A 56,687-nucleotide genomic window follows, 5' to 3' on the forward strand; every position below is an offset into this window, starting at 1 on the left:
ACGAAGCCGTCCTGCATGGCATCGATCTGCGCCTGCTCATCCTGTGCCAGCAGCGGCCCCAGCTCAGCCTGCACGCGCGCGAATTCGGCAGCAGCGGCATCGACCGCGGCGACCAGCTGCGGATGGTTGGCGGCGAGGGCGGTCAGGGTTGCGTCATCCAGGCCGTTGGTGAGGCGGGTGCCGGGCTGGGTGCGGAGGGGGGCGAGGCGTTCGATGAAGCTCATTGCAGATCTCCTGAAACGTTGGGTCGCACGGGCCTTCAAAAGCAAAACGCGCGTCTTCACGCGCGCTTGGGGCGGGCTCGTGCAGCGGACTTCCTCGTCGATGCTAGCACTTGTTTTTTTGCGCGATAACCCCGCAAAAGACTGCTGCATAGCAGCATTTTGCGCGACGTTCGGCCTCGCTCGTGCCGGCTCGCAGACGCTGGACGTACAATGCGCGCCATTGTCGACCTGTTGCCGTCCACTGCCTTGAAGAAGTCCGATTTCCATTACGAACTGCCGGCCGAACTGATCGCCCAGGCCCCCTTGGCCGAACGCTCGGCGAGCCGCCTGCTGCTGGTGCCGCCGGCGCCGGCTGCCTTCACCGACCTGCAGGTGCGCGACCTGCCATCGCTGCTGCAACCGGGCGATCTGCTGGTGTTCAACGACACCCGGGTGATTCCGGCGCGCCTGTTCGGGCAGAAGGCCAGCGGTGGCCGCGTGGAAATCCTGATCGAGCGGCTGCTCGGCGGCCAGCAGGCCCGGGCCCAGGTTGGTGCCAGCAAGTCGCCGAAGGCCGGCAGCCGCATCGCCCTGGATGCCGGTGGCGAAGCCGAAGTGCTGGGGCGCGACGGCGAGTTCTACGTGCTGCAGTTCCATGTGCCGGAATCGCTGGAGCAGTGGCTGCTGCACGCCGGCCGGCTGCCGTTGCCGCCCTACATCCAGCGCGAGCCCGGAGTGGACGACCGCGAGCGCTACCAGACCGTGTTCGCGCGCGAAGTGGGCGCCGTGGCGGCACCGACCGCAGGCCTGCACTTCGATGAGGCGCTGCTGGCAGCACTGAAGGACAAGGGCGTGGATTTCGGCCACGTCACCCTGCACGTGGGCGCAGGCACGTTCCAGCCGGTGCGCGCCGACGACCTGAAGGACCACGTCATGCACCGCGAGTGGCTGAACGTCGGTGCCGAGCTGGTGCAGCAGGTGCGACGCACGCGTGCGGCCGGTGGCCGGGTGATCGGCGTCGGCACGACGGTGGTGCGCGCGCTGGAAAGTGCGATGCGTGAGGGGGAGTTGCTGCCGTTCGCGGGCGAAACGCAGATCTTCATCACCCCCGGCTACCGGATCCGCAGCGTCGACGCGATGGTGACCAATTTCCACCTGCCCGAAAGCACGCTGCTGATGATGATCTCGGCGTTTGCCGGCAAGGAGCGCGTGTTCGAGGCTTACCAGCACGCGATCGAGCAGCGCTACCGCTTCTTCAGCTACGGCGACGCGATGCTGCTGTTCCCGCAGGCGGGGTAGGGCGAGGTGGGGAGCGCCGGGCCATGCCCGGCGGGGCGCAGGTGCGGGGCATCCGCCGGGCATGGCCCGGCGCTACCGGAGCAGGAAAGGCGGTTTTGGGAGACAATGGGCGACTATTTGCCCGAACGACCGCTCCATGTCCCGATTGCAGTTCCAGCTCCAGACCCGTGATGGCCGCGCCCGCCGTGGCCGCCTGACCTTCCCGCGTGGCACGGTGGAAACGCCGGCCTTCATGCCGGTGGGGACCTATGGCTCGGTCAAGGGCATCCTGCCGGACCAGGTGCGTGCGCTGGGCGCCGAGATCATTCTCGGCAACACCTTCCACCTGTACCTGCGGCCGGGCCTGGACATCATCGCCGACCACGGCGGCCTGCATGGCTTCTGCCGCTGGGATGGCCCGATCCTGACCGACTCCGGCGGCTTCCAGGTGTTCTCGCTGGCCCACCGCCGCAAGATCACCGAGCAGGGCGTGACCTTCGCCTCGCCGACCGACGGTGCCCGGGTGTTCCTGGGCCCGGAGGAGAGCATGAAGATCCAGAAGGTGCTCGATTCGGACGTGGTGATGATCTTCGACGAGTGCACGCCGTACCCGGCCACCGAGGACGTCGCCCGCCGGTCGATGGAACTGAGCCTGCGCTGGGCCCAGCGCAGCCGCAACGCGCATGACGAGCTGGGCAACGATGCGGCCCTGTTCGGCATTGTCCAGGGCGGGGTGCACACCGACCTGCGCAGCCGTTCGGCCGAGGCCCTGCAGGGGATCGGCTTCGACGGCTATGCCATTGGCGGCCTGGCCGTGGGCGAGCCGGAAGACGAGCGCAACGCCATGCTCGACCATCTGGATCCGGAGCTGCCGGCCGACCGTCCGCGCTACCTGATGGGCGTTGGCCGCCCTGAAGACCTGGTCGAGGGTGTCGCCCGTGGCGTGGACATGTTCGATTGCGTGATGCCGACCCGGAACGCGCGCAACGGCCACTATTTCACCTCGTTCGGCACCGTCCGCATCCGCAATTCGCAGTACGCGCGGGACATGGACCCGATCGAGCCGGGCTGTGGCTGCGTGGCCTGTGCCGGCGGCTATACCCGCTCGTACCTGCGCCATCTGGACCGCTGCAACGAGATGCTGGCGCCGATGCTGGGCACCCAGCACAACCTCTTCTATTACGAAAAGCTGATGGCCGACATCCGCGCAGCCATCGAGGCGGGAACCTTCCTGGCCTTCCGCGAGTCCTTCTACGCAGCACGCGGGGCGGTAGCGCCGCCCCTGTAAACCCGCAGCACCCCCTGCCAAACGGCCCAAGGACGAACGCCCGGGGCCGTGGCATACTTCAAGGCTGACCCAGATCCGCGGTCGACACCTCGTGCCCGTGAAACGGCCGAAGCGCCGCCCAACCAAAGGACCAACGATGAACCTGCTTGCCTTCCTGATTCCCGCCGCCCACGCCCAGGCCGCTGGCGGCCAACCGCAGGGCATGGGCCTGACCACGCTGCTGTTCCCGATCATCCTGATCGCCATCATGTACTTCCTGATGATCCGCCCGCAGATGAAGCGGCAGAAGGAGCACAAGGCCATGCTGGAGAAGATCAAGCGCGGCGACGAAGTGCTGACCAACGGCGGCATCGCCGGCAAGGTCACCGATATCGGCGACAACTTCGTCACCGTCGAAGTGGCCGAGAACGTGCGCATCCGCGTGCAGAAGGGCGCTGTCGGCAGCGTGCTGCCGACCGGCACCCTGGATTCGGCCAAGTAAGCCACTCCCTTTCTGAAGCACAACCGCGGCGCCGGGGATGGCGCCGCGCGGGACCCAAGCAATGCTCGAATTTCCACGCTGGAAGTACGTCGTCATCGTGATCGTACTGGCGCTCAGCACGCTGTACGCACTGCCCAACATCTACCAGAAGGACCCGGCCATCCAGATCACCGCCAACCGTGGCGGGCAGATCGACGATGCGCTGCGCGACCGTGTGCTGGCCGACCTGAAAAAGGCCGGTGTCACCACGATCGGTGCAGAGAAGGAAGGGGACAGCCTGATCGTCCGCCTGTCGGACCTGAAGTCGCAGTCTGCCGCCAGCGATGCGCTGCGTGACAGCGTGGGCGAGAACTACACGGTTGCCCTGAACCTGGCCTCGACCGTGCCGGACTGGCTGGCCAAGCTCGGCGGCCGCCCGATGGTGCTGGGCCTGGACCTGCAGGGCGGCGTGCACTTCGTGCTGCAGGTCGACCAGAAAGCCGCGCTGGACAAGCGCCTGGACGCCTACACCGAGGACGTGCGCAGCACCCTGCGTGATGCGCGCATCGCCTACCAGTCGGTCGAGCGTCGTGCCGACAACACCATCGTCGCCAACCTGAGCCCCTCGGCCGGCGAAGACGCCGGTACCCGTGCCCGCGCCGCGCTGGCCAAGGCGCAGCCGACCCTCGGCTATGACGTCAGTGGCAACCGCATCACGGTCTCCATTCCGGAAGCGGAAATCACGCAGATCGCCAACGGCGCCATCGAGCAGAACATCAACACCCTGCGCAACCGCGTGAACCAGCTCGGCGTGTCCGAGCCGATCATCCAGCGCCAGGGTGCTGATCGCGTGGTGGTGCAGCTGCCGGGCGTGCAGGACACGGCCGAAGCCAAGCGCATGATCGGTGCCACCGCCACCCTGGAATACCGGGCCGTGGTGGAAGGCAACGCGCAGGACGCCATCGCGTCGGGTCGTATTCCGCCGGAAGCGAAGGTCTACCAGCGCCGTGACAACGGCGGTCCGGTGCTGCTGAACAAGCGCGTGATCGTCACCGGTGACCAGATGGTGGCCGCGCAGGCGGTGACCGACTCCACCAGCGGCACCCCGGCAGTCAGCGTGACGCTGAACAACGTCGGTGGCCAGCGCATGTTCGACTTCACCAGCGCGAACGTGAACAAGCCGATGGCGGTGGTCTACACCGAGCGCGTACCGACCGTGACCGTCGTCGACGGTGAGGAAGTGCGTGGCTTCAAGGTCAACGAGGAAGTGATCTCGGTGGCCAACATCAACGGCGTGTTCGGCAAGAACTTCCAGACCACCGGTCTGCAGAAGAAGGAAGCCGAGGACCTGGCCAAGCTGCTGAAGTCGGGCTCGCTGGCTGCGCCGATGGACTTCGTCGAAGAGCGCGTGGTCGGCCCGAGCCTGGGCGCGGAGAACGTCAAGAACGGCATCACCGCGGTGGTCTATGCGTTCATGTTCACCCTGGTGTTCTTCACCATCTACTACCGCATGTTCGGCCTCATTACTTCGATCGCGATGCTGTTCAACCTGCTGATCGTGGTGGCGGTGATGTCGCTGTTCGGCGCGACCATGACCTTGCCGGGCTTTGCCGGCCTGGCGTTGTCGGTCGGTCTGTCGGTCGACGCCAACGTGCTGATCAACGAGCGTATCCGTGAAGAACTGCGTGCCGGCGTGCCGGGCAAGACCGCGATCGTGACCGGTTACGAGCGCGCGTCGGGCACCATCCTCGACGCCAACCTGACCGGCCTGATCGTCGGTGTGGCGCTGTTCGCATTCGGTACCGGTCCGCTGAAGGGCTTCGCGCTGACCATGATCATCGGTATTTTCGCTTCCATGTTCACCGCGATCACCGTATCGCGTGCACTGGCGACGCTGATCTACGGCCGTCGCAAGAAGCTCCAGAACGTGGCCATCTGACGGGACGACACGCACATGAAACTGTTTCCGCTGCACATCCTCCCGAACGATACCAAGATCGACTTCATGCGCTGGCGCCATGTCGCGATGGTCGTCACGATCATCGTGTTCCTGGCCTCGATCGGCATCATCGGCTTCAAGGGCTTCAACTACGCTCTGGACTTCACCGGCGGCACCCTGATCGAAGCCCGCTTCGAACACGCGGTGGATGTCGAGGACGTCCGCAGCAAACTTGAGCAGAACGGCTTCGATGGCGCCCAGGTACAGAGCGTCGGTGGCAACACCGACCTGCTGATCCGCCTGGCCCCGCACGGTGAGCACGCTCCGGGTACCGGCGGCGCTTCGGCCGAGGACAAGGCGACTGCCGCGGCCGTGGTCAAGGCGGTCTCTTCGGCTGACAACCAGGCCACCGTGCTGCGCAACGAGTTCGTTGGCCCGCAGATCGGCAAGGACCTGGCGATGAATGGCCTGTACGCCACCATCTTCATGCTGGCCGGCTTCCTGATCTACATCGCGGTGCGTTTCGAATGGAAGTTCGCGGTCACCGCGAGCATCGTGGCGATGTTCGACCTGATCGTGACGGTGGCCTACGTGTCGCTGCTGGGCCGTGAGTTCGACCTGACCGTGCTGGCCGGCCTGCTGTCGGTGATGGGCTTTGCGATCAACGACATCATCGTGGTGTTCGACCGCGTCCGCGAGAACTTCCGCAGCCTGCGCGTGGAGCCGATGGAAGTGCTGAACCGTTCGATCAACCAGACGCTGTCGCGTACGGTAATCACCGCGGTGATGTTCTTCCTGTCCGCACTGGCCCTGTACCTGTACGGTGGCAGCTCGATGGAAGGCCTGGCCGAGACGCACATGATCGGTGCGGTGATCGTGGTGCTGTCCTCGATCCTGGTGGCGGTGCCGATGTTGACCGTGGGTGCCCTGCGCGTGACCAAGCAGGACCTGCTGCCCAAGGCCAAGGACGTCGAGGCCCTGGCGCGCCGTCCGTAAGCATTGCTGCTTGCAGTACACAGAGAACCCCGCGCAAGCGGGGTTTTTTGTTGGCAGGGCTGCGCCCTGCACCCGCAGAGGCAAGAGCAACGTCAACGTCCACAGCGGAGCTGGCTTTCTGCTGGCTGGCCGGGGCCATGTGGGTTGGCAGGACACGCCGTAAACCCGTCCATGGGGGCTCGATGGCGCCATCCATGGCGCCAACGGTCCTGCCAACCCACATGGCCCCACCCCCGACAGATTCCTGCGGCTGTTGGTAGGTGTCGACCTTGGTCGACACATCTGTCAGATATCGATAATCAAATTTGGATCAGATCTACCGTGTCGACCAAGGTCGACACCCACCAGAGCAGAATGCCGTTCAGACAGATCGCGGGAAACTGTCGAAGGCGGGGGGGGGGGGGGGGGGGGGGGGGGGGGGGGGGGGGGGGGGGGGGCGGGGGGGGGGGGGGCCGGGGTGGGGGGGCCCCCCCCCCCGGGGGGGGCCCCCCCGCCCCCCCCCCCCGCCCCGCCCCCCCCCCCCCCCCCCCCCCCCACCCCGCCAACCCACAGGAACCCAGCTTCTGCCGTTGACGTTGCCTCTGCGGGTGCAGGGTGCAACCCTGCAAAAAGAAACCCACCCTACGCCGCCGTCGGTTGTGCAATCTTCCCCCGCGCACTACGATCCTGCGGTTCGCGCGCACGCGCGCCACGTATTCCTGCTGAGCGCCCCGCGCGCCGCACCTGCCAACCCGAGGTCTTCATGGTCATCAAACCGCGCGTCCGCGGCTTCATCTGCGTCACCACCCACCCGACCGGCTGCGACGCCGCCGTCAAGCAGCAGATCGACTACATCCGTGCGCGCCCGCCGATCCAGAACGGCCCCAAGCGCGTGCTGGTGATCGGCGCCTCGACCGGCTACGGCCTGGCCGCGCGCATCACTGCCGCCTTCGGCAGTGGCGCGGCAACCCTGGGCATCTTCTTCGAGCGCCCGGGCACTGAAACCAAGCCAGGCACGGCGGGCTGGTACAACTCGGCGGCGTTCCACAAGTACGCCGACGAAGCGGGTCTGTATGCCAAGAGCATCAACGGCGATGCGTTCTCCGATGAGGTGAAGGCCAAGACCATCGAGATGATCAAGGCCGATCTCGGCCAGGTCGACCAGGTGGTCTACAGCCTGGCCGCACCGCGCCGCAAGCATCCCAAGACGGGCGAGATCATCAGCTCCACGCTGAAGCCGATCGGCGAGCCGATCACCCTGCGTGGCCTGGATACCGACAAGGAAGTGCTGACCGAAACCCATCTGCAGCCGGCCACCCCGGAAGAGATCGCCGGCACCGTCGCGGTGATGGGCGGCGAGGACTGGCAGATGTGGATCGACGCGCTGGCCGATGCCGGCGTGCTGGCCAACGGCTGCACCACCACGGCCTTCACCTATGTGGGCGAAGAGATCACCCAGGCGATCTACTGGAACGGCTCCATCGGTGCTGCCAAGAAGGATCTGGACGACAAGGTGCTGGGGCTGCGCGAGAAGCTGGCCAGGATCGGCGGCGATGCGCGCGTGTCGGTGTTGAAGGCGGTGGTGACCCAGGCCAGCTCGGCCATTCCGACCATGCCGCTGTACCTGTCGCTGCTGTTCAAGGTGATGAAGGAAAAGGGCACCCACGAAGGCTGCATCGAGCAGCTCGACGTGCTGTACGACATCCTGTACGGCGCCAAGGCCGATGGCGTGGCGGTCGATCGCCTGCGCCACGACCTGGTCGATGGCGATGGCCATACCGTTGCGCTGATCGATGAGGAAGGCCGCCTGCGCGCCGACTACAAGGAAATGGCCGCTGACGTGCAGGGCAAGGTGCTGGCGCTGTGGCCGCAGGTGACCAACGAGAACCTGTACGAGATCAGCGACCTGGCCGGCTACAAGGCCGATTTCCTGCGCCTGTTCGGTTTCGGTGTCGAGGGCGTCGATTACGAAGCCGACGTCAACCCGGACGTGAAGATCGACAACCTGGTCGATCTGACCTGATCAGCGGAAAAGGCCGGCGCAAGCCGGCCTTCTTCATGGGTAGCGCCGGGCCATGCCCGGCGAGCGCAGCGGTCTGCGGGCCACCCGCCGGGCATGGCCCGGCGCTACCGGTGAGGTGTCAGCCGAACTCGAAGTTCATCGCCGGCGCTGCCGGGCCGACGAAATCGCCCTGCACGTAGTCCACGCCGGCACTGAACAGCAGTGTCATCGAGTTGGCGTCGCTGACGAACTCGGCGATGGTGCGGATGCCCGCTTCCTGCGCGCGTGCGGTTATCTGGCTGACCCGGTCGATGTTCTCGCGGGTGGCGGCCAGGTCGCTGGTGAAGCCGCGATCAAGCTTGAGGAACTGCGGCTGGAAGTGGGCCAGCAGCTGGAACGAGTCCAGGCCCGAGCCGAACTGCTCCAGGCCGATCCGGCAGCCGAGCGGTGCCACTTCCGCCAGGAACTGCTGGGCACTGCGCAGGTGGGTGAACACCTTCGATTCCGGTGCATGCAGCCACAGGCGTTCGCCCGGCACGCCGTGCGCCTGCAGCTGCTGGCGCAGCGTGGCGATCATCTTCGGATCATCGAACGATTCCGGCGTGACCTTCACAAGCACCTGGGTGGGATGACCCTCGCGGGCACGCGCGCCCAGCACCGCGATTGCCTGCGACACGACCCAGCAATTGATGTCCGCCAGCAGGCCATGTTCTTCGGCAATGCCGAGGAAGGCGGTCGGGCTCAGCAGCTCTCCGTTGTGTTCCAGCCGCAGGTAGGCTTCATACAGCTCCAGCGACTCGCCCTGCAGGTTCAGCACCGGCTGGTAATGCAACTGGAAGCCATCGCCTGCCAGGGCTTCGCGGATACGTGCGACCCAGCGCTGCACGCGCTCTTCCTCCACGCGATCAACAGCGGCCGGGTCGAAGATGCGGCAGGTATTGCCGAGGGCGGCTGCGGCCTGCGTGCATTCACTGGCGCGCGCCAGCACCTGGCCGATGCTGGCGATCTTCTCGCCCACCTGCACCCCGCCAATGCTGACGGTCACCGTGGCCGAGCGCGCGCCGATGCTGAAGACGTGTGCGGCGTAGGCTTCGCGGATGCGCTCGGCCAGTGCCACGGTCTGCGCATAGGGGCCGGACTGCAGTACGGCGAAACTGTGTTCGCCGAAACGGGCCAGCTGCGCATCGTCGCCAACAACGTCGGCCAGCAGGGCGGCGAGGGCGCCGATCAGGGCGTCGGCCGAGGCCAGTCCGATATCCGGGAGCAGGCGCGCGTAATGGTCCGGCTCGACCATCAGCAGGCCGAACTGACCTTCGCTGCGCCCGGCCTGGGCAACCGCGTCCTCGACCTGAAGCATGAAGGTGGGGCGGTTGAGCAGGCCGGTGACCTGGTCGCGCTGGCGCAGGTCCTCGACCTCGCGCGCCAGCTCCGGGTCGAATTCCATGCGCCGGCGGAACACCACCTGCAGGCAGGATTCGCCCTCGTAGGTGGCCGCGGTGAATTCCATCGTCGCCGGGAAGGCGCTGCCGTCCTGGTGGCGGGCGTCCAGCTGGTACTGTGGCGGAGGCGCTTCGCCGCGGCTGAGTGACTTCAGCAGCTGCTTGAAATCATCCACGTGCTGGGCGGCAACCATGTCCAGCAACGAGATGCCTTCGACCTCCTCGAAATCCTCGTAACCGAACATTTCCAGGTAGGCATCGTTGGCGCGGATATGCATGCCTTCGTGGACATAGGCAATCGGCTCGCGCGAAGAGGCGATCAGCGCGTCGCAGCGACGCTCGGTCTCGCGCATCTGCGCTTCGATCCGGCGCAGGCCGCGGCGCGCCTGCAGGTCGACCCACTGGTCGCGGACCACCGCCAGCAGGTGTTCGGCGCGCTGACGCAGGGCGAGGGCGCGCACTCCGTTGCTGCTGGCCTGTACCAGTTCGTCCTCGTCGATGCGTTCGGCCAGCAGCACCAGCGGGATGTCCTTGCCGCTGGCGGCGATGTGCTGGGCCACCAGTGGCAGCGGAATGCTCTGCGAGGGCGCAGCCAGCACCAGGTCGATCGCCTGGCTGGCCAGCACCTGCGACAGCTCGGCCGAGTCCTGCGGGCGCCATGGGCGCACGGCGATGCCGCTGTTGCGCAGGGTGCTGACGATGGCTTCGGCGTTCTCGCCGCTGTCATCGACGATCAGCAGGCGGATGGTGATGTCGTTCGCGTTCTGCATGCACTGCTCCCCAATCTGCAAATCTAGATACACGATGCGTGGCGGCGCGTCCATGCGCGCAACGGTTGCGTGCATGGAACGGCGATGCGGTTCACACCACGCCGCCGGCCGCGTGCCCGCTGGCCCAGGCCCACTGGAAGTTGTAGCCGCCCAGCCAGCCGGTCACGTCCAGCACCTCGCCGACGAAATGCAGGCCGGGTACGCGCTTGGATTCCAGCGTCGAGGAAGAGACCTCGTTGGTATCGACGCCGCCCAGGGTGACTTCGGCGGTGCGGTAGCCCTCGGTGCCGCTGGCCACCAGTGGAAACGCTGAAAGCACCTGTGCGGCCTTGCGCAGGTCCGGCTCGTCCAGCTGGCGTACCGGGCGGTCGGGCAGCCAGTGCTCGCACAGGCGCTGCGCCAGCCGCTTGGGCAGCACATCGCCCAGCACCGTGCGCAGTTCCGCGGCGGGGCGTTCGCGTTTCATCTGGCGCAGCCATTCGGCGGCATCCTGGCCGGGCAGCAGATCCAGCGACAGCGCGTCGCCGGGCTGCCAGAACGAGGAAATCTGCAGGATGGCCGGGCCACTGACGCCACGATGGGTCAGCAGCATGAAGTTGCGGAAGCGGGTGCCGTTGCTGCTGGCCTCGACCGGCAGGGCGACGCCGCTGAGCTCGGCCAGGCGCTCCTGGTGGGTGCCGCTGAGGGTCAACGGCACCAGGCCGGCGCGGGTGGGCAGCACCTGGTGGCCGAACTGGCGCGCGATCTCATAGCCGAATCCGGTTGCACCCAGGCTGGGAATGGACAGGCCGCCGGTGGCGACCACCAGCGAGGCGCAATGGAACAGGCCGTGCGTGGTGTGCACGCGGAAGCCGTCAGTGCCGTGCTCGATGCGCTCCACGCTGCACTGCGTGCGGATCTGCACGCCGGCCTGCTGGCATTCGTCCACCAGCATCTTCACGATCTGCTTGGACGAAACATCGCAGAACAGCTGGCCCAGTTCCTTCTCGTGATAGGCGATGCCGTGGCGCTCGACCATCTCGATGAAGTGGTAGGGCGAGTAACGCGCCAGTGCCGACTTGCAGAAATGCGGATTGGCCGACAGGAAGTTGGCCGGGGTGGTGCCGGTGTTGGTGAAGTTGCAGCGGCCACCGCCGGACATCAGGATCTTCTTGCCGATCTTGTTGGCGTGGTCGATCACCTGCACATGCCGGCCTCGCTGGCCCGCCGTGATCGCGGTCATCAGCCCGGCAGCGCCGGCACCGATGACCAGCACGTCGCAGCGGATCGTGCTCATGCCTTGGCGCGCTTTCGCCAGTTGGGGATCACGTCCAGCTGCATCTGATCATTGAGCAGCTGCACTTCGGCGTCCTGGATCAGCACGCTCCAGCGCATCGCACGCTGGATCTGCTGGCCCCACAGATCGACGAAGCCGCCGTCCAGGTCGACCACCGACAGGTTGTCGAAGCGGGCCAGGCCCTTGCCCTGCTTCTGCCACCAGATGTCCGATGCATTGCCGCCGTAGTTGACCACCTGCACCTGCCGGCTGCGGTTGCTGGCCTTGCGGATGCGCGACTCGTCCGGATGGCCGAGGTCGATCCACTGCAGGATGTCGCCGGTGTAGTCGTGTTCCCACAGGTCCGGCTCGTCGTCGGTGCTCAGGCCGCGGCCGAATTCCAGGCGGTCGCCAGCGTTCAGCGCGAAGGCGAGCAGGCGCACCATCAGGCGTTCGTCGGTTTCGGACGGATGCTGGGCCAGGGTCAGGTTGTGGGTCGCGTAGTAGCCGCGATCCATGTCGCTGATCTGCAGTTCGGCCTTGCGGATGGTGGCGGTGAGGGCCATGAAGATCCAGAGGGGTAAAGACCGTCAATGATAGAGGTTTGCCCCGGGGGTGTCCGGTATGGGGGGTGTCGGCAGGGCCTGATCGGTGGCACGCTGGCCGCCCTGATGCTTCTGGCGTGTCCTGTCGTATGTCCCTGCCCAGCCGACTTCAGCTGCCGCCCGGTGACTGGGTTTCCCTGCTGGATGGCCTGTGCGCGCGCTTCCCGCGCATCGACCGGCTGCAATGGGAGAGTCGCTTCGCACGCGGGCGGATACAGGACGCACAGGGCAGGGCGCTGGCGCCGGACATGCCGTGGCAGGTGGGGCTGGAGATCCGCTACTTCCGTGAAGTGGCCGATGAGCCGGTGATTCCCTTCGAAGAGAACATCCTGCATTGCGACGCGCACCTGCTGGTGGCCGACAAGCCGCACTTCCTGCCGACCGCGCCGGCCGGTGCTTTTGTGCGCCAGACCCTGCTGGCACGCCTGGTCGAGCGCACCGGCAACGTCGACCTGGTGCCGTTGCACCGACTGGACCGGCTGACGGCCGGCCTGGTGCTGTTTTCCACCCAGCCGCAAACGCGCGACGCGTACCAGAGGCTGTTTCGTGAGCGCCGCATCGAGAAGACCTACGAGGCGCTGGCGCCGGCCTTGCCGGACCTGCGGTTTCCGCTGGAGCGGCATAGCCGGCTGCAGCCGGGGGACCCGTTCTTCCGTATGGCTGAAGTTCCCGGCGAGCCGAATGCGCTGACCCGTATCGAGGTCATTGATGCGCACGGCCCGGTCTGGCGCTATCGGCTTGCGCCCGAATCCGGGCGCAAGCATCAGCTGCGCGTCCATATGGCCGCGCTCGGGGCGCCGATCCTGGGGGACGAGTTTTATCCGCAGCTGCACGTGCGGCCAGAGCGTGCGGCCGAGCCGCCGTTGCAGCTGCTGGCGCAGGTGTTGGCCTTCGATGATCCGTTGACCGGCCAGCGACGCAGCTTCCGCAGCACGCGCACCTTGTGCGTTCCCGGCTGACGCACAGCCGGATTCACCTGCCCGGTCGTCGCGCCAGCCAGCGGTCCAGCTCGGCAGCGAACAACTGGCGGTCGCGCGCGCCGAGCGGCGGTGGCCCGCCGGTCTGGACGCCGGCGCCACGCAGTTCTTCCATGAAATTGCGCATCGACAGCCGCTCGGCCATGTTGTTGGGGGTGTACAGCTGGCCGCGCGGGTTCAGGGCCACGCCCTTCTTCTCCAGCACCAGGGCCGCCAAGGGGATGTCCTGGGTGACCACCAGGTCGCCGGCAGCCATCCGTTCGACAATGGCGCTGTCAGCCACATCCAGTCCCTGCGGAACCTGGATGGAGCGCAGCCAGCGCGAAGGCGGGGTGCGGATCCACTGGTTGGCGACCAGGGTCAGCTCCACGCCGACCCGTTCAGCTGCGCGGAACAGGATGTCGCGGATGACAACAGGGCAGGCGTCTGCGTCCACCCAGATGCGGGGGAGCAGGGGTTCAGCTCGGGTTTCAGCTTCAGTCATTTACCCAGTGTAGGGTAGGAAAAACCTGAATGGGGACCCGGGTTTAGCCTCGATCTGGTGCAACCCCTTGCCCTGTCTAGGGGCGGGCCGTTTGACGCTGAATATCATGGCTATCGCTTTTTGCTCAAAACACGCGTATCGTCTGGCCCACTGTGTTTGCTAGGGTCACCGTGAATCGTGGCCTGGTGCAGTTGATCTCACGATCCGCTCATCGATCCGCTTTACCAACGCCTGCAACTCAGTCTCGGCCCCGATACCCGGTGGCTGCGATTTTTTTCAACATGTGTTTCAGGAGTTAGTAAATATGTCTGATCGTCAGACCGGCACTGTCAAGTGGTTCAACGACGCCAAGGGCTTCGGCTTCATCACCCCGGAAAGCGGCCCGGACCTGTTCGTGCATTTCCGCGCGATCCAGGGCACCGGCTTCAAGACCCTGCAGGAAGGCCAGAAGGTTACCTTCGTCGCCGTCCAGGGCCAGAAGGGTATGCAGGCTGACCAGGTGCAGGCGGTCTAATCCGTCTGCTACCGTTTGGTAGCCAGAACGCCGGGAGCGAAAGCTCCCGGCGTTTTTCGTTTGCGTCGCACGACGGGTTCAACCCGCAGCCAGCGCCCGATCCAGCAGCTGGGTTATTTCCTGGTACTCGGCGCGTTCGGCTGCCGGAATGCACGACAGGATCTCGCGCAGGACGTCAACCACCTCCGGACCCACCGGCACTTCCATCCATTGCAGGTGGTAGGCCGCCAGTATCCGGCTGTCGTCATCGCTGGAATGGAGCTGACTGAACAGCAGCGGCAAGGCTTCGGGCCTCATGCATTCACCCAGCGCGTCGGTGCAGCGTTGCTGCCAGAACGCGGGCTGCGCTGCGATCATCTTCTGCAGGCGCTGCCAATCGTGCGCTTCGAATCTGCGCAGGACGCCCTTGGCAACGTGTTCGCAGATGTACTGCGTCCAGTTGTGGTCCTCGGATTGCCCGAGGTAACCAAGCAGTGCATCGAACGGCGGGGTGTCCATGCTGGCAGGCCTTCCACGGCCGGGCAGGGTAGCAGACACCTGCGTGCACCAGGCCGCGCTACCATCGGGCACCTTTCTGCGGAAGCCGCCCATGCGCATCGTCCATCATCTGGAAAATTCCCGTTCGCTTCGCGTGCTGTGGATGCTGGAAGAGCTGGGGCTGGACTACGAACTGCGCCGCTACCCGCGCGACCCGAAGACCCTGCTGGCGCCGCCGGAACTGCGCCAGGTGCATCCGCTGGGCAAGGCGCCGGTGCTGCAGGATGGCGACCTCATCTTGGCCGAATCCGGCGCCATCCTCGACTACCTGGTTGACCGCTACGACGTGCATCGCCAGCTGTCGCCGTCGCCGGTACCGGCCGAAGGCAAAGAGCGCATCGATTACCGCTACTGGCTGCACTATGCCGAAGGTTCGGCCATGCCGCCGATGCTGCTGACCCTGGTGATCAGCCGCATCCGCAGCGCGCCGATGCCGTTCTTCGCGCGGCCGATCGCCCGCAGCATCGCCGACAAGGCCGAGCGCGGTTTCATCGGCCCGCAGCGACGCCTGCATCTGGACTGGATGGAACGGCGCCTGGCCGAAAGCCCCTGGTTTGCAGGCGAACGCTTCACCGCTGCGGACATCCAGATGAGCTTCCCGATCCAGGCGGCGGCCGCACGCGGCGGCGGGCTGGACGACAAGCCGGCATTGCGTGGCTTCCTCAAGCGCATCGGCGAGCGCCCGGCCTACCGGCGCGCCGAGGCGCACGGCGGGGCATTGCAGGCCCTGCGCGGCGATTGAGGATGGCCGTCGCCGCCCCCATGCTTTGCCCATGGATACCACTGCCCCCCAGTTCGACAACCGCCTGCTGAATCTGCTGCCGGGCGATCCCGAGTCCGGTCCGCGCCGGCGCGAAGTGCTGGGTGCGGCCTGGTCGCCGGTGATGCCGACGCCTGTCGCAGCGCCGGTGCTGCTGGCGTGGTCGCCGGAGGTTGCCGGGATGCTGGGGTTCGATCCTGCGCAGGTCGATGACGAAAGCTTCGCCGAGGTGTTCGGCGGCAACGCGTTGTACGCGGGCATGCAGCCGTGGGCGGCCAACTATGGGGGCCATCAGTTCGGCCATTGGGCCGGTCAGCTCGGTGATGGCCGCGCCATCTCGCTGGGCGAGGTGATCGCCCCCGATGGCCGGCACTGGGAGCTTCAGCTGAAGGGTGCCGGGCCGACGCCGTATTCGCGCGGCGCCGACGGCCGTGCGGTGCTGCGCTCGTCGATCCGTGAATTCCTGTGCAGCGAGGCCATGCATCACCTGGGTGTGCCGACCACGCGCGCCCTGTCGCTGGTCGGCACCGGCGAAGACGTGGTGCGCGACATGTTCTACGACGGTCATCCCCGTGCGGAGCCCGGCGCGATCGTCTGCCGGGTATCGCCCTCGTTCCTGCGCTTTGGTTCGTTTGAACTGCCTGCTTCACGTGGCGAGACCGCACTGCTGAAGCAACTGGTCGAGGCGTGCATCGCCCGCGATTTCCCGGAACTGACGGGGCAGGGCGAAGCGCTGTATGGCGACTGGTTCGCACAGATCGCCGTGCGTACCGCAGAGATGATCGCGCACTGGATGCGCGTGGGCTTCGTGCATGGGGTGATGAACACCGACAACCTTTCCGTGCTCGGCGTGACGCTGGACTATGGCCCCTATGGCTGGGTCGAAGACTTCGACCCGGACTGGACCCCGAACACCACCGATGCGCAGGGACGCCGCTATCGTTTCGGCACCCAGCCGCAGGTGGCGTACTGGAATCTCAACCGGCTTGCGCAGGCGCTGTCGCCGTTGTTCGCCGACGTGCAGCCGCTGCAGGCAGGGCTGGCCGCTTACCAGGCGACCTTTGTCGCCTGCACCCGCCGCGATGTTGCGGCCAAGCTGGGGCTGGCCGCGGCCGATGATGCCGATCTGCAGCTTTACCAGCGCTGGCAGCAGCTGATGCAGGACGGCGGCATGGACATGACCCTGGCATGGCGTGCGTTGATGCGCATCGATGCCAACGCACCCGATGCAAGCGTATTGGCCGAGGTCTTCTACGACGCCGAGCGCCAGCACGCGGTACAGGAACCTCTGCAGCAGTGGCTGCAGGAGTACGCGGCGCGGCTGCGTGCCGATCCGCTGCCGGCAGCCGAGCGTGTCGCGAAGATGGGTGCGGCCAATCCACTGTATGTGCTGCGCAACTGGCTGGCACAGGAAGCGATCGACCGCGCCGAGCAGGGCGACCTGGGCGGTGTGCATGCCCTGCAGGACGTACTGCGTGATCCGTACACCGAACGCCCGGGGCTGGAACATTACGCCGGCAAGCGGCCGGCGTGGGCTGACGACCGCGCAGGCTGTTCGATGCTGTCCTGCAGTTCGTAGGGTTTTCCTTTGCAGGGCTGCGCCCTGCACCCGCTGTAGTGCCGGCCGCTGGTCGGCAACCTCAGCAGCAGCAACAGCAACGTCGGGATTCCGAGGGATGGCAGGGCACTTTGGGTTTGCGAGGGCGCCGTGAATCCGTCCATGGAGGCTTGGTCGCCGCATCCATGCGGCTCACACCCCGCAAACCCACAGTGCCCCGCCTTCGATAGTTGGCCGCGATCTGCCGGATCTGCCCCCGATCTGTTTCGAGATCTGTTGCTCTGGCTCCTGGCAGTGCAGGGCTGCAAGCCCTGCAAACACCTCGCCTACAACGATGGTAGTACGCATTCAGTGCGATATTCGCACACGCAGTCGATTACCGCACTTGAATGGTGCAGTGCGATAAATCTACTTTCATTTCCGCAGTTTCATAGCAGTCCAAGCGATCCACCCCTGGCGGGGCGAGGGAAGCAGCCGGTCCGGTGCTGATGCCAGGTGCAGGGGGAAGGCCGCCGGATTTTCCTTCCTCTGCGCGGAGTGATCGCATGCGCCGTCGTCTGTCCATTGTTTCCCTGTCCCTGCTTGCCGTGCTGCCGTCGCTGGCGCTGGCCTACCAGGCCGAACCGCCGCGCGAGGCACTGCAGGTGCTGCGTGTGGACCGCTACGCCGACGACGCCAACGCCGGCTCGCTGCGCTGGGCGATCACCACTGCCAATGCGGCGCCGGGTCGCTACCGCATCGAGATCGCGGCCGTGGGCGCTGCGCCTTACGTCATCACGCCGGCCACGCCGCTGCCGGAGATCAAGGGGCCGGTGCAGATCATCGGCACGTCCTGGGAACGCGATGGCCAGTACGTCGCCATCGATGGCTCGGCCTACGTGACCGGCACCGGTACCGATGCCTGCCCAGGCGCCGAGCCGGGCCAGTCCGGCACCAACGTGCGCACCACCACGCTGCCGGGCCTGGTCCTGCGCGATACCCAGGGCGTGGAGCTGGCCGGCCTGGAGATCCGCAATTTCTGCATCGGCGTGCTGGTCAACCGCTCCAGCCACAACGAGATCCATGACAACCGCATCGTCGCCAACAAGGGCGGCGCCGGCATCATGCTCACCGGTGATGACGGCAAGGGCCAGTCCACCGCCACCACCACCGTGCACAACCGCATCGTGCGCAACGTATTCCTCGATAACGGCGACGGCCTGGAGTTGACCCGCGGCGCGGCCTGGAACCTGGTGGCCGACAACCTGTTCCAATCCACCAGGGCCAACCCGGAACCTTCGCAGGGCATCGAGATCCTGTGGGGCAACGACAACAGCGTGGTCCACAACCGCTTCGTCGATTACTCCGATGGCCTGCAGATCAACTGGGGCAACCGCAACTACATCGCGGCAAACACCTTCACCGGCAATTCGCTGGGCCTGAGCATCACCGGCAGCGGCAACGTGGTCGACGGCAACACCATCAGCGGCAATGGCATCGGCATCGGCGTGCGCCCGCAGCCGGTCAGTGCGCCGAACCGCTTCACCGGCAACCGCATCTACGGCAACGGCCTGCCGATCGAGCGCTGCGAAGCCGGCGGGGCCTGCGTGAAGGGCCAGCCGCGTGGCGCCATCGTGTTCGGTGTGCCGGGCCTGGAGCACGCCAGCTTCGTCGGCTCCCGTGGCCGTGGCGTGGACAACGATGCGTCCAAGCGTGCGCGCATCTGCACCGCTGCCGGCCAGGCCGGCTGCCAGCCACTGCCGAACCTCGGCCAGGCCGCACCGCAGCTGACCGCAGTGCAGGGCAAGGGTGGGCAGCGCCTGCTGACCGGTCGTTTCCAGGGCGTGCCTGATACCCGCTACCAGGTGGAAGTGTTCGGCAACCGCGCCGCCACCGGCAACGAGGCCGAGTGGGTGCTGGGCAGTGTGGAAGCACGTACCGACGCGCAGGGGCAGGGCAGCTTCACCTTCCCGCTCGGTGCAGGGACCGACGCTGCCGCTGCCGGCAGCCTGACCGCCACGGTTACCTCGGCGCCGGGCGCCACCTCCCCGCTGAGTGCGCCGCTGTCGCTGCGCTGATCACCTCCACGAGACCGCGATCATGAATCCTGCGAAACCTGTTTCCCTGGGCATGCTGGCCGCCCTGCTGCTGCCAGCCGTGGCCAGCGCGCAGTCCAGCAACCGCTACGAAGGCAAGACGCTTACCGGCGACTGGGGCGGCACCCGCACCGAACTGTTCGAGCGCGGCGTTGCCTTCCGCGGCGACTACGTGGGCGAGGCCATGGGTGTGGTCGATGGTGGCTACGGCGAAACCGGCGCGCGCTATGCGCAGCAGGTGCGGGTGGGCGTGGACCTGGACATGGGCAAGCTGGCCGGCTGGGACGGCGGTGCGTTCCACTTCACCCTCAACGATCGTCGTGGCCGCAGCACCTCGGTGGACTTCGTCGGCAACCGCTTCCCGATCCAGGAGGCGTATGGCGGCCAGTACACGCGGCTGACCGAGCTGAGCTACGACCAGACCTTCAATGCGGGCCGGTCGTACTATAAGCTGGGGTACTACGCGATGGGCAACCAGTTCGGCCTGCACAGCCTGCTGACCCACTTCGTCAACGCCGCATTCTGCGCCCACCCGCTGGCGATGTCCGGCAACAGCGGCTGGTACAACTATCCGATGGCACGCTGGGGTGGTGAGTTCGCCCAGCAGATCAGCCCGGCGGTGAACGTGCGCACGGGCTGGTTCCAGGTCAACCCGAATCTGGGCGGCAACATCGAACGCAACGCATTCCGTCCGTTCGTTTCGGGCACCACCGGCTCGCTGTTTCCGGTGGAGGTGACCTGGACGCCGGCCAAGGGCAGCCGCTACGCCGGCGTCTACAAGTTCGGTGGCTACTACGACACGTCGCGCGTGGACAAGCGCGGCCTCGATACCTCGCCGACCACCGGGCGCCACGGCGCCTACGTGCTGGCCGAACAGCGCCTGACCCAGGAATCGGCCGACCCGAGCCGCGGCCTGACCGCCTTCGCGCAGTACATGGTGTCCGACACCGATACCGCGCAGATCAAGCGCTGGTACGCGCTGGGCGGCGTCTACCAGGGCATCGGCGCGCGTGCGCAGGACAGCATCGCGCTGGGCTACGTCGGCGCTGACATCAACCACCGCCTGGTCGATGCGCGGCGCGCCACGTTGGCCGCCGGGGGCGTGCCCACCGATTCGCCGCTGTACAACCTCAGCCAGGCCGAGGAGCTGTTCGAGCTGTCCTACAGCTTCCAGGTGAACCCCTGGCTGATGATCCGCCCGGACGTGCAGTACATCGTCAACCCGGGCACGTTCAATTACAGCGGTACCGACAACGCCTGGGCCGTGGGTGTCCAGGCCAAGGTGACCTTCTGATGGCCGCGCGCTCCTTCCATGCTGTGGTGACTGTGATGAAAATTCCGCTCGCTTCCGTTGTCCTCGCCGGCGTGCTCGCCTCCTCCCCCTTGCTGGGCCTGGCCGCGCCGCCACCGGCGGTGCTACAGGTCGGCCAACTACGCATCGGCGAGGGCAGCCCGCGCACCATCGTACCGATCACCGGTGCCACCGCAGATGTCGCTCTGCAGCAGGCCGCGGCCATCGCCGCCAGCAGATCCACCGACATCGCCGAATGGCGCATCGACTACCTGGACATCGCCACCGATGGCAAGGCGCTGGTCGCGCTGGGCAAGCGCATCCAGGCCACGCTGGGAGGCAAGCCAGCCATCGTGACCTTCCGCACGAAGGCCGAAGGGGGCGCCAAGCCGATCAGCGATGCCGACTACGGCAAGCTCTACGCCGCGCTGCTGCGCGGTGGTGTCGCCCAGCTGATCGACGTGGAGATGTTCCGCGATCCGAAGGTGGTGCAGGCGCTGGTGGCGCAGGCCCACAAGGCTGGCGTGAAAGTGGTGATGTCCAGCCATGACTTCCACGCCACGCCACCGCGCGAGGAAATCGTCGCACGCCTGCTCAAGCAGCAGGCCCTTGGCGCGGACGTGCTGAAGATCGCGGTGATGCCGCGCGACGCTGGCGATGTGCTGGCATTGCTCGATGCCACCTGGCAGGTGCGCCAGCAGAGCGACAAGCCGCTGCTGACCATGTCGATGGGCGGCACCGGCGTGGTTTCGCGCCTGGCCGGCGAAACCTTCGGCCAAGCCCTGACCTTCGGCATGATCGGCACCCCGTCGGCGCCAGGCCAGGTCGAGGTTGAGCGCCTCCAGGACGTCCTGCAGGTCATCCATGCATCCAGCCAGGCCGGTCACTGAGACCTTCCCCGCCGGACGTTCCACCGCACCACGCTGTTGCAGGAAACCGCACCATGAGCCACGCCTCCGCCTCCGCCGCCGCACCGTCGCTTGTCCTTGAACGGATGAGTCCCTTCCAGTGGACCGCCATCGCCATCTGCGTGCTGTTGAACATGCTTGATGGCTTCGATGTGATGGTCATGGCCTTCACCGCGCCGCATGTTTCGGCGGACTGGGCGCTGTCGGGCAAGGTACTGGGGCTGATGCTCAGTGCCGGCCTGGTCGGCATGGCGCTGGGTTCGTTCCTGCTGGCACCGCTGGCCGACCGCTGGGGGCGGCGGCCGATGATCGTGTGCTGCCTGCTGATCCTCACCAGTGGCATGGCGCTGTCCGCGCTGGCCGCCGACGCCTGGCAGCTGGGTGCGCTGCGCGTGTACACCGGCATCGGCATCGGCGGCATGCTGGCCGGTGTGGGGGTGATCACCGCCGAGTACGCCAACGCCAAGTGGCGCAGCACCGCAGTCGCGCTGCAGGCCACCGGCTACCCGATCGGTGCGACCGCTGGCGGTCTGCTGGCTGCGTGGATGCTGGAGCACTGGGCCTGGCACAGCGTGTTCCTGGTCGGCGCAGCGGCATCGCTGCTGTGCATTCCGCTGGTGCTCAAATGCCTGCCCGAATCGCTGGATTTCCTGGTCGCGCGTCGCCCGGCCAATGCCTTGCCACGCTTGAACGCGCTGCTCTCGCGCATGCGCATGCCAGAGCTGCAGGCGCTGCCGCCAGCGCCGGTGCGCGACGGCCAGCGCCAGGGTTATGCCGCGCTGTTCGTGGGTGACCTGCGCCGCGTCGCGCTGCTGATCGCACTGGCGTTCTTCCTGCACATGTTCGCGTTCTATTTCGTGCTGAGCTGGACGCCGAAGCTGCTGGTCTCGGCCGGCGTGTCGGCGCAGCAGGGCATCACCGGTGGCGTGCTGTTGAACCTGGGCGGCATCGTTGGCGGCAGCCTGTTCGGCTGGCTGGCCTCGCGCTGGTCGCTGTCCAGGCTGACGGCCGGCGCGCTGCTGCTGGCGATGGTTTCGATGCTGGGCTTTGCGGCCTTCAGCACGCAGCTGGGCGTGGCCTTCCCGCTGGCCTTCGTGATCGGTGCGGCACTGTTCGCAGCGATGGCCGGCCTGTATGCGGCCGCGCCGGTGGTGTTCGCCGCCGAAGTGCGGACCACCGGCCTGGGCTGGGCCATCGGCATCGGCCGGGTCGGTGCGATCCTCTCGCCACTCACGGTGGGTGTTCTGGTCGATGGTGGCTGGCAGCCGTCCTCGTTGTACGTGCTGTGCGCTGCGCCGCTGCTGCTGGCGGCATGGGCGTGCCTCGGCCTGCGCGTGGGCGTGGGTCAGAACCGGCGTTGAACCGATGGCCGGAGCACATCACTCAATGTGCGATTATCGAATCGAATGGCCGAATATCGCATTGACCGGGCGACGTGCCATGGCGACCATGTCCGGGTCATGTTTTCCCTTCGCAGTGGCCCTGCAGCGTGGCGGTGATGACCGCCGGCAGGCAGGGCAAGGAGCAATGCAGTGATCGACAAGAGCGTAGCCAGCGTGGAAGCAGCGGTGGCCGATATCCATGATGGCGCGACCGTGATGATCGGCGGCTTTGGCACTGCCGGCATGCCCGACGAGCTGATCGATGCGCTCATTGCACAGGGTGCGCGCGAGCTGACCATCATCAACAACAATGCCGGCAACGGCGATACCGGCCTGGCTGCGCTGATCAAGCACAAGCGCGTGCGCCGCATCGTCTGCTCCTTCCCGCGCCAGGCCGATTCGCAGCACTTCGACGCGGCCTACCGCGCCGGCGAGATCGAACTGGAGCTGGTGCCGCAGGGCAACCTGGCCGCGCGCATCCATGCGGCCGGTTCCGGGCTGGGCGCGGTCTTCACGCCCACCGGTTATGGCACCGAGTTGGCCCAGGGCAAGGAAACGCGCGAGATCGACGGTCGCCACTACGTGCTCGAGTACCCGCTGCATGCCGATTTCGCGCTGATCAAGGCCGACCGCGGCGATCGCTGGGGCAACCTGGTGTATCGCCGGACTGCACGCAACTTCGGCCCGCTGATGGCGATGGCCGCGCGCTGCACCATCGTGCAGGTGCGTGAGGTGGTGCCGCTGGGCGAGCTGGACCCGGAGGCCGTGGTGACCCCCGGCATCTTCGTGCAGCGCGTGGTGCCGGTGGCCGCAGAAGGAGTGCAGGCATGAACAAGCTCAGCCGCGAACAGATGGCCGCGCGCGTGGCGCGCGATATTCCCGAAGGGGCCTACGTCAACCTGGGCATCGGCCTGCCGACCACGGTGGCCAACTTCCTGCCGGCGGACAAGGAGATACTGCTGCAGTCGGAAAACGGCCTGCTGGGCATGGGCCCGGCACCGGCGCCCGGCCAGGAAGACCCGGACCTGATCAATGCCGGCAAGCAGCCGGTTACCCTGCTGACCGGTGGCTGCTATTTCCACCACGCCGATTCGTTCGCGATGATGCGTGGCGGCCACCTCGACATCTGCGTGCTCGGTGCCTTCCAGGTCTCGGCGCACGGTGACCTGGCCAACTGGAGCACCGGCGCCTCCGATGCGATTCCCGCCGTGGGCGGTGCAATGGACCTGGCCATCGGGGCCAAGCAGGTGTTCGTGATGATGGACCTGTTCACCAAGCAGGGTGAAAGCAAGTTGGTGGCCGAATGCAGCTATCCGCTGACCGGCCTGCGCTGCGTGTCGCGCGTGTATACCGATGTGGCGGTGTTCGACCTCGGCGCCGACGGCGCGACCGTGCTGGAAATGGTCGAGGGCGTGGACATCGATCAACTGCGTGAACTGACCGGCCTGCCGCTGGCACTGGCCGAGGGAGTCTGAAATGCCGCTGCACGAGACCTATATCGTCGATGGCATCCGCACCCCGATCGGCCGCTACGGCGGTGCGTTGTCTGGTGTGCGCGCCGACGACCTCGGCGCGATTCCGCTGAAGGCACTGCTGGCGCGCCACCCGCAGCTGGACCCGGCGCTGGTGGAGGACGTCTACCTGGGCTGCGCCAACCAGGCCGGTGAGGACAACCGCAACGTCGCCCGCATGAGCCTGCTGCTGGCCGGCCTGCCGGTGAGCGTGCCCGGCAGCACGATCAACCGCCTGTGCGGTTCGGGCCTGGATGCGATCGGCACCGTGGCCCGTGGCATTGCTGCCGGCGAGCTCGGCCTGGCGATTGCCGGCGGCGTCGAATCGATGTCGCGCGCGCCGTTCGTGATGGGCAAGGCAACCTCGCCGTTTGCCCGTGACCAGCAGATCGAAGACACCACCATGGGCTGGCGTTTCATCAACCCGCGCCTGCGTGAACTGCACGGCGTGGAGACCATGGGCCAGACCGCCGAGAACGTGGCTGAGCGCTACGGCGTCAGCCGCGAGGACCAGGATGCGTTCGCCCTGCGCAGCCAGCAGCGAACGGCCGCCGCGCAGGCGCGCGGCTTCTTCGACGGCGAGATCGTGGCGGTGGACGTACCGGGCCGCAAACGCGGCGAAACCGTGACCGTCGACCGCGATGAACACCCGCGCGGCGATACCACCGCCGAAGCACTGGCCAAGCTGAAGCCGCTGTTCCGCCAGCCGGGCACGGTGACCGCCGGCAACGCCTCGGGCATCAACGATGGTGCCGCCGCGCTGCTGCTGGCCTCCGGTGCGCAGGTGCAGGCGCTGGGCCTGACCCCGCGCGCGCGCATCCTCGGCTTTGCCAGTGCCGGCGTGGAGCCGGCGATCATGGGCATGGGCCCGGTGCCGGCCAGCCAGAAGCTGATGGCACGGCTGGGCCTGGCCATCGACGATTTCGATGCCATCGAACTGAACGAGGCCTTCGCGTCGCAGGGGCTGGCCTGCATGCGCCAGCTGGGCCTGGCCGATGATGCCGCGCACGTGAACCCCAACGGCGGTGCCATCGCGCTGGGCCACCCGCTGGGCATGAGCGGCGCGCGCCTGGCGCTGACCCTGCTGCGCCAGCTGGAGGCCAGCGGTGGCCGCCGTGGCCTGGCCACGATGTGCATCGGCGTGGGGCAGGGCGTGGCCCTGGCCATCGAGCGCGTGTGAACCATCCCCTGATTCCGTAATCTCAAGACAGCTGCGGCTTCCGGGCCGCTCGCCAACAGGAGTACGCCATGAGCGATCCCACCCCACTGCGCGGCTACCGCAAGCCGTACCCCGGCAGCCAGCCGCCGCGCATCCACCTGCCGTACGCCTCCACCGCGCTGCGCGGCCCGGGAACCGACCCGATCGCGATCCCGGTGACGCTCTCGGAAGTGACCGGCCCGAGCATCAACCGCGTCACCCTCGGTGAGCATGCCGCCGACCTGACCGCCGGCTTCCCCGGCCAGCCGCAGGGTGAGCGCATCATCGTCAGCGGCCGCGTGCTGGACGAGAACGGCCGCCCGGTGCGCAACACCGTGGTGGAGGTGTGGCAGTGCAACGCCGCCGGCCGTTACCTGCACAAGGGCGACCAGCACGACGCGCCGCTGGATCCGAACTTCCAGGGCACCGGCCAGGTGCTGACCGACAGCGAAGGCCGCTACCGCTTCACCACCATCAAACCGGGCGCGTACCCGTGGCGCAATCACTACAACGCCTGGCGCCCGGCACACATCCACTTCTCGCTGCATGGCGAAGGCATCGGCCAGCGCCTGGTCACGCAGATGTATTTCCCCAATGATCCGCTGCTGGCGTTTGATCCGATCTACAACTGCGTGGACGACGCCAAGGCGCGGGAGCGCATGGTGTCCTCGTTCGATTGGGAAAACACCGCCAACGAATTCGCGCTGGGCTACCGTTTCGACATCGTGCTGCGCGGTCGCAAGATGACCGTCTGGGAGTAACACCATGAGTTTCCAATCCACTCCATGGCAGACCGTGGGCCCGTACTACCGCCTGGGCCTTGAACCGCTGTACCGCACCGACATCGCCCCGGCCACCGCGCAGGGTGAGCGCGTGGAAGTGCAGGGCCAGGTGTTCGATGGCAATGGCGTGCCGGTGTCCGATGCCGTGCTGGAAATCTGGCAGGCCGACGCGCAGGGCATCTATGCCCATGGCGAAGACCCGCGCCGGGACGACCACGACCCGGCCTTCGACGGCTGGGGCCGCGTGCCCACCGACGACCAGGGCCGCTTCGCCTTCACCACCGTCAAGCCGGGCCGCGTGCCGGGCCTGCGTGGCGAGCCGCAGGCGCCGCACCTGGTGGTGCTGGTGTTCATGCGCGGCCTGCTGCAGGCCACCCGTGCACGCATCTACTTCAGTGACGAAGCCAGCAACGCCGAGGACGGCATCCTCGCGCTGGTGCCGGCCGAACGCCGCCACACCCTGGTCGCACAGGCGCAGGGCAAGGGCCTGTACCACTGGGACGTGCGCATGCAGGGCCCGGACGAGACGGTGTTCTTCGCATACTGATCGCGGCGCGCCCGACGCGCCTTCCGGCCACTCCACGCCCGCGTGCGGCGGGCGCGGGTAAGCTGTGATTACCCAGGATGGACTGCACCGATGAGCCACTTCCCAACGCTGCTGGGCGGTCTGTTCGGCGACCCCGCCGTCGACGCCGTGTTCCGCGATGAAGCACGCCTGCAGGCGATGCTCGATGTCGAACGCGCTCTGTCGCGCGCGCAGGTGCAGTGCGGGGTGATTCCCGCAGCCGCGCTGGCACCGATCGAAGCGGCCTGCAGCGCCGATCTGTATTCGTTGCCGGCGCTGTCGGCAGCCACCGCACTGGCTGGCAATCCGGCCATTCCACTGGTCAAGGCACTCACCGCGCAGGTCAAGGCGAACGATGCCGAGGCCGCGCGCTGGGTGCACTGGGGCGCCACCAGCCAGGACATCATCGATACCGGCGCGGTGCTGCAGCTGCGCGCGGCAGTCAGCCAGGTGCAGGCGCGCCTGCGCGTGCTGTGCATGGCGCTGGCGCGGCTGGCCGAGGCCGAGCGCGGCACCGGGCTGCCCGGACGCACGCTGCTGCAACAAGCAGTGCCGGTGACCTTCGGCCTGAAGGCGGCCGGTTGGCTCGACGCCCTGCAGCGCAGCCAGCGCAGGCTGGATGCGTTGGCCGCAGACACCCTGGTGCTGCAGTTCGGCGGTGCCGCCGGCACCCTGGCCTCGCTGCAGACGCGCGGGCTGGACGTGGCCGAAGCCCTGGCTGCCGAGCTGCAGTTGCCGCTGCCGGCGTTGCCCTGGCACACCGCGCGTGACCGCATTGCCGAGTTCGGCAGCGTGTTCGCACTGCTGACCGGCAGTCTCGGCAAGATCGCCACCGACATCGTGCTGCTGATGCAGTCCGAGGTGGCCGAAGCCTTCGAGCCGGCGGGCGAGGGCAAGGGCGGTTCCTCGGCAATGCCGCACAAGCGCAATCCGGTGGGCTGCGTGGCCGCCATTGCCGCCGCCACGCGCGTACCGGGCCTGCTGTCCACGCTGTTCACTGCCATGCCGCAGCCGCACGAGCGCGCAGCAGGCCAATGGCACGCCGAATGGGACACCGTGCCGGAGATCGTGCGCCTGTGTGCGGGCAGCCTGGCCCAGGTGGATGTGGTGGTGCAGGGCCTGCAGCTGGACCGCGAGCGCATGCGCCAGCACCTGGACAGTCATGGCGGCCTGCTTTACGCCGAAGCCGTTGCGGTCACCCTGGGCGAGCGCATCGGCAAGCCCGCCGCACATGCCCTGGTGGAACAAGCGGCCAGGCAGGCGCTTGCGCAATCGCAGCACCTGCGCGTGGTGCTGGGGCAGATGCCCGAAGTCACCGCGCAGCTTTCCGCCGCACAACTGGATGCCCTGTTCGCCGCAGACAGCTGGCGCGGCATGGCCGATACCTGGATCGACCGCGTGCTCGCGCGCGGCTGATCCTACGTTCAACGCTGGAGCACGCATGCCATTCCTCGACCTTCCGCAGCATCGCCTGCACTACCAGACCGAGGGCCGCGCCGACGGGCAGTGGCTGACCTTCTGCAATTCGCTGGGTACCGACCTGGGCATGTGGCAGCCGCAGGTGGATGCACTCGCCTCGCAGTACCGCATCCTGCGCTATGACCGTCGCGGCCATGGCCAGTCCAGCACGCCGCCGGGGCTGTACAGCGTGGCCGAACTGGGCGCTGATGTGCTGGCCCTGTGGGACCACCTCGGCATCGCGCGCAGCCATTTCTGCGGGCTGTCGATCGGTGGCCTGACCGGGCAGTGGCTGGGCGTGCATGCTGGCAATCGCCTGCGCACGCTCACGGTGGCTGCCACCGCAGCGAAGATCGGCACGCTGGACGGCTGGCAGGCGCGCATCGCCCAGGTCCAGCACGATGGCCTGTTGCCGCTGGTCGATGGCACCCGCGAACGCTGGTTCACCGCCGCTTTCGCGCAGACCCATGCCAGCCAGGTGGAAGACATCCTGCAGCGCTTCCTCGCCACCAGCGTGGTTGGCTATGCCGGCTGCTGCAACGCCGTGGGCACGGCCGACTTCCGTGATGCGCTGGGCCGCATTGGCGTGCCGTTGCTGGCCATTGCCGGAAATGACGACCCGGTATGCGCTCCGGCCGAGCTGCAGGCAATCGCCGACGGCGTGGCCCATGGCCACCATGCCACCGTGCCGGGCCGCCACATCTGCAACCTGGAATCGCCGCAGGCGTTCACCTCCGCACTGGCCGCGCATCTTTCGGCGCAGCACTGATCCCGCACAACAGGTAGACCACGATGGACGAACAGGAACGCTACGAAGCCGGCCTTGCGGTGCGCCGCCAGGTACTGGGCGAGGCACACGTCGAACGCTCGCTGCAGGCGCGCACCGAGTTCACCACCGAATTCCAGGAATTCATCACGCGCACGGCGTGGGGCACGGTGTGGACGCGCGAGGGCCTGCCGCGGCATACGCGCTCGCTGCTGACCATCGTGATGATGGTGGCGCTGGGCCACGACGAGGAGTTCAAGCTGCATATCCGTGCCGCCCGCAACAACGGGGTGACGCCGGAGGAGATCAAGGAAGCGCTGCTGCAGGCCGCGATCTACTGTGGCGTGCCCGCGGCCAACCACGCGTTCGCGCTGGCCAAGCCGATCCTGGAAGAGCAGGCCGCAGAGCGCTGACGCCGAACATCCGCCGGGCCATGCCCGGCGGCTGCACCTCAATTCAACAACGTGCCCAGCCGCTGTGCGGCTTCGCGCAGGCGCGGCAACAGCTGGGTCTGCATCACGCCCAGGCCGATACGGCCCGCCTGGGTGCCGATGTTCAGCGCGGCCACGACATCGCCGCTGCGCGAACGCACTGGCACGGCGATCGAGCGCAGGCCGATCTCCAGTTCCTGGTCGACCAGCGACGCGCCTTCGCGGCGCACCTTTTCCAGCAGGTCGAGGAAGTCATCCATGCGGGTGACCGTGCGTTCAGTGCGCGGCCGCAGCGGGTTGCGTTCCAGGTAGCCTTCCAGCGTGTCGCGCGGCAACGAGGCCAGCAGCACGCGGCCCATCGAGGTGCAGTAGGCCGGCAGGCGGCTGCCTGCGCGCAGGCCGATCGACATGATGCGTACGGTTTCCGCGCGTGCTACGTACAGGATGTCATCGCCATCGAGCACGCCCAGCGAGCAGGATTCGTGCACGGCATCGCGCAGGGCATCCAGCACCGGTTGTGCAGCAGCGGTCATCGACGACGACGCGACATAGGCGCCGCCCATGCCCAGCACGCGCGGCAGCAGCACGAAGCCGCGGCCCTGTTCACCCACGTAGCCGAGCTTTTCCAGCGTGTACAGCACGCGCCGTACCGCTGCGCGGGAAATGCCGGTATCGCTGCTGATCTGTGACATCGTCACTTCGCGCGGGTGCTGCGAGAACACGCTCAGCACGGCCAGGCCGCGGCCGAGCGACGTCATGAAGTCCGGATCGCCCTGGTTGTCCTGGATCTGCTGCATCAGCTCATGGGCCAGGCCACGATCCTGCGGTGGGGCAGGGGGGCGCTTGGGTCGACGGCTGGGAGGAACGGCAGGCATGGCAGCAGCTTTCATCGGGTTCGACCTCGCATGGTAAGGGCTCGAACCAGCAACCGGTACCCACGCGGCGCAGCCTGCGAGGCTGCGCCGCGTGGCGCCGGTCACTTGCGCTCGGGCAGCGCGTAGGCGATCACGTAGTCGCCACGGTCCGGTGACTGGCGTGCGCCACCGGCGGAAATCACCACGTACTGGCGACCGGTCTTCGGCGAGACGTAGGTCATCGGCGTGCCTTGGCTGCCAACCGGCATGCGGGCCTTCCACACTTCCTCGCCGGTGCGGCTGTCATAGGCGCGAAGGTAGTAATCCTGCGTACCGGCGAAGAACAGCAGGCCCGACTGCGTGGCCAGCGAACCGCCCAGGGTCGGCATGCCGATCGGAATCGGCAGGCCCATCTTGATGCCCATCGGCCCGGTGTCCTTCACCGTGCCCACCGGCACCTGCCAGACCAGCTGGCGGGTCGCCAGGTTGATTGCCGACATGGTGCCGAACGGCGGTTTCTGGCAGGGAATGCCCAGCTTGGACAGGAAGCGGTCGCGCAGCGAGCCGTACGGCGTACCGGTCTGCGAGGCCGCTCCCATTTCCACGCCACCGTCGCCGCTGGTCATCTGCGCGCGCGGGATCAGCTTGGTCCACAGGCCCAGGCGCATGTCATTGACGAACAGGTAGCCGGTGGTGGGGTCGACCGAGGCGCTGCCCCAGTTCATGCCACCCAGCGAACCGGGCCATTGCAGCGCGAGGTCTTCGCCCGGCGGCGTGTACATGCCGTCGTAGCGGAACTGCTTGAACTGGATGCGGCACAGCATCTGGTCGATCGGGGTGGCGCCCCACATGTCCGACTCGGTCAGCGTCTGCGCGCCGATCTGCGGCAGGCCAACCGACAGCGGCTGGGTGGCGGCATAGCGTTCGCCCTGCGCATTGCCCTGCGGCGCGGGGATGTTGCGCACTTCGCTGATCGGCACGCCTGTCTGGCGATTGAGCATGAAGATCTGCCCGGCCTTGGTGATCTGCAACAGGGCCGGCAGCGTGCCGCCCTTGCCATCGGGCACGTCGGTCAGGGTCGGCTGCGCAGGCAGGTCGTAGTCCCATAGATCGTGGTGCACGGTCTGGTAGACCCAGCGCTCCTTGCCGGTGGCCACCTCCAGCGCAACCACCGCCGAACTGTACTTGTCATCCTGCGGGGTGCGCTCGCCGGCCCACTGGTCCGGGGTGGTGTTGCCGGTGGGCAGGTAGACCAGGCCCAGCTGCGGGTCGTAGGCCATCGAGGTCCACACGTTCGGCGTGGCGCGCGTGTAGTGGATCGACGGATCCAGCGGCACGTCCGGGGTTTCCCTGGAAAGATCCCAGACCCAGGCCAGCGCGCCGGTGCGCACGTTGTAGGCACGCACCACGCCGGACGGCTCACCCACTTCAATGTTGTCGGCCACACGGCCACCGACCACGATAAGTTCGCCCGCCACCAACGGTGCGGCGGTGAGCGTGTAGAAGCCCGGCTTGATCTCGCCCATGCCGGCCTTCAGGTCGACCACGCCGTTGCTGCCGAAGTCCGGGCACAGCGCGCCGGTCTTCGCATCCAGCGCGAACAAGCGCGCATCGATGGAGGTCATCAGGATGCGCTTCCCGCACAGCGCCGGGCCCGTGCTGGCCGTTTCGGTGGCCGGCAGCGGCGCAGGTGCCGGAGCGGCTGCATCTGCCGCAGACGGTGCCGTGGTTGCGTCGAAATAGCCCAGACCGCGGCAGCGTTGCCAGTTCGGCGCGGTGGCCTTGGGGTCGAAGGCCCAGCGCTGCTTGCCGGAATCGGCATCGATGGCGATCACCTGGTTGTGCGGGGTGCACAGGAACAGGGTGTCGCCGATCTGCAGCGGGGTGTTCTGGTCCTCGGCACCGAATCCATTGCTTTCCGGCACATCGCCGGTGCGCGCCGTCCAGGCAACCTGCAGTTCCTTCACGTTGGCCGGGGTGATCTGGTCCAGCGCGGCAAAGCGGGTGCCGGCGGTGGTGTTGCCCCAGTGCATCCAGTCGCGCTGTTCAGCGCCCTTGGCCACCGGCACCACCGGCGGCGTGGTGCCCTGCGCGGTCTGTACCGGGCGCGGCTGGAACGCCGACACCGCAGTGCCCAGCAGGCCAACCAGCAGCACGGCGGCTACGCCATAGGCGCCGCGACCGGCAACCTGGCCTCGGCTGCGGCGCAGCACCGGCCACGCCAGGGCGACCAGAAGGGCCAGCACCGCCGGCATCACCAGCCGCGATACCAGCGGCCAGAAATTCCAGCCGGCATCCACCAGTGCCCACAGCAGCGTGGCCAGGAAGGCCAGGCCGTACAGCAGCGCACCGTTCGGCCGGCGCATCGCCAGCAGTACGCCGGCTACCGCCGACACCGCACCCATCAGCAGGAAATACCAACTGCCCCCCAGCTGCACCAGGCGTACACCGCCGACCAGCAGAGCCAGGCCGAACAGGGTCACCAGGATGCCGAGCAGGACCACCAGCACACGGCACAGGGCCGGAACTCTCGTCGTCTCGTCCACGTTGCATGAACCTCATTGCGAAAAACCCGCGCGGAGGCGGGGAAAGCCCCGCGCGCGCCAGGCGTGGCGGGGGCCAACGGCATCCCGGGCGGCTGCGGGCCGTGACGGCGGGCAGGCGTCGGCCTGCTTATGACGCAGGCTGGGTGAATGACCGGTTAGGGCGATTATCGCACGCGTGTGCGATTTTGGCGTGATGCCTCACGGCGCCATCGGTGGAACGCAGCGGCGCAGTGGTGCCGGGAACGGGCAGGGCAGGGGCGAACCGGTTACCCTATGCCGCCATACAAGCTGGTAGCTGCAATGACCGACGCCACCGTGGCCGTCCCCGCCTGGGCCTCGCGCCTGCGCGACATCGCTGATTTCCCGAAGCCGGGCATCCTGTTCAAGGACATCATGCCGCTGCTCGCTCACAGCGAGGACTTCCGTGGCGCGATCGTGGCGATGGCCGATCGCTGGCGCGATCAGAAGCTGGACGCGGTGGTCGGCATCGAATCGCGCGGCTTCATCCTCGGTGCGGCCATGGCGCTGGAACTGGGCGTGGGCTTCGTGCCGGTGCGCAAGCCGGGCAAGCTGCCGGGCAAGGTGCTGCGCGAGGAATACACGCTGGAATACCGCAGCGACTGCATTGAAGTGCATGCCGACGCGCTGCCCGCCGGTGCGCGCGTAGCGATCATCGACGACGTGCTGGCAACCGGCGGTACGCTGGTTGCTGCGTTGTCGCTGGTGCGCCGCCTGGGCGTGGACGTGGTCGGCGCCGGCGTGCTGGTCGAACTGGATGGCCTGGGCGGCCGTGGCCGCTGGGAAGTGGATCTGCCGCTGCACACCGAACTGGTGTTCTGATTGCGTCGCCGGGCATGGCCCGGCGCTACCCACGGCAAGCAGGTAGCGCCGGGCCATGCCCGGCGGATGTCCTGCCCGTTACATCATCCGCACGCGGAAACGACGGCCCTTGATCTTGCCCGCTTCCAGCTTCGCCACCGCCTTGTTGACCTGCTCGCGGGCGATCGCCACGTAGGAACGGGTCGGGAAGATCGCGATCTTGCCGATGAACTTGGCCGACAGGCCGGCATCGCCGGTGAGGGCGCCGAGGATGTCGCCTGCGCGCAGCTTGTCGGTCTTGCCGCCATCGATGCGCAGGGTGCGCATCGCCGCCTGCGGCAGCTCGGCCGGGCGCGACGTCGCCAGCGGCGTCTTCTGCCAATCCAGCGGTTCGCCGCGCTGTGCTTCGATGGCGTCGGCGCGGTTCTTTTCGCGGCCCGCCACCAGGCTGATCGCCAAGCCACTGGCGCCGGCACGACCGGTACGGCCGACACGGTGCTGGTAGCTCTCGACGTCGGTCGGCAGCTCGTAGTTGATCACCGCGGCCAGTTCTTCCACATCCAGCCCGCGTGCGGCGACGTCGCTGGCAACCAGCACGTTGCAGCTGCGGTTGGCCAGGCGCAGCAGCACTTCCTCGCGGTCGCGCTGTTCCATGTCGCCATGCAGGGCGAGCGCGGAGAAGCCGAACTGCTGCAGCGAGTTGGCCACTTCGTCCACGTCCTTGCGGGTGTTGCAGAACACCACGGCCGATTCGGGCGTGTACTTCAGCAGCAGGCCGGCCAGTGCCTTCTGCCGGTGTGCCGGTTCGACTTCGCAGAACAGGTGGCGGATGGCCGGGGCCTGGTCGGCGCCTTCCACGGTCACTTCCACGGCATCGCGCAGCAGGTCGCGGGCCATGGCGCGGATGGTGTCGGGGAAGGTTGCCGAGAACAGTAGGCTCTGGCGATCGCGGTGGGTACGGCCGGCGATCTCACGGATCGGTTCCTCGAAGCCCATATCGAGCATGCGGTCGGCTTCATCCAGCACCAGGGTGCGCACGGCGCCCAGATTCAGTGCGCGCTTGCGCGCCAGTTCCTGCACGCGGCCGGGCGTGCCGACCACCACGTGCGGGTCGTGGCTTTCCAGCGACGCCAGCTGCGGGCCCAGCGGCGTGCCGCCAGTCAGCAGCAGCAGCTTCAGGTTGGGGATGCCGGTGGCCAGCTTGCGGATCTGCTTGGCCACCTGGTCGGCCAGCTCGCGGGTGGGGCACAGCACCAGCGCCTGTACGCGGATCAGGCTGGGGTCGATGGATTGCAGCAGGCCAAGACCGAAGGCGGCGGTCTTGCCGCTGCCGGTCGGGGCCTGGGCGATCACATCGCGGCCATCAAGGATGGCGGGCAGGCTCTGCGCCTGGATCGGCGTGAGGGTGGTGTAGCCGAGGGCATCCAGGCCGGGCTGCAGGGCCGGGCTCAGCGGCAGGGTCGAGAAATCAGTCATGGCGCATTGTACCTGCGCGCGCGCCCGGTCCCGCCGTCGTTCACGATTGTGGGGGGCGCCCGGTAGCGGGCGACCTTGGTCGGCACCTTGGCCGAACGTTCCCTCAACCCAGCCCGATGACCACCAGCCGCGCAGCCATCGCCTGCAACTGCTCCGGGGTGGCCGGTTTTCCAGCGACCCGGGGCTCCAGCAGCAGCTGGTGGAACCACGGGTTGGCGTGCCGCGTGTCGACGTCGAACGAACAGGTTGCCTGCACGCCCATCACCGCCTGAACGATCTCGACCAGCGTGTCTTCGGCTTCATCGACATTGCCCCGCCCATATCGATCATCCAGCAGGCGCAGCGGGATCTGCAGCAGGGCGGGGGAGACTGGCATGCCTCAAGTCTGACGATCCACGTTGCCCTCAGCCCAGCACCGCCAGCACACCCTGGTGGATCGCCAGGCCACCCAGCAGCAACCAGGCGAACAGGATCGATGCCAGCAGCAGCGGCTTCAACCCGGCCTGGCGCAGCGCAGACACATGGGTGGTCAGGCCCAGCGCGGCCATCGCCATGGCCAGCAGCACGGTATCCAGCTGCACCAGCCCGGCCTGCACACCCACCGGCAGCAGATGCAGCGAGTTGAGCCCGGCAACCGCCACGAAACCGAACGCAAACCACGGCACCACGATCCGGGCCTTGCCACCGTCCGCCGCTGCCTTGCCACCACGGGCCAGCCACAGCGACAGTGCGATCAGGAACGGTGCCAGCAGCATCACCCGCACCATCTTGGTGATGACCGCGGTATCGGCGGCTGACTCGCCCACCGCACGTCCGGCAGCCACCACTTGTGCCACTTCATGCACGGTGGCGCCGGTGAACAGGCCGTACTGCCGCGCGTCCATTGCCAGCCAGCCGTGCGACTGCACCAGCGCATACAGCGCCGGGTACAGGAACATGGCCAGCGTGCCGAACACCACCACCGTCGATACCGCCACCGTCACCTGCGCAGCGCGGCCGCGCACCACCGGCTCTGCGGCCATCACCGCCGCTGCACCGCAGATCGCGCTGCCGGCACCGATCAGCATGGCGGCCTCGCGCTCCATCCTGAACACCCGTACACCCAGCCAGCACGCCAGGCCGAAGGTGCTCGCCACCACCAGCACGTCCATCAGCACGCCGGCGACGCCGACGTGGCCGATGTCCTGGAAGGTCACCCGCAGGCCGTACAGCACGATGCCCGCACGCAGCAGCCAGTGCTTGGAGAAGCCCACGCCCGCCGCGCTGGCGGGGCCCAGTCGCGGGTACACGGTGTTGCCGACCACGATGCCGGCGACGATGGCGACGGTCAGCGCACTCAGGCCATGCGCCTGCAGCCAGCGCAGCTCGGCCAGGTACAGCGACGCCGCCGCCACCAGGCCGACCAGCAGCAGGCCGGGCAGGCGCAGTTGCCAGCGCTGGCGCAGGGCGGGCAGGGACCAGGGGGACAGGGCAGGCGCGTTCATGGCGGGTGGGATGCGGGAGAGAGGCGTACAGCCTGCATCCACGCCATCGACCCGTAAAACGAATAATATCGGTGAAACCTACCCATAACGCAGGTACTGAGCATGCGCCTGACGCTCCGCCAGCTGCAGGTCTTCGTTGCCATCGCCGACCAGGGCAGCACCACCGCCGCAGGCCAGGCCATCGCGCTTTCCCAGTCCGCCAGCAGCGCGGCCCTGCAGGAGCTGGAAGCGCACTTCGGCACGCCGCTGTTCGACCGCATCGGCCGTCGCCTGGCGCTGAACGGCCACGGCCGGGCCTTGCTGGAGCCGGCGCGCGCGCTGTTGGTCAATGCCGCCGATCTGGAGCGGCAATTGGCGGCGGGCGGTGACCCGTCCCAAGGCGCGCCGCTGCGGCTGGTGTTGGCGGCCAGCACCACCATCGGCAACTACCTGCTGCCGCCGCGTATCGCCGAGCTGCTGCGGCAGGCACCGCAGGCCGAGGTCGATCTGCGCATCGACAACAGCGCAGGCGTGGTGGCGGCCGTTCAACGGCTGGACGTGGATGCAGGACTGATCGAAGGCCCATGCCACGAACGCGGGCTGCAGGTGACCGCCTGGCAGCAGGACCCGCTGGTGATTGTGGCGGCCGCCGAGGCCCCCGCGCGCTGGTCGCTGGACGAACTGCGCCGCGCACGCTGGCTGCTGCGCGAACCCGGCTCTGGCACCCGCGAAGCGGTGGAACAGGCCTTGTTGCCGCACTTGCGCGGCTTCGCACAGACCCTGCAGCTGGGCAATACCGAAGCGATCAAGCAAGCCGCCATCGCCGGCCTCGGCCTGGCCTGCCTCTCGCGTCATGCGCTGGAAGAACCCTTGGCCCTCGGCCGCCTGCGCGTGCTCGAGACCCCGCTTCCTATCCTGCAGCGCACCCTCTGGCTGGTACGCCACCCCGGCAAGCAGTGGTTGCCGGGTTTGCAGGCGTTGCTGGGGGAAGTGCAGTAGCCGGGATCCATCTTCCACAGCGTGAATTCCACGTAGGGGTCAGAGCCTATTGCGCAGCAACGGGATCCGACCCCGTGCCGACCAACGGTCGGCACCCACCAACAGCAGCGGAGATCTGTCGAAGGCGGGGTGGTGTGGGGCTTCAGGACCGTTGGCGCCATGGATGGCGCCATCGAGCCCCCATGGATGGGTTTACGGCGTGTCCTGAAGCTCCACACCACCCCGCTATCCCTCCAGCAAGTCGGGGTTGGCTGTTGCTGTTGCTGCGGCCGTGGCCTCTGCGGGTGCCGGGCGCCGCCCGGCCAGGCCCCGCAACCCGCTACAATGGCCGGATGCCTCTGATTACTCTGCAAAACGTCGACTTCAGCGTCGGCGGCCCGCTGTTGCTGGAAAAAGCCGAACTGTCGATCGAGCCGGGCGAACGCATCGCCCTGATCGGCCGCAACGGCGCCGGCAAATCGACCCTGCTCAAGCTGCTGTCCGGCGACCACAAGCCCGATGACGGTGAAGTGCGCGTGCAGCAGGGCGTGCGCGTGACCCGCCTGGAGCAGGAGGTGCCGCATGGCGCCGCTGGCAGCGTGTTCGACGTCGTCGCCGACGGCCTGGGCGAACTGGGCCAATGGCTCGCCGAATTCCATCACCTCAGCCACGCCGACGTGTTCGATGGTGAAGCGCTGGGCAACGTCCAGGCCAAGATCGATGCCGCCAACGGCTGGGGCCTGGACCAGCGGGTCAGCGAGACCCTGACCAAGCTCGACCTCGATGGCGACGCGGAGTTTGCGCGCCTGTCCGGCGGCATGAAGCGCCGCGTGCTGCTCGGCCGCGCGCTGGTCTCCAGCCCCGACCTGCTGCTGCTGGACGAACCGACCAACCACCTCGACATCGAAGCCATCGACTGGCTCGAAATGTTCCTCAAGAACTGGAACGGCAGCGTGGTGTTCGTCACCCATGACCGCCGCTTCCTGCGTGCGCTGGCCACCCGCATCGTCGAGATCGACCGCGGCCAGGTCACCAGCTGGCCGGGCGACTGGGCCAACTACGAGCGCCGTCGCGAAGAACGCCTCAACGCGCAGGCCCAGGAAAACGCACGGTTCGACAAGCTGCTGGCGCAGGAAGAAGTGTGGATCCGCCAAGGCATCAAGGCACGCCGCACCCGCGACGAAGGCCGCGTACGCCGCTTGAAGGCGATGCGCAACGAGCGTTCCGCGCGCCGCGACCTCAGCGGCAACGTCAAGATGGAAGCGGCCCAGGGCGTGAGCTCGGGCAAGAAGGTCATCGACATCAAGGACATTTCGTTCGCCTTCGGCGATCGCACGATGGTCCGCGATTTCTCCACCACCATCCTGCGTGGTGACCGCATCGGCCTGATCGGCCCCAACGGCAGTGGCAAGACCACGCTGTTGAAGCTGCTGCTGGGCGAACTACAGCCGCAGAAGGGTGAGGTCAACGCCGGCACGAATCTGCAGGTCGCGTACTTCGACCAGTACCGTGCAGTGCTGCGCGAAGACTGGAGCGCGATCGAGAACGTGGCCGAAGGCCGCGATTTCCTCGAGTTCAACGGCAAGCGCAAGCACGTGCACGCCTACCTTCAGGACTTCATGTTCACCCCTGAGCGCGCGCGCGCGCCGATCACCCGCCTGTCCGGTGGCGAGCGCAACCGCCTGCTGCTGGCCAAGCTGTTCGCGCAGCCGTCCAACCTGCTGGTGATGGACGAACCGACCAACGATCTGGACGTGGAAACCCTGGAGCTGCTGGAAGAGTTGCTGGGCGAATACAACGGCACGTTGCTGCTGGTCAGCCATGATCGTGACTTCATCGACAACGTGGTGACCTCCACGCTGGTGATGGAAGGCGATGGCGTGATCGGCGAGTACGTGGGCGGCTACAGCGACTGGCAGCGTTACGCGGCCAGCGTGGCCGCTGCGCCTGCCGCGGTTGCTGCCGCCAAGCCGGTGGCCGCTGCCCCGGCGGCTGCTGCGGAACCGGCAGCGCCCAAGCGCAAGCTCGCCTACAAGGAAGCGCGTGAGCTGGAACAGCTGCCGAAGACGATCGAAAAGCTGGAAGGCGATGTCGAAGGGCTGACCTCGGCAATGAACGATCCGTCGTTCTACACGCGCAGCAGCGCCGAAGTGACCGCGCACACCCAGCAGCTGGCCAAGGTGCAGGCTGAACTGGATGCCGCGTACGCACGCTGGGAAGAGCTGGAAGGCTGAGCCAGGGCGATGGCCGTCTCGCTTGGCGGGCGGCCACCGATTCACGTGCGTTCGGGCATTGTCACTTTCTTTGCTCGTGCAAAGAAAGTAACCAAAGAAACACGCCGCCAGATCGCGAGCCGGCGCTGTGCGCCGGTGCCCTCCGCTTCTCTGTGAATCAGGGGACGGTGCCGAACTCGCTGCGCTCAGACATCGGCACCTCTACGCCCCTGATTCCCTTGCGATGCTCGGCTCGCTCAAGGCGGACCTGAGGCAAAATCCAAAGCGGTCGCTTCACTTGCCGGGCGCACTCGTGCGTTGGTGATGGTGATACCTGTTAGCGGCTGTCGCTTTTGATCTGTTTCCGCCTTGTAGCGAGCCGAGCACCGCAGGTCCGCCGAGGGCGAAGAGGTGCGGGTGTCTGAACGCAGCGAGTTCCCGCGCCGTCCCTTGGTGGACCGAGGAGCGCAGGGTGCCGGTGCGTAGCATCGGCTCGCGGATGGCGGAGCGTTTCTTTTGGTTACTTTTCTTTGCGCGCACCGCACTGCAGGAGCAGGGCGGAACGGCATAGCCGGCCCGCAGGGTGACGCACAAGGATGTGCGTCATCAAGAAAAGTAACGCCCATGATCCGTGCGGACCAACGGTCCGCACCCACCGGCGGTCATTTGACCCCGTGCAGATCCCGCAGCTGGCTCCGCCGGCTGCCGAAGTACGCGGCCAGATCGGCGATGTCCTGATCGCTCAGGTCCTTCGCCTGCGGTGTCATCAGCGCATGCTGGCGATCACCGGCACGGTAGGCCTGCAGCGCATGCGCCAGGTAATCGCCGTATTGCCCACCCAGCTTCGGATAGGTCGGATCGATCGGCGCATTGCCGTCGGCACCGTGGCAATCGATGCAGCTCTGGCTGGTGGCCTTGCTCTTGACCTTGGCGCGGGCCTCGCCGGCGGCTTCACGCCCGGCAGGCAGGCCCGCGGAGGAAGACGATCCGTGCTCGCCGCTGGCATGGCCGGGATCGCCGGCGGATTTCTCGCTGTTCTCCACCTGTGACTGCGAGCAGGCCGCCAGCAGCAGGGCGACGGACAGGGCGATGGCGTGACGCAGTGGATGCGCGGCTTTCGACATGGGCGGGCCTTACTTGACGGTGGACAGGTAAACAGCGAGATCGGCGATCTCCTGTTCGCTGAAACTCATCGACTGCGCCTGCATCGTCGGATGCCGGCGCTTGCCCTGGCGGTACTCGGTCAGGGCCTGGGTCAGGTACTGCTGGGTCTGGCCACCGATCTTCGGTACCCGGTAACTGGGGTAGGCGTTCTTGTAACCGGTGATGCCGTGGCAACCCTGGCAGGTGTAGGCCAGCACACGGCCATTGTCGAAACTGCCGGTGGGCGTGGCAGCCGCCGGCACAGGGGCCGGAGCCGGTGCCGGGGCGGGTGGTGCTGCAGGAGCAGGTGCGGGCTGTGCGGCGGCCCCGAGGGGCAGGAGGACGGCCAGAGCGAGACAAGCGGCGAGCGGCTGCGGGCGCATGGTGTCTTTTCCGGGGATTCGGGTCTGGTCGTTCCGGCGTGGGGTACGGAACGACCCGAGTATAGCCTCAGGTTTCATCTAGCTGAAATGGGGTCGGCCCGACCGGCGGCGTGAAGACACCATGACCTTTGGGATATGGTGTTGCCGTGAAGTGGTGCATTACTTTGCTACCACACCTGCCCACGCATCCTCCAGGGATCTGACGATGTCGCACCAAACCTTCCTGCCCGGCCCCCGCAGCGGACTCTGCGCTGCCGCGCTGCTGCTCTCCACCTCCCTGCTGCTGAGCGGTTGCGCCGCTGGGCCCAACAACGAGGCCAAGGCGGCCGAGACCAAGGACGAGAAGAAGGTCGACGCGGTGCCGGTGGAAGTGGCCGTGGCCAGCCATCGTGCGGTGGCCGCCAGCTACACCGGAACGGCAGCACTGGAGCCGCGCGCCGAATCGCAGGTGGTCGCCAAGACCTCGGGCGTCGCGCTGGCGGTACTGGTCGAGGAAGGGCAGCGGGTCAGCGCCGGGCAGCCTCTGGTGCGGCTGGATCCGGACCGCGCACGCCTGGCCGTTGCCCAGAGCGAGGCGCAGATGCGCAAGCTGGAGAACAACTACCAGCGCGCACAGAAGCTGGTCGGCCAGCAGATGGTCAGCGCTGCCGATGTCGACCAGCTGCGCTACGACCTGGAAAACGTGCGCGCGCAGTACCGCCTGGCCACGCTGGAACTGTCCTACACCACCGTGGTCGCACCGATTTCCGGCGTGATCGCCTCGCGATCGATCAAGACCGGCAACTTCGTGCAGATCAACACGCCGATCTTCCGCATCGTCGACAACTCGCGGCTGGAAGCCACCCTCAACGTGCCCGAGCGCGAGCTGGCGACCTTGCGTGCGGGCCAGCCGGTCACGCTGTCGGCCGATGCGCTGCCGGGCCAGACCTTCACTGGTGTGGTGGACCGTATCGCGCCGGTGGTGGATTCGGGCAGCGGCACCTTCCGTGTGGTCAGTGCTTTCGATGGCGCCGCGCAGTCGCTGCAGCCGGGCATGTTCGGCCGTATCCGCATCGACTACGACCAGCGTGCCGATGCACTGGTGGTGCCGCGCCTGGCGCTGCTGGACGATGGTGAGCCGGCAGTGTTCCGCGTGCGCGGGGGCAAGGTCGCGCGGGTGCCGGTCAAGCTTGGCTACGCCGAAGGGCCGTGGGTGGAAATCCGTGAGGGACTGGCGGCGGGTGACCAGATCGTCACCGCCGGCAAGGTCGCCCTGCGCGACGGCACCGCGGTGCAGGTGATCGCCGATCCGAAGGCCAAGGCGAAGACCGTAACCGCCTCGGCCAAGCCGGCAGAGAAGGCCGGGAGCACGCAATGACCGCGCCCGGCCACGATCACGGTGCCTCGCCCGGGAGCGATGGCGCCGCCGCAGGCATGCGTGGCGGCCTGGTGGAGTTCGCCACCCGCCGCCGCGTCACCATCGCCATGTGCACGGTCACCCTGCTGCTGTTCGGCCTGATCGCACTGGGCAACCTCAAGGTCAACCTGCTGCCCGACCTGAGCTATCCGACGCTGACCGTGCGCACCGAGTACACCGGTGCGGCGCCGACGGAAATGGAAACCCTGATCACCCAGCCGGTCGAAGAAGCCGTGGGCGTGGTCAAGAACCTGCGCAAGCTGAAGTCGGTCTCGCGCACCGGCCAGAGTGATGTGGTGCTCGAGTTCGCCTGGGGCACCAACATGGACCAGGCCAGCCTGGAAGTGCGCGACAAGATGGAAGCGCTGAACCTGCCCCTGGAAGCCAAGGCGCCGGTGCTGCTGCGCTTCAATCCCTCCACCGAGCCGATCATGCGCCTGGTGCTGTCGACCAAGGCCGCGCCTGCGACCGACGAAGAAGCGATCCGTGAACTGACCGGCCTGCGTCGCTATGCCGACGAAGACCTGAAGAAGAAGCTGGAGCCGGTTACCGGCGTGGCGGCGGTGAAGGTTGGTGGTGGCCTGGAAGACGAGATCCAGGTCGACATCGACCAGCAGAAACTGGCCCAGCTCAACCTGCCGATCGACACCGTCATCAAGCGGTTGAAGGAAGAGAACATCAACATTTCCGGCGGCCGCCTGGAGGAGGGCTCGCAGCGCTTCCTGGTGCGCACCGTCAACCAGTTCGCCGATCTGGAAGAAATCCGCAACCTGCTGGTCACCACCCAGTCCGCCAACGGCAGCGCGGCCGACTCGGCGCTGCAGCAGATGTTCAACATCGCTGCCTCCACGGGCTCGGCTGCAGCCGTCGCCGCCGCTTCCGCTGCACAGAGCGCTTCCTCTGGCGGCGCCTCCAGCGTGGTCGCCAACGGCGTGCCGGTGCGCCTGAAGGACGTGGCCACCGTGCGCCAGGGCTACAAGGAACGCGAAGCGGTCATCCGACTGGGCGGCAAGGAGTCGGTCGAACTGGCGATCTACAAGGAAGGCGACGCCAATACCGTGGCCACCGCCGAAGCGCTGCGCAAGCGTCTGGAGCAGATCAAGGCAACGTTCCCGGCCGATGCCGAACTGACCACGATCGAAGACCAGTCGCGCTTCATCGAGCACGCCATCGCTGACGTCAAGAAGGACGCGGTGATCGGCGGCCTGCTGGCGATCCTCATCATCTTCCTGTTCCTGCGCGACGGCTGGAGCACGTTCGTGATCAGCCTGTCGTTGCCGGTCTCGATCATCGCCACGTTCTTCTTCATGGGCCAGCTTGGCCTGAGCTTGAACGTGATGTCGCTGGGCGGCCTGGCACTGGCCACCGGCCTGGTGGTGGATGACTCCATCGTGGTGCTGGAGAGCATCGCCAAGGCGCGCGAACGCGGCCTGGGCATCCTGCAGGCGGCGATCACCGGTACCCGCGAAGTGAGCATGGCCGTGGTCGCCTCGACCCTGACCACCATCGCGGTGTTCCTGCCGCTGGTGTTCGTCGACGGCATCGCCGGCCAGCTGTTCCGCGACCAAGCGTTGACCGTGGCCATCGCCATCGCGATTTCGCTGCTGGTGTCGATGACCCTGATTCCGATGCTGAGCTCGCTGAAGGGTCGGCCGCCGCTGGCCTTCCCGGAAGAAGCCGCAGCCGAGCCGTGGCAGCCGCAGAGCCGCTGGCAGAAGCCGGTCGCACTCGGCCGTCGTGGTGTGGTGGCGACGATGCGCTGGAGTTTCTACGCGCTGGCATGGCTGGTGGTGCGCCTCTGCCGTGGCGTGGCTGCAGTGGTCGGCCCGGTGATGCGCAAGGCCAGCGACATCGCCATGAAGCCGTACGCCGGTGCCGAACGTGGCTACCTGCGGCTGCTGCCGGGTGCGTTGGCCCATCCCGGCAAGGTGCTGGGGCTGGCCGCACTGGCATTCGTCGGCACGATGGCGCTGGTGCCGATGCTCGGCGCCGACCTGATCCCGCAGCTGGCGCAGGACCGTTTCGAAATGACGGTCAAGCTGCCGGCCGGCACGCCGCTGAAGCAGACCGATGCGCTGGTGCGTGAGCTGCAGTTGGCGCATGGCAAGGGCGAAGGCGTGGCATCGCTGTACGGTGTCAGCGGCAGCGGTACCCGCCTGGATGCCAGCCCGACCGAGAGTGGCGAGAACATCGGCAAGCTGACCATCGTGATGGAAGGCGGCGGCAACCCGCAGACCGAAGCGGAGATCACCGAGCGCCTGCGCGACACCATGGGCCAGCACCCGGGTGCGCAGGTCGACTTCGCGCGGCCGGCATTGTTCAGCTTCTCCACGCCGCTGGAAATCGAACTGCGTGGGCAGGACATGGCGACCCTGGAAGTGGCAGGCCAGCGCCTGGCGGCGCTGCTGCGCGGCAATGCGCACTACGCCGACGTCAAATCCACCGTGGAAGAGGGCTTCCCGGAAATCCAGATCCGCTTCGACCAGGAGCGAGCCGGTGCACTGGGCCTGACCACGCGGCAGATCGCCGATGTGGTGGTGAAGAAGGTGCGCGGCGATGTCGCCACCCGCTACAGCTTCCGCGACCGCAAGATCGACGTGCTGGTGCGCGCGCAGGAAACCGATCGTGCCAGCGTGGAGAGCATCCGCCGGTTGATCGTCAATCCGGGCAGCACCCGTCCGGTCACCCTGGATGCGGTTGCCGACGTGGTGGCCACCACCGGCCCCAGCGAGATCCATCGTGCCGACCAGACCCGGGTGGCCGTGGTCTCGGCCAACCTGCGCGACATCGACCTGGGCGCGGCCATGCGCGAAGTACAGCAGATGGTGTCCGAACAGCCGCTGGGCGCTGGCGTGGGCCTGCACATCGGCGGCCAGGGCGAGGAACTGGCACAGGCGGCGAAGTCGCTGATCTTCGCCTTCGGCCTGGCGATCTTCCTGGTCTACCTGGTGATGGCCTCGCAGTTCGAATCGCTGCTGCATCCGTTCGTGATCCTGTTCACCATCCCGCTGGCGCTGGTCGGCGCGATCCTGGCGCTGATGCTGACCGGCAAGCCGATCTCGGTGGTGGTGTTCATCGGCCTGATCCTGCTGGTCGGCCTGGTCACCAAGAACGCGATCATCCTGATCGACAAGGTCAACCAGCTGCGCGAGGCCGGCGTTGCCAAGCACGAGGCACTGGTGGAAGGTGCGCGTTCGCGCCTGCGGCCGATCATCATGACCACCCTGTGCACGCTGTTCGGCTTCCTGCCGCTGGCGGTGGCGATGGGCGAGGGCGCCGAAGTGCGCGCACCGATGGCGATCACCGTGATCGGTGGCCTGCTGGTGTCGACCCTGTTGACACTGCTGGTGATCCCGGTGGTGTACGACCTGATGGACCGCCGCGGCGATGCCTACTACCGCGAACGCGGTCGCAAGCATGCCGGTGAGGGCCTGCACGGTGCCGAGGGCAGTGCGTCGGGTGCGGAGGAACCGGCATGAGCGTTGCCGAGTTCTCCATCCGCCGCCCGGTCACCACCATCATGTGTTTCGTGTCGCTGGTGGTGGTCGGCCTGATCGCCTCGTTCCGGCTGCCACTGGAAGCGCTGCCGGACATCTCCGCACCGTTCCTGTTCGTGCAGATTCCCTATACCGGCTCCACCCCGGAAGAAGTCGAGCGGACCATCATCCGGCCGGTGGAGGAGTCGCTGGCGACGATGACCGGCATCAAGCGCATGCGGTCGTCGGCGACCTCCGAAGCTGCGTCGATCTTCATCGAGTTCAGCGACTGGGATCGTGATATCGCCATCGCCGCTTCAGATGCGCGCGAGCGCATCGACGCGATCCGCAGCGACCTGCCTGACGATGTGCAGCGCTACAACGTGTTCAAGTGGTCCAGCAGCGACCAGCCGGTGCTGAAAGTGCGCCTGGCCAGTACCACCGACCTGACCACCGCCTATGACATGCTCGACCGCGAATTCAAGCGGCGTATCGAGCGGATTCCGGGCGTGGCCCGGGTCGAGATTACCGGCGCGCCACCGAACGAGGTGGAGATCGCGATCGATCCGAACCGCCTGAACGCCCACGGCCTGAGCATCAACGAGCTGAGCGATCGCCTGCGCACGCTGAACTTCTCGATCTCGGCCGGGCAGATCGACGACAACGGCCAGCGCGTGCGCGTGCAGCCGGTGGGCGAGATCACCGACCTGCAGGAAATGCGTGACCTGGTGATCAATGCCAAGGGGCTGCGCCTGGGCGACATTGCCGATGTGCGGCTGAAGCCGGCGCGGATGAGCTATGGCCGCCGCCTGGATGGTAATCCTGCCGTCGGCCTGGACATCTACAAGGAACGCAGCGCCAACCTGGTGGACGTCTCGCGCGGCGCGCTTGCCGAGGTTGAGGCGATCCGCGCGCAGGCATCGATGCGCGACGTGCAGATCAAGGTGATCGACAACCAGGGCAAGGCGGTGACCTCGTCCCTGCTGGAGCTGGCCGAGGCCGGCGGCGTCGGCCTGATCCTGTCGGTGACGGTGCTGTTCTTCTTCCTGCGCCACTGGCCGTCCACGTTGATGGTGACCCTGGCCATTCCGATCTGCTTCACCATCACCCTGGGCTTCATGTATTTCGCCGGCGTCACGCTCAACATCCTGACCATGATGGGCCTGCTGCTGGCCGTGGGCATGCTGGTCGACAATGCCGTGGTGGTGGTCGAGAGCATCTACCAGGAACGTGAGCGGCTGCCGGACCAGCCACGCCTGGCCTCGATCATCGGCACCCGCAACGTTGCCATCGCGCTCAGCGCCGGCACCTTGTGCCACTGCATCGTGTTCGTGCCCAACCTGTTTGGTGAAACCAACAACATCAGCATCTTCATGGCGCAGATCGCGATCACCATCTCGGTCTCGCTGCTGGCCTCCTGGCTGGTGGCGGTCAGCCTGATCCCGATGCTGTCCGCACGCATGGCCACGCCGAAGCTGGTGCACTCGCAGACCGGCGTGATCGCGCGCCTGCAGCGCCGCTACGCGCAGCTGCTGGACTGGTCACTGCGCCATCGCGGCTGGAGCCTGCTGGGCATCCTGCTGGTGGTGCTGGTCAGCCTGGTGCCGATGAAGCTGACCAAGATCGACATGTTCGGTGGCGACGGCGGCAAGGACATCTTCATCGGCTACATGTGGAAGGGCGCCTACACCTACCGGCAGATGTCCGAGGAAGTGGCCCGTGTCGAAGGCTGGATCGAGCAGAACCGCGAGCGCCTGCACGTGCAGCAGGTCTATTCCTGGTACAGCGAACAGGAAGGCAGTTCCACCGTGGTCACCCTGGACGAGAAGTATGCCAAGGACATCAAGGCGCTGCAGGAAGAACTGCGCAAAGGGCTGCCGAAATCCGCGCGTACCGACTACTTCGTCGGCAACCAGGGCGGTGATGGCGGCGGTGGCGGCAACCAGGGCGTGCAGGTGCAGCTGGTTGGCGACTCCAGCGCGATGCTGCAGGAGATCGGCCAGGAAGTGCTGCCGCTGCTGGCACAGCGCGCCGAGCTGCGCGATGTGCGCATCGACAACGGCGAGAAGGGCGGCGAGCTGAAAGTGCACGTCGACCGTGAGCGTGCAGCGGCGTTCGGATTCAATGCCGAGCAGGTTGCCAGTTTCGTTGGCCTGGCGCTGCGTGGTGCGCCGATGCGCGAGTTCCGTCGTGGCGACAACGAAGTGCCGGTATGGGTGCGCTTCGCCGGTGCCGAACAGAGCAGCCCTGAAGACCTGGCCGGTTTCAGCGTGCGCACCGGCGATGGCCGCAGCGTACCGCTGTTGAGCCTGGTCAGTGTCGACGTGGGTTCCTCGGCGACCCAGATCGGCCGCACCAACCGCCAGACCACGTTGACCATCAAGGCCAATCTGGCCGAGAAGATCACCGCGCCGGACGGCCGCAAGGCCATGGAAGCCGTGCTCAAGCCGATGAACTTCCCGGCCGGCTACGGCTTCACCTTCGACGGCGGCGACTACGGCGATGACAACGAGGCGATGCAGCAGATGGTGTTCAACCTGCTGATCGCGCTGGTGATGATCTACGTGGTGATGGCCGCAGTGTTCGAATCGCTGCTGTTCCCGGCGGCGATCATGAGCGGCGTGCTGTTCTCGATCTTCGGCGTGTTCTGGCTGTTCTGGATCACCGGCACCTCGTTCGGGATCATGTCCTTCATCGGCATCCTGGTGCTGATGGGCGTGGTGGTGAACAACGGCATCGTGATGATCGAGCACATCAACAATCTGCGCCGGGGCGGGATGGGCCGTACCCAGGCGCTGGTGGAGGGCTCACGCGAGCGTCTGCGCCCGATCATGATGACCATGGGCACGGCGATCCTGGCGATGGTGCCGATCTCGCTGACCGATACACAGATGTTCGGCAACGGGCCGGAGTACTCGCCGATGGCGCGTGCGATTGCCGGTGGCCTGGCGTTCTCTACCGTGGTCAGCCTGCTGTTCCTGCCGACGATCTACGCGGTGCTTGATGATCTGCGCAATGCAGTGGTGCGGCTGATCCAGCGCGCTCGCGGCCGCGAGGTCGTGGCGGGAACCCCGGTGTAGGTGTAGCGGTCGAGCTTGCTCGACCGTAGGGGCAGAAACGTGTTGTGGTGGGGGGAGACCGGTCGTAGTGGGGCGGTCTCCCCTTTTTTTTTGCCGGGCATGGCCCGGCGCTACCATCGCCGTGGATGTAAATGACGTGCCAACCAAAGTTGGCACCTACCGGTAGCGCCGGGCCATGCCCGGCGGGGTAGCGATCAGCTCGCCACCTTGCTCCAGACCTTGCCCGCGGTCAGCCACAGGCCCAGCATGCTGCCCAGGTTGGTCAGCATGAAGGTCAGCACCACGCGGGTGACACGGTTGCGGTACCAGCCCTTCAACGACTGTGCATCGTCACGCAGCTTGAGGAAATCCTCGTAGGTCGGCTTGCGCAGGCGCGCTTCCACCAGTGCCGCGAATGCGCCGGTGGGGATGCTCAGGCGGAACGGCTTGAACGGCGCCACCACGATCGCGGTGAGGATGCTCAGCGGGTGGCTGCCGGCCACCAGGCAGCCCAGGCCAGCCAGGCCGCCGGTATACATCGCCCAGGTCGCCAGCAGTTCGGTGCCCACGCCCAGTCCACCACGATAGAAGCCGACACCGATGCCGGTGGCCACGATGGCGAGGATCGCCAGGGTGAACCACGGGATGTTGCGCTTCTTCGGCACCGCTTCCAGCTGTTCGCGCAACGGCGCAGGCGCCTCGGTATCGGTTTCCAGGTAACGCGCCAGGCCGGCCAGATGGCCGGCGCCGACCACCGCCAGCACTTCGCGCTGCTGCGGATCATGCGCTTCGCGCAGGCGCGTGGCCATGTAGCGGTCACGCTCGCCGATGATGGTTTCGTACAACGCCGGGTTCTCGCTGGCGAACTCGCCGAAGCTCGATTCCAGCATGTCGCCCTGCTTCAGCTTCTCGATCTCGTCTTCGCCGACATCCTCGGACGAGAACAGGCCGGCGCCAAGCCCGGCCACCAGCTTCAGCTTGCCGAAGAAGCCCAGTCGCTGCGAAGCACGGCGGAATGTCAGACCGACTTCGCGGTCGATCAGGTGCACCGGCAGGTTGCGCTCGCGCGCCAGGTCCACCGCACGCTTGAGTTCGGCGCCCGGCTCGATGCCGAGCTGTTCGGCCAGTCGGCGCTGGTAGGCCGACAACGCGAGGTTGGCCGCGAACAACGCGACGCGGCCCTTGCGGATCACTTCCACCAGGTCCAGTTTGGCCAGCGTGTCCGGGTCGCTCAGCGCCTGCAGGCGCTGCGGGTCCAGCTCGACGGCCACCGCATCGAATCGTCCGCTGTCGATGGCTTTCTCCACCGCCTCGACGCTGGCATGGGAGACGTGGGCAGTGCCCAGCAGGGTGTAGCGCACGCCATCGCGCTCGACGACGCGCACTGGCTGGCCGGCGAACAGATCATCGCCGGTTTCGGGAAGGGTTTCGGTCATGGAATCATTCATTGGAAGGAGCGGAATCGGCGCCATCGCCGAGCGCGCGCTGCATCTGTACGGTGTCCAGCCAGCGGCCGTGCTTGCGGCCGAGGCCACGGAACACGCCCACCAGCTGGAAACCGAAGCGTTCGTGCAGCTTGATGGAGGCCGCGTTGGTCGGCTCGCCGATCACCGCCACCATCTGTCGATGACCGCGCGCGGTGCACGCATCGATCAGTGCCTGCAGCAGGCTGGTGCCGACGCCACGGCCCTGGAAACGGGCATCGACGTAGACCGAGTTCTCAACGGTCCACTGGTAGGCGATACGCGTGCGGTAGGTATTGGCATACGCATAGCCGGCAACCTGGCCGTCGACCTCGGCCACCAGGTAGGGGAAGCCGCGGTCGATGATGTCGCGCATGCGGCGCAGCATCTCGGCCTGGTCAGGGATCTCGTACTCGTAGGTATTGACGAAGTCGGTCACTTCCACCGCGTAGATCGCGGTGATCGCAGCGATGTCGGCAGGGCCGGCATCACGGATGAGTACGGCCATGCGCGGACTCCGGGTCAGTCGATGTAGCGCTTGAGCAGATCGCCGTAGGCGTCGATGCGACGATCGCGCAGGAACGGCCAGATGCGGCGCACGTGTTCGCTGCGCTGCAGGTCGACCTCGCACATCAGGATGGTCGCTTCGGTGCCGGCTTCGGCCAGGAACTCGCCCTGCGGGCCCAGCACGTGGCTGTTGCCCCAGAACTGGATGCCCGAGGCGCCCAGCGGCGAAGCCTCGTGGCCGACGCGGTTGCAGCTGAGCACCGGCACGCCGTTGGCTACGGCATGGCCACGGTGGCTCAGTACCCAGGCGTCGCGCTGGCGGGTCTTCTCGTCCTGTACATCGTCCGGGTCCCAGCCGATCGCGGTGGGGTACAGCAGCAGCTCAGCACCGGCCAACGCCATCAGGCGCGCTGCTTCCGGGTACCACTGGTCCCAGCACACCAGCACGCCGAGGCGGCCGACCGAGGTGTCGATCGGCTTGAAGCCGATATCGCCCGGGGTGAAGTAGAACTTCTCGTAGAAGCCCGGGTCATCGGGAATGTGCATCTTGCGGTACTTGCCCAGCAAGGTGCCGTCCTTCTCGAAGACCACGGCGGTGTTGTGGTACAGGCCGGCAGCGCGGCGCTCGAACAGCGAGCCGACCAGCACCACGCCATGCTTCTTGGCCAGCGCGCCCAGGCGCTCGGTGCTCGGGCCCGGAATCGGCTCGGCCAGGTCGAATTCATCGACCGATTCGTGCTGGCAGAAGTAGGGACCGTTGTGCAGTTCCTGCAGCAGCACCAGCTTCGCGCCCTGTGCCGCGGCGTCGGCAACACGCGCTTCGATCACCGCCAGGTTGGCGGCGGCATCACCGTGGTTGCGCTCCTGGATCAGGGCGACGGTAAGGGGGCTGCGCGAGTTCATGCGGGGCGATCCTGCGGGGGAAAACCCGCATGTTAACGCGGATGCGCCACGACAGCGTGTTGGCTGCTGAATGGTGCACGCAACCGGTAGCGCCGGGCCATGCCCGGCGGATTTTCCAGATGCCGCCGCGCTCGCCGGGCATGGCCCGGCGCTACCACGTGGTTTATGCCTTCAACAGCCCAGCCGGCAGCTGCATGGTGATGCAGTGCAGGCTGCCGTTCTGCCAGATCAGCGAGCGGCACGGCACCTGCACGATCTCGCGGCCAGGGTGGGCCTGTGCCAGCACGTCGCGGGCCAGGTCGTCGGCCGGGTCGCCATAGGCCGGCATCAGCACTGCGCCGTTGACGATCAGGTAATTGGCATACGAAGCAGCCAGGCGACGGCCTTCATCGATCACCGGCTGTGCCCACGGCAGCGGGAACAGGCGGTACGGCTTTCCGTCAGCCGTGCGCAGTGCGGCCAGCTCGGCGCCCATCGCCTGCAGCTCGGCGTAATGCGAGTCGCTGGCGTCGTCGCAGGCCTGGTAGACGATGCTGTCGGCCGAGGCGAAGCGTGCGAGGGTGTCGATATGGGCGTCGGTGTCGTCGCCTTCCAGATAGCCATGATCCAGCCACAGCACGCGCTCCTGCTGCAGCCAGTCGGCCAGGTCGGCGCTCAGGCTGTCGCGGTCACGGTCGGGATGGCGCTCGTGCAGGCACTTCCAGGTGGTCAGCAGGGTGCCTTCGCCATCGGTCTCGATGCCGCCGCCCTCCAGCGCGAACGGAATGCTGCGCACCGTCGCGTCGTTGAACACGCCGGCCTGGTCGAGCGCGCCGACCAGCTGGTCATCCAGGGTGGCGTCGAACTTGCCGCCCCAGCCGGTGAAGCGGAAGTCCAGCAGCTGGAAGCTGCCGTCGGCACGGCGCAGGGTGATCGGGCCCGAATCACGCAGCCAGGTGTCGTCGTAGGCGGCGGTGGTGAAGTGGACCTTGTCCATGTCGATGCGGTTGGAGCGCAGCCGCATTTCGGCGTAGGTCTCCACGTCATCGTCGGCCACGCAGATCAGCACCGGCTGGAAGCGGGTGATCGCCGCAACCAGGGCGATGTAGGTCTCTTCCACCTGGCCCAGGCGGTCGGCCCAGTCGGTGTCGGCGGTGGGCCAGGCAATCAGGACGCCGCTCTGGGCTTCCCATTCGGCAGGAAAACGAAGGGTCTGGTTCATGGTCTCGCTACACGCGCCCGCCGGTGGCGGGCATGGGGGTCAACGGATCGGCGGCTTGGGGCCGATTTCGTTCGGATCCGCCTGGTTTGCCACCACGTCGATCACCTTCTGCTTCTCGAAGTAGACGGTGAACTGCGGGTACACCCAGCGGTGGATGGTCGGCCATTGCCGTTTCTGCCCGCCGCGCGGCTGCAGCTGCTCTGCCGGCGCGCCGAACTGCGACTGCACCTGCTGCATGCTCTGGCCGCGGACGGGCAGGGCGCCGGCCGGCTTTTCGCGGGCGCGGTCGACAAGCAGGGTATCGGCCATCGCCGGGGTGGCGGCAGCCAGGGTGGCCAGTACGGCCAGGGTGCACAGGTAACGCGTCATCTCGATCTACTCCCCAGTGGTCAAGAACAGCGATTACAGCAAAAACGGCAGGAAAAAACCGCATAAACAAAAAACCGCCCGAAGGCGGCTTTTTGCATCGGGTCGGCCCCGCGTGGGGCCAGCCGCGGTCACAAGGACCGTTGGGCTTAGCGCTGACGCGCCTTGAAACGCGGGTTCGACTTGCAGATGACGAAGATCTTGCCACGACGACGCACGACCTTGCAGTCACGGTGACGGGCCTTCGCCGACTTCAGGGAGGACAGAACTTTCATGGCATACCTCGGCGTAAACAGTAGTTGTTCGGGTGGAGCGTGGCCGCGATATGCGAAAGACAATCGGCAGTGGACGCTCGTTCAAGCCCGCCATTCTACCGGGCTTTTCCCCATGGTTTCAAGTGGTTGCACAAAAGGCCCGTTGCGGGGTGTCCGGCAGGGGCTAGAATGCCCCCTTCACACGCGCAAGGACCCCCATGAATCCACTCGTTCCCGTCCTGACCATCGACGGCCCGTCAGGGGCCGGCAAGGGTACCATCAGCCGCATCGTGGCGCGCCGGTTGGGCTGGCACTACCTGGATTCGGGTGCTCTGTACCGCGCGGTCGGCGTGGCGGCCAGCTGGGCCGACATCGACACCTCCGATGCTTCCGCGCTGGTGCGCTGCACCTTTGATACGCATGTCCAGTTCGTCGAGCAGGGCGATGCCATGCGGGTCCTGGTCAATGGCACCGACGCCACCGACGAGCTGCGGCTGGAGACCACCGGGGCGCTGGCGTCGGCGATTGCCGCCATTCCCGAGGTCCGGGCCGCCCTGAAGGAGCGCCAGCGCGCATTCAGGATGGAGCCGGGGCTGGTCGCCGACGGCCGCGACATGGGCACGGTGATCTTCCCGGACGCCCCCTACAAGGTCTTCCTGACCGCCAGTGCCGAGGAGCGCGCCGAGCGCCGGCATAAGCAGTTGAAAGACAAGGGGGTTTCTGTTAACTTTGAAGATCTCCTGCGCGAGATCATGGCCCGCGACGCCCGTGATGCTCAGCGTACCGTGGCGCCCCTGAAGCCGGCAGACGATGCTGTCCTCATCGACACCACAGGCATCGGCATCGAAGATGTCGTTGCCAGAGTGATGGATCTGCTTCCGGTTCCGGCTGCCTGATCCGTTCGCGCGGGAGCTCTGCCAGCAGCATCGGTGGAGGTCGCGCATCTGCAGTGCTGTAAAAGCTCCGTCGCGCAATGATGCGTGGCGGTTTTCCTACTTCCACACACGACCTGCATTTCCGGGGTCGACCAACAGGCGGGCGGTAGCCATTCCCTGAAGGGAAGCCAACCGACCCATGTGTCCAACAGAGTAAATCTAATGACCGAATCATTTGCCGAACTGTTTGAAGCCAGCCAGGCCAACCTGGCCAAGCTGAAGCCGGGCGCCATCGTCAGCGGTACCGTTGTTGAAGTCCGCGGCGACGTCGTGGTGATCAACGCCGGGCTGAAGTCGGAAGGCATCGTGCCGATCGAACAGTTCCGTAACGACGCTGGCGAAATCGATGTTGCCGAAGGCGACATCGTCAAGGTCGCCCTCGACTCGATCGAGAACGGCTTCGGTGAAACCGTCCTGTCGCGCGAGAAGGCCAAGCGCGCGATGGTGTGGGACGAGCTGGAAGAAGCGTTGGAAAAGAACGAAACCATCACCGGTCGCATCAGCGGCAAGGTCAAGGGTGGTTTCACCGTGGACATCAAGGATGTCCGCGCCTTCCTGCCGGGTTCCCTGGTCGATGTGCGCCCCGTGCGCGATCCGGCCTACCTGGAAGGCAAGGAGCTGGAATTCAAGCTCATCAAGCTTGACCGCAAGCGCAACAACGTCGTGGTCTCGCGCCGCGCTGTCGTCGAAAGCGAGCACTCGGAAGAGCGCGAGCAGCTGATGGACAAGCTGCAGGAAGGTGCGATCCTGAAGGGTGTCGTCAAGAACCTGACCGATTACGGCGCATTCGTGGACCTGGGCGGCATCGACGGCCTGCTGCACATCACCGACATGGCATGGAAGCGCGTGCGCCATCCGTCCGAAGTCGTCAATGTCGGCGACGAGCTGGACGTGCGCGTGCTGAAGTTCGACCGCGAGCGCAACCGCGTTTCGCTGGGCCTGAAGCAGCTGGGCGAAGATCCGTGGGATAACATCGCCCGTCGTTATCCGGCCAACAGCCGCGTGTTCGGCAAGGTCTCCAACGTCACCGATTACGGCGCATTCGTCGAAATCGAGCCGGGCGTCGAAGGTCTGGTGCACGTTTCCGAGATGGATTGGACCAACAAGAACGTCAACCCGTCCAAGGTTGTGCAGGTCGGTGACGAAGTTGAAGTCATGGTCCTGGACGTCGACGAGGAGCGTCGCCGCATCTCGCTGGGCATGAAGCAGGTTGCCGCCAATCCGTGGGAAACCTTCGCTGCCACCCACAAGAAGGGTGACAAGGTGTCGGGCCAGATCAAGTCGATCACTGACTTCGGCATCTTCATCGGCCTGGACGGCGGCATCGACGGCCTGGTTCACCTGTCCGACATCAGCTGGGCGACCACTGGCGAAGACATCGTTCGCAACTTCAAGAAGGGCGACAACCTGGACGCAGTCGTCCTGGCCGTCGATCCGGAACGCGAGCGCATTTCGCTGGGCGTCAAGCAGCTGGAGCAGGATCCGTTCGGCCAGTACATGGCGACCAATCCGAAGGGCTCCAAGGTCGAAGGCGTGGTGAAGGAAGTCGACGCCAAGGGCGCGATCATCGAGCTGTCCGACGGCATCGAAGGCTATGTTGCAGCTCGCGACATCGCCAACGAGCGTGTTGACGACGCGACCCAGCACCTGAAGGTCGGCGACAAGGTTGAAGCCAAGTTCGTGGGCATGGATCGCAAGGGTCGTACCCTGCAGCTGTCGATCAAGGCCAAGGACGACGCGGAAATGCGCGAAGTGCTGGAGGAATACCAGTCCTCTTCGGCTTCCAGCGGCACCACCCAGCTGGGCGCGCTGCTGCGTGCACAGCTGAACGGCAACAAGTC

48 protein-coding genes and 1 pseudogene (2 of these 49 running past the window's edge) are annotated in these 56,687 nt (G+C 66.8%); 30 read left to right on the forward strand and 19 right to left on the reverse strand.

Going from position 1 to position 56,687, the window contains the following annotated elements:
- Positions 1-224 carry the 5' end (the start) of an aminotransferase class III-fold pyridoxal phosphate-dependent enzyme gene (locus M2299_RS09885; protein ID WP_263929354.1) on the reverse strand. The gene continues 1,273 nt to the left of window position 1, outside the view, so the window shows 224 of its 1,497 coding nt (coding positions 1-224); the start codon lies at positions 222-224; its stop codon lies off the left edge, out of view.
- A 210-nt stretch (positions 225-434) separates the two neighbouring features.
- Here M2299_RS09885 and queA point away from each other — a divergent pair, with 210 nt between their 5' ends.
- The 6 genes from queA to fabV all read left to right on the forward strand — a co-directional run bounded on the left by queA (position 435) and on the right by fabV (position 8,166).
- Positions 435-1,502 carry a tRNA preQ1(34) S-adenosylmethionine ribosyltransferase-isomerase QueA gene (queA, locus tag M2299_RS09890; protein ID WP_093819902.1) on the forward strand — a complete coding sequence of 356 codons (1,068 nt, stop codon included), beginning with the start codon at positions 435-437 and terminating at the stop codon, positions 1,500-1,502.
- A 136-nt stretch (positions 1,503-1,638) separates the two neighbouring features.
- Positions 1,639-2,769: a tRNA guanosine(34) transglycosylase Tgt gene (tgt, locus tag M2299_RS09895; protein WP_025875126.1), complete on the forward strand. Its 1,131-nt coding sequence runs from the start codon at positions 1,639-1,641 to the stop codon at positions 2,767-2,769.
- A gap of 136 nt (positions 2,770-2,905) precedes the next feature.
- Positions 2,906-3,250, forward strand: a complete 345-nt coding sequence (yajC, locus tag M2299_RS09900; RefSeq protein WP_025875124.1) for a preprotein translocase subunit YajC — start codon at positions 2,906-2,908, stop codon at positions 3,248-3,250.
- A 61-nt stretch (positions 3,251-3,311) separates the two neighbouring features.
- Positions 3,312-5,168: a protein translocase subunit SecD gene (gene secD, locus M2299_RS09905; protein WP_033830879.1), complete on the forward strand. Its 1,857-nt coding sequence runs from the start codon at positions 3,312-3,314 to the stop codon at positions 5,166-5,168.
- A 15-nt stretch (positions 5,169-5,183) separates the two neighbouring features.
- Complete coding sequence (gene secF / locus M2299_RS09910) at positions 5,184-6,164, forward strand: protein translocase subunit SecF (protein WP_025875120.1); 981 nt, start codon at positions 5,184-5,186, stop codon at positions 6,162-6,164.
- Positions 6,165-6,906: 742 nt separating this feature from the next.
- The gene (gene fabV / locus M2299_RS09915; RefSeq protein ID WP_100436123.1) at positions 6,907-8,166 is read left to right on the forward strand and encodes an enoyl-ACP reductase FabV; all 1,260 of its coding nucleotides are present in this window, start codon (positions 6,907-6,909) and stop codon (positions 8,164-8,166) included.
- Positions 8,167-8,284: 118 nt separating this feature from the next.
- Here the strand turns inward: fabV and M2299_RS09920 are convergent, their stop codons facing one another.
- The 3 genes from M2299_RS09920 to M2299_RS09930 all read right to left on the reverse strand — a co-directional run bounded on the left by M2299_RS09920 (position 8,285) and on the right by M2299_RS09930 (position 12,175).
- Complete coding sequence (locus M2299_RS09920) at positions 8,285-10,354, reverse strand: EAL domain-containing protein (RefSeq protein ID WP_059063907.1); 2,070 nt, start codon at positions 10,352-10,354, stop codon at positions 8,285-8,287.
- A 91-nt stretch (positions 10,355-10,445) separates the two neighbouring features.
- Positions 10,446-11,630: an NAD(P)/FAD-dependent oxidoreductase gene (locus M2299_RS09925; RefSeq protein WP_032977610.1), complete on the reverse strand. Its 1,185-nt coding sequence runs from the start codon at positions 11,628-11,630 to the stop codon at positions 10,446-10,448.
- Positions 11,627-12,175, reverse strand: coding sequence for a YaeQ family protein (locus M2299_RS09930; RefSeq protein ID WP_025875114.1), 549 nt, complete (start codon positions 12,173-12,175; stop codon positions 11,627-11,629). The genes M2299_RS09925 and M2299_RS09930 overlap by 4 nt, the downstream gene beginning before the upstream one ends.
- Positions 12,176-12,303: 128 nt before the next feature.
- Between M2299_RS09930 and M2299_RS09935 the strand changes: the two genes are divergently transcribed.
- Positions 12,304-13,173, forward strand: a complete 870-nt coding sequence (locus tag M2299_RS09935; protein ID WP_280884273.1) for a pseudouridine synthase — start codon at positions 12,304-12,306, stop codon at positions 13,171-13,173.
- A 13-nt stretch (positions 13,174-13,186) separates the two neighbouring features.
- Here M2299_RS09935 and M2299_RS09940 read toward each other — a convergent pair whose 3' ends face one another.
- Positions 13,187-13,675 (reverse strand): YaiI/YqxD family protein, encoded by a 489-nt coding sequence (locus tag M2299_RS09940; protein WP_025875110.1) that lies wholly within the window; start codon positions 13,673-13,675, stop codon positions 13,187-13,189.
- Between the two features lie 304 nt (positions 13,676-13,979).
- On the opposite strand from M2299_RS09940, the gene M2299_RS09945 reads away from it, so the two are divergent.
- Positions 13,980-14,189 carry a cold-shock protein gene (locus M2299_RS09945; RefSeq protein ID WP_025875108.1) on the forward strand — a complete coding sequence of 70 codons (210 nt, stop codon included), beginning with the start codon at positions 13,980-13,982 and terminating at the stop codon, positions 14,187-14,189.
- A 78-nt stretch (positions 14,190-14,267) separates the two neighbouring features.
- Here M2299_RS09945 and M2299_RS09950 read toward each other — a convergent pair whose 3' ends face one another.
- On the reverse strand, positions 14,268-14,687 hold the full coding sequence (locus M2299_RS09950) for a hypothetical protein (protein WP_280884274.1): 420 nt from the start codon (positions 14,685-14,687) through the stop codon (positions 14,268-14,270).
- A gap of 91 nt (positions 14,688-14,778) precedes the next feature.
- Here M2299_RS09950 and M2299_RS09955 point away from each other — a divergent pair, with 91 nt between their 5' ends.
- From M2299_RS09955 to pcaC, 14 genes are all read left to right on the forward strand, one after another.
- Positions 14,779-15,468: a glutathione S-transferase gene (locus M2299_RS09955; RefSeq protein WP_025875105.1), complete on the forward strand. Its 690-nt coding sequence runs from the start codon at positions 14,779-14,781 to the stop codon at positions 15,466-15,468.
- 31 nt (positions 15,469-15,499) lie between these two features.
- Positions 15,500-17,065 carry a protein adenylyltransferase SelO gene (locus M2299_RS09960; RefSeq protein ID WP_100436125.1) on the forward strand — a complete coding sequence of 522 codons (1,566 nt, stop codon included), beginning with the start codon at positions 15,500-15,502 and terminating at the stop codon, positions 17,063-17,065.
- Between the two features lie 524 nt (positions 17,066-17,589).
- Positions 17,590-19,101, forward strand: coding sequence for a right-handed parallel beta-helix repeat-containing protein (locus M2299_RS09965; protein ID WP_280884275.1), 1,512 nt, complete (start codon positions 17,590-17,592; stop codon positions 19,099-19,101).
- A gap of 22 nt (positions 19,102-19,123) precedes the next feature.
- Positions 19,124-20,413, forward strand: a complete 1,290-nt coding sequence (locus M2299_RS09970) for a carbohydrate porin (protein WP_280884276.1) — start codon at positions 19,124-19,126, stop codon at positions 20,411-20,413.
- Positions 20,414-20,448: 35 nt separating this feature from the next.
- Positions 20,449-21,300: a type I 3-dehydroquinate dehydratase gene (aroD, locus tag M2299_RS09975; protein WP_223485160.1), complete on the forward strand. Its 852-nt coding sequence runs from the start codon at positions 20,449-20,451 to the stop codon at positions 21,298-21,300.
- A 53-nt stretch (positions 21,301-21,353) separates the two neighbouring features.
- Positions 21,354-22,679: an MFS transporter gene (locus tag M2299_RS09980; RefSeq protein ID WP_280884277.1), complete on the forward strand. Its 1,326-nt coding sequence runs from the start codon at positions 21,354-21,356 to the stop codon at positions 22,677-22,679.
- A gap of 171 nt (positions 22,680-22,850) precedes the next feature.
- Positions 22,851-23,531 (forward strand): 3-oxoacid CoA-transferase subunit A, encoded by a 681-nt coding sequence (locus tag M2299_RS09985; protein ID WP_025875093.1) that lies wholly within the window; start codon positions 22,851-22,853, stop codon positions 23,529-23,531.
- On the forward strand, positions 23,528-24,175 hold the full coding sequence (locus tag M2299_RS09990) for a 3-oxoacid CoA-transferase subunit B (RefSeq protein WP_033830892.1): 648 nt from the start codon (positions 23,528-23,530) through the stop codon (positions 24,173-24,175). Before M2299_RS09985 ends, M2299_RS09990 begins: the two co-directional genes overlap by 4 nt.
- Positions 24,176-24,182: 7 nt before the next feature.
- Positions 24,183-25,391: a 3-oxoadipyl-CoA thiolase gene (gene pcaF, locus M2299_RS09995; protein ID WP_280884297.1), complete on the forward strand. Its 1,209-nt coding sequence runs from the start codon at positions 24,183-24,185 to the stop codon at positions 25,389-25,391.
- Positions 25,392-25,459: 68 nt separating this feature from the next.
- Complete coding sequence (gene pcaH / locus M2299_RS10000; RefSeq protein WP_280884278.1) at positions 25,460-26,170, forward strand: protocatechuate 3,4-dioxygenase subunit beta; 711 nt, start codon at positions 25,460-25,462, stop codon at positions 26,168-26,170.
- Between the two features lie 4 nt (positions 26,171-26,174).
- Positions 26,175-26,738: a protocatechuate 3,4-dioxygenase subunit alpha gene (gene pcaG / locus M2299_RS10005; protein ID WP_025875085.1), complete on the forward strand. Its 564-nt coding sequence runs from the start codon at positions 26,175-26,177 to the stop codon at positions 26,736-26,738.
- A 90-nt stretch (positions 26,739-26,828) separates the two neighbouring features.
- Positions 26,829-28,172 carry a 3-carboxy-cis,cis-muconate cycloisomerase gene (locus M2299_RS10010; protein ID WP_180831276.1) on the forward strand — a complete coding sequence of 448 codons (1,344 nt, stop codon included), beginning with the start codon at positions 26,829-26,831 and terminating at the stop codon, positions 28,170-28,172.
- A 25-nt stretch (positions 28,173-28,197) separates the two neighbouring features.
- The gene (gene pcaD, locus M2299_RS10015) at positions 28,198-28,983 is read left to right on the forward strand and encodes a 3-oxoadipate enol-lactonase (protein ID WP_100436132.1); all 786 of its coding nucleotides are present in this window, start codon (positions 28,198-28,200) and stop codon (positions 28,981-28,983) included.
- A gap of 23 nt (positions 28,984-29,006) precedes the next feature.
- Positions 29,007-29,393, forward strand: a complete 387-nt coding sequence (gene pcaC, locus M2299_RS10020) for a 4-carboxymuconolactone decarboxylase (RefSeq protein WP_025875079.1) — start codon at positions 29,007-29,009, stop codon at positions 29,391-29,393.
- Positions 29,394-29,431: 38 nt separating this feature from the next.
- On the opposite strand, the gene M2299_RS10025 is transcribed toward pcaC, so the two are convergent.
- Together M2299_RS10025 and M2299_RS10030 are read right to left on the reverse strand one after the other, a co-directional pair.
- Complete coding sequence (locus M2299_RS10025) at positions 29,432-30,286, reverse strand: IclR family transcriptional regulator C-terminal domain-containing protein (protein ID WP_025875077.1); 855 nt, start codon at positions 30,284-30,286, stop codon at positions 29,432-29,434.
- A gap of 101 nt (positions 30,287-30,387) precedes the next feature.
- Complete coding sequence (locus M2299_RS10030) at positions 30,388-32,811, reverse strand: membrane-bound PQQ-dependent dehydrogenase, glucose/quinate/shikimate family (protein WP_100436133.1); 2,424 nt, start codon at positions 32,809-32,811, stop codon at positions 30,388-30,390.
- 300 nt (positions 32,812-33,111) lie between these two features.
- Here M2299_RS10030 and M2299_RS10035 point away from each other — a divergent pair, with 300 nt between their 5' ends.
- Positions 33,112-33,651 carry an adenine phosphoribosyltransferase gene (locus tag M2299_RS10035; protein WP_100436134.1) on the forward strand — a complete coding sequence of 180 codons (540 nt, stop codon included), beginning with the start codon at positions 33,112-33,114 and terminating at the stop codon, positions 33,649-33,651.
- 78 nt (positions 33,652-33,729) lie between these two features.
- Here M2299_RS10035 and dbpA read toward each other — a convergent pair whose 3' ends face one another.
- The 3 genes from dbpA to M2299_RS10050 all read right to left on the reverse strand — a co-directional run bounded on the left by dbpA (position 33,730) and on the right by M2299_RS10050 (position 36,590).
- Positions 33,730-35,106, reverse strand: coding sequence for an ATP-dependent RNA helicase DbpA (gene dbpA, locus M2299_RS10040; RefSeq protein WP_025875072.1), 1,377 nt, complete (start codon positions 35,104-35,106; stop codon positions 33,730-33,732).
- Positions 35,107-35,209: 103 nt separating this feature from the next.
- Positions 35,210-35,482: a hypothetical protein gene (locus M2299_RS10045; protein ID WP_025875070.1), complete on the reverse strand. Its 273-nt coding sequence runs from the start codon at positions 35,480-35,482 to the stop codon at positions 35,210-35,212.
- A 28-nt stretch (positions 35,483-35,510) separates the two neighbouring features.
- Positions 35,511-36,590, reverse strand: a complete 1,080-nt coding sequence (locus M2299_RS10050) for a YeiH family protein (RefSeq protein ID WP_223485177.1) — start codon at positions 36,588-36,590, stop codon at positions 35,511-35,513.
- 102 nt (positions 36,591-36,692) lie between these two features.
- Here M2299_RS10050 and M2299_RS10055 point away from each other — a divergent pair, with 102 nt between their 5' ends.
- Together M2299_RS10055 and M2299_RS10060 are read left to right on the forward strand one after the other, a co-directional pair.
- Positions 36,693-37,568, forward strand: a complete 876-nt coding sequence (locus tag M2299_RS10055; protein WP_223485179.1) for a LysR family transcriptional regulator — start codon at positions 36,693-36,695, stop codon at positions 37,566-37,568.
- Between the two features lie 332 nt (positions 37,569-37,900).
- Complete coding sequence (locus M2299_RS10060) at positions 37,901-39,781, forward strand: ATP-binding cassette domain-containing protein (RefSeq protein ID WP_099783689.1); 1,881 nt, start codon at positions 37,901-37,903, stop codon at positions 39,779-39,781.
- A 641-nt stretch (positions 39,782-40,422) separates the two neighbouring features.
- Here the strand turns inward: M2299_RS10060 and M2299_RS10065 are convergent.
- A complete protein-coding gene (locus M2299_RS10065) occupies positions 40,423-40,884 on the reverse strand; it encodes a cytochrome c (RefSeq protein WP_280884279.1) in 462 nt (153 codons plus the stop codon).
- Positions 40,885-40,893: 9 nt separating this feature from the next.
- A complete protein-coding gene (locus M2299_RS10070; RefSeq protein ID WP_025875058.1) occupies positions 40,894-41,286 on the reverse strand; it encodes a c-type cytochrome in 393 nt (130 codons plus the stop codon).
- Between the two features lie 205 nt (positions 41,287-41,491).
- Here M2299_RS10070 and M2299_RS10075 point away from each other — a divergent pair, with 205 nt between their 5' ends.
- From M2299_RS10075 to M2299_RS10085, 3 genes and pseudogenes are all read left to right on the forward strand, one after another.
- A complete protein-coding gene (locus M2299_RS10075; RefSeq protein ID WP_099842321.1) occupies positions 41,492-42,643 on the forward strand; it encodes an efflux RND transporter periplasmic adaptor subunit in 1,152 nt (383 codons plus the stop codon).
- A 62-nt stretch (positions 42,644-42,705) separates the two neighbouring features.
- Positions 42,706-46,161, forward strand: a pseudogene (locus M2299_RS10080) (efflux RND transporter permease subunit); the annotation flags it as partial.
- Positions 46,158-49,238: an efflux RND transporter permease subunit gene (locus M2299_RS10085; RefSeq protein WP_025875053.1), complete on the forward strand. Its 3,081-nt coding sequence runs from the start codon at positions 46,158-46,160 to the stop codon at positions 49,236-49,238. The pseudogene M2299_RS10080 and the gene M2299_RS10085, both read left to right, overlap by 4 nt.
- A 194-nt stretch (positions 49,239-49,432) precedes the next feature.
- Here M2299_RS10085 and M2299_RS10090 read toward each other — a convergent pair whose 3' ends face one another.
- The 6 genes from M2299_RS10090 to ykgO form a co-directional block, all read right to left on the reverse strand.
- Entirely contained in the window at positions 49,433-50,665 is a 1,233-nt protein-coding gene (locus M2299_RS10090) for a TraB/GumN family protein (protein WP_032951769.1), read from the reverse strand.
- Positions 50,658-51,188 (reverse strand): N-acetyltransferase family protein, encoded by a 531-nt coding sequence (locus tag M2299_RS10095; RefSeq protein ID WP_280884280.1) that lies wholly within the window; start codon positions 51,186-51,188, stop codon positions 50,658-50,660. Before M2299_RS10095 ends, M2299_RS10090 begins: the two co-directional genes overlap by 8 nt.
- Before the next feature lie 14 nt (positions 51,189-51,202).
- Positions 51,203-52,090 (reverse strand): carbon-nitrogen hydrolase, encoded by an 888-nt coding sequence (locus tag M2299_RS10100; protein ID WP_099821258.1) that lies wholly within the window; start codon positions 52,088-52,090, stop codon positions 51,203-51,205.
- Between the two features lie 163 nt (positions 52,091-52,253).
- The gene (locus M2299_RS10105; RefSeq protein WP_099842323.1) at positions 52,254-53,291 is read right to left on the reverse strand and encodes an agmatine deiminase family protein; all 1,038 of its coding nucleotides are present in this window, start codon (positions 53,289-53,291) and stop codon (positions 52,254-52,256) included.
- A gap of 39 nt (positions 53,292-53,330) precedes the next feature.
- On the reverse strand, positions 53,331-53,600 hold the full coding sequence (locus tag M2299_RS10110; protein ID WP_223482678.1) for a hypothetical protein: 270 nt from the start codon (positions 53,598-53,600) through the stop codon (positions 53,331-53,333).
- 206 nt (positions 53,601-53,806) lie between these two features.
- Positions 53,807-53,932: a type B 50S ribosomal protein L36 gene (gene ykgO, locus M2299_RS10115; protein WP_005409283.1), complete on the reverse strand. Its 126-nt coding sequence runs from the start codon at positions 53,930-53,932 to the stop codon at positions 53,807-53,809.
- 197 nt (positions 53,933-54,129) lie between these two features.
- Between ykgO and cmk the strand changes: the two genes are divergently transcribed.
- Positions 54,130-54,807 (forward strand): (d)CMP kinase, encoded by a 678-nt coding sequence (cmk, locus tag M2299_RS10120; RefSeq protein ID WP_032977572.1) that lies wholly within the window; start codon positions 54,130-54,132, stop codon positions 54,805-54,807.
- A 201-nt stretch (positions 54,808-55,008) separates the two neighbouring features.
- Positions 55,009-56,687 carry the 5' portion of a 30S ribosomal protein S1 gene (rpsA, locus tag M2299_RS10125; protein WP_025875032.1) on the forward strand. 7 nt of this gene lie beyond the right edge of the window, so the window shows 1,679 of its 1,686 coding nt (coding positions 1-1,679); the start codon lies at positions 55,009-55,011; the stop codon falls past the right edge of the window.

It is taken from the genome of Stenotrophomonas sp. 1278, from assembly GCF_029892765.1.
GTDB lineage: Bacteria > Pseudomonadota > Gammaproteobacteria > Xanthomonadales > Xanthomonadaceae > Stenotrophomonas > Stenotrophomonas indicatrix.

Coding starts and splice junctions, on each gene's coding strand:
- M2299_RS09950 (WP_280884274.1), bottom strand. CDS start 14,687: ATGGACACCCCGCCGTTCGATGCACTGCTTGGTTACCTCGGGCAATCC.
- M2299_RS09965 (WP_280884275.1), top strand. CDS start 17,590: ATGCGCCGTCGTCTGTCCATTGTTTCCCTGTCCCTGCTTGCCGTGCTG.
- M2299_RS09980 (WP_280884277.1), top strand. CDS start 21,354: ATGAGCCACGCCTCCGCCTCCGCCGCCGCACCGTCGCTTGTCCTTGAA.
- M2299_RS09990 (WP_033830892.1), top strand. CDS start 23,528: ATGAACAAGCTCAGCCGCGAACAGATGGCCGCGCGCGTGGCGCGCGAT.
- pcaG (WP_025875085.1), top strand. CDS start 26,175: ATGAGTTTCCAATCCACTCCATGGCAGACCGTGGGCCCGTACTACCGC.
- dbpA (WP_025875072.1), bottom strand. CDS start 35,106: ATGACTGATTTCTCGACCCTGCCGCTGAGCCCGGCCCTGCAGCCCGGC.
- M2299_RS10010 (WP_180831276.1), top strand. CDS start 26,829: ATGAGCCACTTCCCAACGCTGCTGGGCGGTCTGTTCGGCGACCCCGCC.
- M2299_RS09925 (WP_032977610.1), bottom strand. CDS start 11,630: ATGAGCACGATCCGCTGCGACGTGCTGGTCATCGGTGCCGGCGCTGCC.
- M2299_RS09970 (WP_280884276.1), top strand. CDS start 19,124: ATGAATCCTGCGAAACCTGTTTCCCTGGGCATGCTGGCCGCCCTGCTG.
- M2299_RS10045 (WP_025875070.1), bottom strand. CDS start 35,482: ATGCCAGTCTCCCCCGCCCTGCTGCAGATCCCGCTGCGCCTGCTGGAT.
- ykgO (WP_005409283.1), bottom strand. CDS start 53,932: ATGAAAGTTCTGTCCTCCCTGAAGTCGGCGAAGGCCCGTCACCGTGAC.
- M2299_RS10110 (WP_223482678.1), bottom strand. CDS start 53,600: ATGGCCGATACCCTGCTTGTCGACCGCGCCCGCGAAAAGCCGGCCGGC.
- M2299_RS10070 (WP_025875058.1), bottom strand. CDS start 41,286: ATGCGCCCGCAGCCGCTCGCCGCTTGTCTCGCTCTGGCCGTCCTCCTG.
- M2299_RS10025 (WP_025875077.1), bottom strand. CDS start 30,286: ATGCCTGCCGTTCCTCCCAGCCGTCGACCCAAGCGCCCCCCTGCCCCA.
- M2299_RS09945 (WP_025875108.1), top strand. CDS start 13,980: ATGTCTGATCGTCAGACCGGCACTGTCAAGTGGTTCAACGACGCCAAG.
- yajC (WP_025875124.1), top strand. CDS start 2,906: ATGAACCTGCTTGCCTTCCTGATTCCCGCCGCCCACGCCCAGGCCGCT.
- M2299_RS10055 (WP_223485179.1), top strand. CDS start 36,693: ATGCGCCTGACGCTCCGCCAGCTGCAGGTCTTCGTTGCCATCGCCGAC.
- M2299_RS09920 (WP_059063907.1), bottom strand. CDS start 10,354: ATGCAGAACGCGAACGACATCACCATCCGCCTGCTGATCGTCGATGAC.
- M2299_RS09960 (WP_100436125.1), top strand. CDS start 15,500: ATGGATACCACTGCCCCCCAGTTCGACAACCGCCTGCTGAATCTGCTG.
- pcaH (WP_280884278.1), top strand. CDS start 25,460: ATGAGCGATCCCACCCCACTGCGCGGCTACCGCAAGCCGTACCCCGGC.
- M2299_RS09955 (WP_025875105.1), top strand. CDS start 14,779: ATGCGCATCGTCCATCATCTGGAAAATTCCCGTTCGCTTCGCGTGCTG.
- M2299_RS09935 (WP_280884273.1), top strand. CDS start 12,304: ATGTCCCTGCCCAGCCGACTTCAGCTGCCGCCCGGTGACTGGGTTTCC.
- M2299_RS10105 (WP_099842323.1), bottom strand. CDS start 53,291: ATGAACCAGACCCTTCGTTTTCCTGCCGAATGGGAAGCCCAGAGCGGC.
- M2299_RS09940 (WP_025875110.1), bottom strand. CDS start 13,675: ATGACTGAAGCTGAAACCCGAGCTGAACCCCTGCTCCCCCGCATCTGG.
- fabV (WP_100436123.1), top strand. CDS start 6,907: ATGGTCATCAAACCGCGCGTCCGCGGCTTCATCTGCGTCACCACCCAC.
- M2299_RS10075 (WP_099842321.1), top strand. CDS start 41,492: ATGTCGCACCAAACCTTCCTGCCCGGCCCCCGCAGCGGACTCTGCGCT.
- pcaD (WP_100436132.1), top strand. CDS start 28,198: ATGCCATTCCTCGACCTTCCGCAGCATCGCCTGCACTACCAGACCGAG.
- M2299_RS10090 (WP_032951769.1), bottom strand. CDS start 50,665: ATGAATGATTCCATGACCGAAACCCTTCCCGAAACCGGCGATGATCTG.
- M2299_RS10095 (WP_280884280.1), bottom strand. CDS start 51,188: ATGGCCGTACTCATCCGTGATGCCGGCCCTGCCGACATCGCTGCGATC.
- secF (WP_025875120.1), top strand. CDS start 5,184: ATGAAACTGTTTCCGCTGCACATCCTCCCGAACGATACCAAGATCGAC.
- queA (WP_093819902.1), top strand. CDS start 435: ATGCGCGCCATTGTCGACCTGTTGCCGTCCACTGCCTTGAAGAAGTCC.
- cmk (WP_032977572.1), top strand. CDS start 54,130: ATGAATCCACTCGTTCCCGTCCTGACCATCGACGGCCCGTCAGGGGCC.
- aroD (WP_223485160.1), top strand. CDS start 20,449: ATGAAAATTCCGCTCGCTTCCGTTGTCCTCGCCGGCGTGCTCGCCTCC.
- M2299_RS10060 (WP_099783689.1), top strand. CDS start 37,901: ATGCCTCTGATTACTCTGCAAAACGTCGACTTCAGCGTCGGCGGCCCG.
- tgt (WP_025875126.1), top strand. CDS start 1,639: ATGTCCCGATTGCAGTTCCAGCTCCAGACCCGTGATGGCCGCGCCCGC.
- secD (WP_033830879.1), top strand. CDS start 3,312: ATGCTCGAATTTCCACGCTGGAAGTACGTCGTCATCGTGATCGTACTG.
- M2299_RS10035 (WP_100436134.1), top strand. CDS start 33,112: ATGACCGACGCCACCGTGGCCGTCCCCGCCTGGGCCTCGCGCCTGCGC.
- pcaC (WP_025875079.1), top strand. CDS start 29,007: ATGGACGAACAGGAACGCTACGAAGCCGGCCTTGCGGTGCGCCGCCAG.
- M2299_RS09930 (WP_025875114.1), bottom strand. CDS start 12,175: ATGGCCCTCACCGCCACCATCCGCAAGGCCGAACTGCAGATCAGCGAC.
- M2299_RS10050 (WP_223485177.1), bottom strand. CDS start 36,590: ATGAACGCGCCTGCCCTGTCCCCCTGGTCCCTGCCCGCCCTGCGCCAG.
- M2299_RS10085 (WP_025875053.1), top strand. CDS start 46,158: ATGAGCGTTGCCGAGTTCTCCATCCGCCGCCCGGTCACCACCATCATG.
- M2299_RS10065 (WP_280884279.1), bottom strand. CDS start 40,884: ATGTCGAAAGCCGCGCATCCACTGCGTCACGCCATCGCCCTGTCCGTC.
- M2299_RS10100 (WP_099821258.1), bottom strand. CDS start 52,090: ATGAACTCGCGCAGCCCCCTTACCGTCGCCCTGATCCAGGAGCGCAAC.